Source organism: Pseudomonas sp. NFACC37-1 (assembly GCF_900101575.1).
Lineage (GTDB): Bacteria > Pseudomonadota > Gammaproteobacteria > Pseudomonadales > Pseudomonadaceae > Aquipseudomonas > Aquipseudomonas fluorescens_AA.
In genome coordinates, this window is the sequence record NZ_FMUZ01000011.1 from 57,520 (window position 1) to 115,190 (window position 57,671).

Below are 57,671 nucleotides of genomic sequence, written 5' to 3' on the forward strand. Positions count from 1 at the left end.
AACGCGTCCCGAACAGCTCTTCACCCATTTCGATGACACCGTCCACCATCGTGTGCTCGGGGCTACCGTCGTCGAGCCGCGAACTGGTGAGGAACAACACGGTGCAACCGGCGAAAGCGGCATGTCCCTGCAGCTCTGAGATGAATTTCTTGGTGTCGATGGGCGAGTCGGCCTTGGAGCGCGCATTGAGCAGACCATCGACAACCATCACGGTAGCCTTTTGCCGACTGATCTCCCGTCGAAGCAGTTTCACCACTTCATCCAGGCCTTCGTTTTCCAATGTGTCGAATGCGCTGACAAATTGGATTTCAGCGCCGACTTTGGCTGAGTCGAAAAAGCTCAGCGTAGAAAGAAACTGGAAAAGTCGATCATGTGATTCGGCCAGCAGCGTGGCGACTAAAACACGACCACCACTGCGGGCATGATGGAATCCAAGTTGGTTCGCGAGGATAGTCTTGCCTGAACCTGGGCGTCCTTGGATTATGTATGAAGCACCCGCGACCAGCCCTCCCTGGAGCAGCGCGTCGAGTCCTTCGATTCCGCTTTGAAGGCGTTTTAGCTTTTCCACAATGCGACCCTGATCTGAAAAAACAGGCTGTTCAAGCCCAATGGAGGGGATGCTAACGCCATTTCCACTTCGGAGCCATTCAGGTTGAATGGAAAATTGGTCTGGGAGTCGCCCGTCTTGGGCCGATACGACTCCACCGACAACGCCCAAGCGTTGCCCGCAGCTTCCTCAATAAGCGCTCAAAACAAGGCATCCAATACTCGGTAATAGCTGATTCCGGCCGCAAGATAAAGCCGCTGCAACGCATGAAACGGAATTCGCCGCAATGGCATCACCGGGAATGGGAAGTCCTGCGTCGCCCCTGAGAGCTTCGCGGCCAGATGCTTGCCTAACGCCGTGGACAGGGCGATACCGCGGCCGTTGTAGCCGAGCAAGACTGACAGCCCCGGTGCCGGATCGTGCACATGGGGAAGAAAGCTTTGCGTCAGCGCGACCCGACCACTCCAGCGGTATTCGACAGGTACATCCGCCACTTGCGCAAACAGCGCCCCCAGCGAACGCTCCAGGTGCGCCCAGTCACGCTGCCGGGAAGGCTCCGAGAACGGCCCTCGCCCTCCCAGAAGCAAACGCCCCTGGGCATCCAGCTTGAAGTAGAGCAGCAAACGGCGGGAGTCCGAACAGACCTCGCCACCGGGCAGGATGGTCTTGCGGATCGCCGGCGGGAGCGGACGGGTCGCGATGATGAAGCTGTTGGCGGCGACGACGGTCTGGCGCAACCCGGGCCACAGGTCGTCGGTGTAGCCATCTGTGGCCAACAACACCCGCTGCGCACTGACCTTGAAGCCTTGCGCTGTGGACAATAGCCAGCCTGATCGCTGTCGCTGCAGCCCCGTGACGCGGCTGTGGCCGTGGATCATTGCGCCCTGCCCCACGGCGGCCTTCGCCAGGCCACGGGCGTAACTCAATGGATGCAAGCTGCCGGCCCGAGGATCGACCCACCCCCCCAGGTAATGCTCGGTACCGATACGCTGGCTGACCGCGGCCCGGTCCAACAGCTCCACCTTGACGCCCCGGCGTTGCCATTGCGCGGCGCGCTGCTCGATGGTCTTCATCGCGGTCGTTGAACAGGCCGGTTGAATCCAGCCTTTCTGGGTGGCATCACACTCGATCCCGTACTGACGAATCAGCGCAAACACCTCGTCAGCGGCTGACCCGGCCGCCTCGATCATCGCTTCGGCCCGGGCCGGGCCGAACTTGGCGTGCAATTGATCCGGGTCGAACTTCAGCCCGGGAATCACCTGCCCGCCGTTGCGCCCCGAGGCCCCCCACCCTGGCTCCCCGGTGTCCAGCACACAGACGCTGACACCCGCTTCGGCCAAGCGTAAAGCCGTCACCAAACCGGTATAGCCGGCCCCCACGATAGCCACATCCACTTGCTTGTCTTCGGCCAAGGCCGGCGTTTGCACCGCCGGTGTGGCCGTCGCGGCCCAGAGCGAGGCCGGCAGTTGCGGGGCGAAAGGTGCATTCATGCCGGCACCTCCCCGCTGTGGTTGAGCAGTCGGCGGAGAAAGTCCTGTGTGCGAGGATGCGTCGGCGTACTCAGTACTTCCCCGGCGGGTCCTGACTCGACGATCTTGCCGCTGTGAAGAAAACAGACCTTGTCGGCGACGTCTCGAGCGAAGGCCATTTCGTGGGTCACCACGATCATGGTCATGCCCTCATTGGCCAGATTGCGCATCACCGCCAACACTTCACCGACCAACTCCGGATCGAGGGCCGAGGTCGGTTCGTCGAAGAGGATCGCCTGGGGGTTCATCGCCAACGCCCGGGCTATGGCGACACGTTGCTGCTGCCCCCCGGACAGTTCGTCCGGGTAGGCATTCATCCGATGGGCCAAGCCGACCTTTTCCATCAGCGCCTCGGCATTCCTGCGCGCCGCCTGAGGGTTCTCCTTCTTTACGTAGATCGGCCCTTCCATGACATTTTCCAAGGCTGTGCGGTGCGGGAACAGATTGAAGCGCTGAAAAACCATCGCCACCCGAGTGCGAATGTCGTGGATGTTCCTGGCATTGCGGTCGACACGTTCATCGCCGACCAGGACCTCGCCCTGGTCATAACTTTCCAGGCCATTGATACAGCGCAACAACGTGGACTTGCCCGACCCCGAAGGGCCAATCAGGCACACCACTTCACCGCTCTTGACCTGCAAATCGATGCCTTCGAGGACCGGCACGTTGCCGTAACGCTTGTGAATGCCCTTGATCTCGATCATGACGTTCTCCGGTTGCTGAAGCGTGCTTCCAGACGGCGCAGCGCAAAGGACAGCGGCAGGCTCATCGCCAGGTAGAGCAATGCCACCAGGGTGTAGACCGTCATATTCTCGAAGGTCGAAGAGGCGATCAGTTGCCCCGCGCGAGTCATCTCGGCCACGGTGATGGTGGAGACCAGCGACGAGTCCTTGAGCATCATGACCAGGGTGTTGCCGTAAGGCGGCAAGGCGATGCGAAATGCCTGGGGCAGCACCACTCGCCGCATCACCATCGCACCGCGCATACCCAAGGATTCCGCCGCCTCGATCTGCCCTTGCTGGATCGCCTGGATACCGGCCCGGAAGTTCTCCGCCTGATAGGCCGAATAAGCGATTCCCAGGCCAATGACACCGGCTTGCATGGCCGTCAGTTGAATGCCGAATTCCGGCAGGACGAAATAGATGTAAAACAGCTGCACAATGATCGGCAGCCCCCGGATGATGTTCACAACGCTGATGGCGAACAACGCGATCGTACGTATTTTCGAGACCATCATCAGGGCCAGGAGCAGGCCGATCAGCGAGCTGAGTACAAACGACCCGGCCGTCACTTGAAGAGTGACCACCGCCCCCTTGAGCAAGATAGGGAGGAAGTCCAACGCATTCTGGAGAATCATAAAAGCTACCCACGGAACAATGAGTGGACCCGCCCGCTACCGCAGGCGGTCGACAAAACCCTCAGTTGAGCTTCCACTTCTCGATGATCCGTTCGAGGGAACCATCAGCCTTGATCGCAGCGATGCCTTTGTTGACCTGCTCCAGTGTTGCGTTGTCGCCCTTGCGCACGATCAGGCAAACGTCCCCCATTACCACCGGCTGATAGCTCTGCACCAGGTGCACCTTGTTCTGCGTGCCCTGGGCCAATTGGTAGGCGACGATCGGGCGATCGGCGAAACCCGCCTTGATACGGCCGAGGGCCAGGTCGCGCATCAGATCGGGGATCGAGTCATAGCCACGGACCTCCTTGAAGACGCCACGCTTGTTCAGCTCATCGATGAACACGGTGCCGACCTGGGCGCCGACAACTTCGCCGGCAAAATCCTCCATGCGGGTGTATGCGGTCTGGTCGTCGGCCTTGACGATCAGCCCCTCGCCATAGGTGAAGACCGGATCGGAATACTGCACCACCTTTTCCCGCGCCGGCGTCCGGAGCATGGCGGCAGAAATCAGATCGATCTTGTTTGACGTCAGTGACGGGATCAGCGAAGCGAAGGTGGTCTGCTGGATCTCCACCTCGAAGCCGCCAGCCTTGGCCACTGCCTGCGCGGCGTCGATCATCATGCCCTGGATACTCTGGCTCTTGACGTCGAGAAAGGTGAAGGGAATCCCCGTTGCGGTTGCGCCGACCTTGTAGACGGGCTCGGCGACGGCGTTGGCTGAAGCGATGCCAGCAGCCAGGGCATTAACGAACGTGAGTGCACGAAAGCGAGTAAGCATGGCGTATCTCCCATTGGACGCTTTTATTGTCTTAAGTCCGGTAAGGGTTGCCCCATAGGAATGGCAGGAGGCTCAAAATGACTGTAAAGCGATTTACAAAAATCGTAAAGAGATTTATAAGTATCGAATATCGATATTCAAAGCGCAGAATTTAAGGATTTCCATGAGCGATAACCCTCACCCGCTGTTCAATCAGTCATTGGAAAAAGGCCTGGCGGTGCTGCGAGCGTTCAACGCAGCCCGGCGCACGATGAACCTGGCGGATATCGCCCAAGCTGCAGACATCAACAAAAGCTCCGCGCAACGCATGATTCATACCCTCGAAGAGCTGGGTTATGTGCGCAAGCATCCGCAGACCAAGCGTTTCCAGTTGACCCCGAAGGTCATGGAGATCGGCTACAACTACCTGGCCGCCGATACACTGGTAGACGTGGCCAACCCGTTCCTTGCCGAGTTGGCGCAGGCTACCGGGGAGACGACCAACCTGACCGAACCCGACGGGCTGGACATGGTGTACGTGGCCCGCTTCGTGGCGCCGAAATTCATCCCTATCCACATGCCCATCGGCAGCCGGATCCCGATGTACTGCACCGGTTCCGGACGGGCCTTCCTGAGTGCCCAGCCCGACGACGAACTCCTTGCCGCACTGCAAGCCAGCGAGCGCAAACGCCATACCCAGTACACCCTGACCGAGATCGACGACATCATCGAGCAGATCGAGACCACACGGCGCAGGGGCTACGCCACGAACAAAGAAGAGTTGTTTCTTGGCGACATGTCCATTGCCGCGCCGATCATTGGCAGCCAGGGCCTGCCGGTCGCAGCCGTGCATGTAGTGGTGCCCACGAGTCGCTGGAGCATGGAGGAAGCCGAGCGCAAGCTGGCGCCTGCAGTGATCGAATGTGCACGGGCGATTCGCTCTTCGATACGAACCCTTTAGCCGGACACCAACGCAGTAGCCAACAAGCGTGCGCTCTGTAGTGAACAATTCCTAAGGTGTGGCGTTACTGGGCCGGGGTGATTGAGCCCTAAAGATAATTCAACTGCATGTCCTTCCAACGGAACACGCCGGAACAGGTCGCGATGTTTGAACGAGAACAGCGCCAACGGTTTGATCACGCAACTTACCTATCACTCCGGTTGCCGCCACGGCCCGTCATTATCCAACACACAAACAATCAAACCGAAGCCGTCAGGTCCACTCCCAGCGTCTGGGCAAAGGCCCTGACCCAGGGGCTGCCCACAGTGTTGTGACGCAGTATCAGACTGGACGGCGTGGCGATGTTGACCAGGTCCGGGCGCCCCTCCGCGCAACTCTCCCCGCGCCAGTTCGGCGCTTGACAGCACTCTTCCCAGGTCTCTAACATCAGCCCACTGAAAGAAATGATGTTTCTTTCAGTGATACATTAAATCCAGCTCAATAACTGCCCGCCTTCTTAGGTGAGAGCGCACGACTGAGCCGGTCAATTTTCGAAGTCCCCCTGAAACCAGGAGCGTCCATGACCACCTAGCCCACATAAACCATTCCTTCTGGCAGAACGCTGCATGCCCCATAACAACAATTACAGCGCTGACCGTTTCCCGCCCAAAGGAAATGGCTGGACGCTTGCGCACGCCTGGAACATGACTCATATGAACAACAAACACGTTTTGACTGTTGCCCTCACCTGCACACTCCCCCTGAACGCGCTCGCCGACAACGGCGGCTTTGTCGAGGATTCGCACTTCTCGATCAAGGCGCGCAACTTCTACATGAACCGCAACTTCCTCGATGACCGCACTGCGCAGAATTACTCAGAAGAATGGGCGCAGGGTTTCATCGGCATCTTCGAGTCCGGTTTTACACCGGGAACGGTCGGGTTCGGTGTGGATGCCATCGGCCTGCTGGGGATCAAGCTCGACACAGGCAACGGGCGCAAGGGCGGCGGCACGCTGCTGCTCGAAGAAGACAGCGACGGGGCCAAGGATGAGTACTCCAAGGGCGGTATGGCACTCAAGGCGAGGCTATCGAAAACAGTGTTGAAATACGGCGAGCAGTTGGTGAACCTTCCAGTACTGGCGACCAGTGATAACCGGCTGCTGCCGGAAACCACCCAAGGCTGGCTGGTCACCAGCAAGGAACTGCCCGGCCTCACCCTCAATGCAGGGCATTTCACCGCCCTGCGCGGGCGCGATCAGAGCGAGCACGACAGCGGCCGCCTGACCGACCTTGACCTGATCGGCGGCAGCTACCAGTTCACCCCCAACCTCAGCGCACGGGTCTACCACTCCGACGTCGACGACTACTGGCGCAAGACCTACGTGGGCGCCACCTCAATCCTACCGCTGGGCGCAGGCTACAGCGCAACCTTCGACTTCAACGGCTACGACACCAAGAGTCAGGGTCAGCAACGAGGCGGTGTCCTGGACAACCGTATCTGGAGCCTGTCGGCGTCTCTGGCGGCCGGGTCTCACACCTTCCTGATCGCTCACCAGCGCGTCACCGGCACCGGCAATTACACCTACGGCGTGGACGGTAACAGCACGGTGTTCCTGGCCAACTCGGTCCAGTATTCGGACTTCAACTATGAGAACGAACGCTCGTGGCAGGCGCGCTACGACTTCAACTTCGCTGCACTCGGCGCACCGGGACTGACGTTCATGACCCGCTACCTCAAAGGCACCGATTTCCACACGGCGCTGACCAACAACGGTCACGCGTGGGAACGCGACATCGAGATGAAATACGTGCTGCAATCGGGCCCGGCCAAGGACCTGTCGTTCCGGGTGCGCCAGGCCAGTTTCAGAAGCCCGGATCGCGGGCTGAACTTCAACGAAGTCCGGCTGATTACCGAGTACCCGCTCAACATTTTCTGATCCCCATCGCCTTGAACAATAAAAAACCCCAGACCTGAAGCAGGCTGGGGTTTTGTTGTGAGGATCAGGTGCGAAACATCACAGACGCTGGTAAGTCCCCGCGTGAAGGCGCTCGCTGATTTCTGCCGCAGCCGATTGCAGTTCGCGCAACATGGCCGCTGGCGGAGGTGACGGAATTGCCGCGCTTGGCCCGACGATACCGATGGTGCCCACGATCACATCGTTCTCGCGAAAGATCGGGCAGCACAGGGCGTTGATGCCCATGGTCACTTCGCTGTCGGCGTCGTCGTACAGACGCTGACGAATCAACTCCAGACGCTGTGCCAGCAACTCAGGCTCATGCAGGGTGCGCTCCGTCAGTCGTGGCATCTTGCGACGCATCACCCGCTGCTGACTGGCGGCATCGGCGAACGCCAGCACTGTACGACCCTGCGCCGAGCAGTAAGGCAATACGCGGTTGCCCGGCTTGACCGAGATGCACACGTTGGCCTTGGACTCGACGCAGGACACGACCAGAGCGGTGTCATGGGTGGCGACAGCCAGCAAGGCCGACTGTCCCGTGGCATCGCGGATACGGGTCAGGTAAGGGTCTGCGATTGCGCGCAGGTCGAACTGCTCGCCCGCGGCCTCGCCGTACGCCACCAGACGAGCGCCCAGCAGATATTTCTCAGTGACGGGATCCTGCTCGAGGATCCCCAGCTGACGCATCGAAGCCAGATGCCGGTAGGTCCTGGGCTTGGCGGTTTGCAACTGATGCGCCAGTTCGGTCACACCCAGGGGACGGCGCGCAGCCGTCAATTCATCGAGCAGACGGAACACCATTTCGACCGACTCGAGCAATACCGGTCCGGTGGTGGGCTTTTCGTCATCCTGTTCCAAGAGGTCACCTCAGATCGATCACTGGAAAAGCCCGATTGTATCTCCTGCCGAAACGCTTGTGTTGTTCTGCGATATCAAATAGCAGAGGGTTGCGGCATGGCCACCACGGTTTGCGCGCTGGTCGGCTTGACCCTCGACATCACCCAGGCGCCGATCAAGGTCATGACTGCCAACACGTACAGGCCATACTCCAGATGCCCGCTGCTTTGCTTGATCCAGCCCATCATGAACGGACTGGCATAACCACCCAGGTTGCCCACGGTGGCAATCAGCGCAATGCCCGCAGCCGCGGCCGTACCGGTCAGCAGCACGCCAGGCAAGGCCCACAGCACACAGAAGCCTGCCAGGCCGCCGGACATCGCCAGGCTCAGACCGGCCAACGACAGTACCGGCTGATCGTGAAAGAACGCAGCAATCGCCAGACCCAGTGCCGAGGCGAGGTTGCACAGCGTGCCGTGCCAGCGGCGCTCACGGGTTCTATCCGAATGACGGCTGACCAGCACCATGACCACCGACGCCACGGCGAACGGAATCGCCGCGATCAAGCCAGTGTGAAACAGGCTCTTGACCCCCAGGCTCTGCACGATCTGCGGTAGCCAGAACGACACGCCGTAGGTACCGCACAACAAGGCGAAGTTCACATAGATCAGGCACCACAGCCCCTTGCTGACGAATGCCGCACGAAAGTTGTGCCCCGCCCCTGCCGCCTCATGCTCCTGTCGTTGCTCGGCCAGATGCTGCACGACACGCGCATTCTGCGCCGGGGTCAGCCAGTGAACGTTGCCAGGGCGGTCATCCAGGTAGAAGAACACCACAATCCCCAGCAGCACGGCAGGCATGCCTTCGAGCAGGAACAGCCATTGCCAGCCCGCGAGCCCATGGACCCCAGCGAAGGTCTGCATGATCCAGCCGGACAAAGGACTGCCCAACACGCCCGCCATGGCGATCCCCAGGTTGAACCAGGCCATGCCCTGTGAGCGAGCGTAGGACGGGAACCAGTACGTCATGTACAGGACGACGCCGGGGTAGAACCCCGCCTCCGCCATGCCCAGCAGGAAACGCAGGATGTAGAACGACGTCGGTGTCTGGACGAACATCATCGACATCGACAGGAGCCCCCAGGTGATCATGATCCGGGTGATCCAGTACCGCGCCCCGACCCGTTGCAGCATCAGGTTGCTGGGGATTTCACACAGGCAATAGCCGAGGAAAAACACCCCGGCGCCAAACCCGTAGGCCATGTCGCTGAGGCCGACGTCGGCCGCCATCTGCAGCTTGGCGAACCCCACGTTCACCCGATCGAGGAAGGCAATGATGTACAGCACGAAAAGGAACGGCAGCAGGCGCCAGGCGATGCGATTCCAGAGGAGGCTGTCCTGTTCATTGTTAAAGGTGTTACGAGAGATAAGGTTCATCGCTGTACTCTTGTAATTGTTGTGTATGCGAAGAGAAACCGGTTCCGAAAAACCGGTTTTTTTCAAGACATCCGACGTTCAGGCAATCAGGCAGCGCTCCCCAGGATGAAATCGGCACAACGTTCGCCGATCATGATACTGGGCGCGTTGGTATTGCCACTGACGATCGTCGGCATGATCGAAGCGTCAGCCACACGCAGCCCCTGCACACCGTGCACTTTCAGGTCCGGGCCGACCACGGCATCGGCGTCGGTACCCATTCGGCAGGTGCCTGCGGGATGGAAAACCGTCTTGGCCACGCTGCGCACATAGTCCTCCAGCACATGATCGGGAATGTCGTCGTGGTTGGGGAGCAGCAGCATGTTTTCCACCACACTGGCCAGCGCCGGCGCGCGCAGAATACGACGGGCAAACCTGACACCAGCGACCATGGTGCGCAGATCGTGTTCATCGCTCAGGTAATTGGCCTTCAGCGCCACTTCCTGCATCGGGTCTGCGCTCTTGAGGCGCAATTGGCCTCGGGAACGTGGTCGCAACGCACAGGGGTTGATGGAGATGCCGTGGCCGCCGGGCGGCAAACGATCGATGTCGCCGACCAACGCCGGCACCACGTGAAACTGCACGTCGGGGCGGCCACAGCCGGTGGCATCGACGAACGCACCGCTCTCGACCACGTTGGAACTCAGCAGTCCCGAGCGATTGGCCAGGTACTTCAACCCATGGCCCACGGCACGCAGGCCTCGATCATGGCCCAGCAAACTGACTGGCTCGCGGGTCTGGGCGTAGACCGAGGCACTGAGGTGATCCTGGAAGTTCTCGCCCACCCCCGGAGAATGCACCCGGGTGGCGATGCCCATCGCTTGAAGATGGCTTTTCGGACCGATACCCGACAGCATCAGCAACTTGGGCGAAGCGACCGCACCGGCGCTGACAATGACCTCGGCCCGTGCCGTAAATTGTGTCGCCGCGCCGCCACGACCCAGCGCCTGCACGCCCGTGACACGGCTGCCATCGAACAGCAGCCCTGTCACATGGGTATCGGTCATGACGGTGAGATGGGGATCGCGTCGCATCGGCTTGAGGTACGTGACGGCGGAACTGGCACGACGTCCTTGTGAGGTCGTGGTCTGGTAGAAACCTGCACCTTCCTGCTTCGAACCGTTGAAATCATCGGTCTCGGGCACGCCGGCCTGCACCGCTGCCTGGACGAACGCGCGACTCAAGGCATGCCGGTGATCCGGGTCGCTGACCTTCAACGGGCCGTCCTGGCCATGCAGCTCGCCACCCAGGCGAGCATTGGACTCACAGCGGCGGAACACCGGCAAGACGTCCTGCCAGCCCCAGCCAGGACAGCCGCTGGCTTGCCACTCGTCGTAGTCCTCGGCCTGGCCACGAATGTAGATCATGGCGTTGACCGAGCTCCCGCCTCCCAGGGTGCGTCCCTGGGGGATGTAGATACGACGCTGATTGACGAAAGGCTCAGGCTCGGTGCGGTACATCCAGGTCCGCTGCGAACCGTGAATGCGAATGAAGGTGCCGGGAATGTGGATGTAGGGATGATTGTCGGCAGGACCTGCTTCGAGCAGCAGCACCTGCTTGCCCGCCTGTGCCAGCCGTGCGCTCAACGCACAGCCGGCCGAGCCGGCCCCGACCACGATGTAATCGAAGGTTTTCATTGTTGTTGTTCTCGTTGTGTGGCGTCTTCTCAGCCGATCTGGCTGACGAATTTAGTGGTGAAGTAGGCGTCCAGCCCTTCGCTTCCGCCTTCGCTGCCGTAGCCGCTGTCCTTAACGCCACCAAACGGTGTTTCCGGTGCTGCCAGGCCAAAGTGGTTGATGGACACCATGCCCGATTCCAGCTCGTCGGCCAGCAAGGTGGCGCGCTGGATGGAGCGGGTGAAAGCAAAGGCGGCCAACCCGAACGACAGGCCGTTGGCTTTCTCGATCACCTCTTCGACGGTGTCGAAGCGAACGATCGAAGCGATGGGCCCGAACGGTTCCTCGTTCATCACCCGGGCGTTGTCCGGAACATCGGTCAACACCGTGGCCGGGTAGAAAAAGCCGGCGCCTTGTGCCGGTTTGCCGCCCAACATCAACTGCGCACCGACAGCCAGTGCGTCATCGACATATTCCTGTACCGCGCTTACCCGACGCGGATTGGCCAATGGTCCCAGTTGGGTCGAAGTGTCATGACCATCACCCATCTTGATCGCTGCACCGGCCTGGCAGAATGCGTCAACGAACGGCTCGTAGATCGACGACTGCACGTAGAAACGCGTCGGCGACGCGCAGATTTGCCCGCCGTTGCGAAACTTCAGGCCGGCTCCCAGCGCCGCCACGGCCTTGACGTCCACATCGTCACAGACGATGAACGGCGCATGCCCGCCCAGCTCCAGGGTGCAGCGTTTGAGGTACTGCCCGGCCAGCGCGCCCAGTGCACGGCCAACCGGCACAGAGCCGGTGAACGACACCTTGCGAATGACCTCGGAGCGGATCAGGTAATCGGAGACTTCGGCAGGCACGCCGAACACCAGGTTCAGAACGCCATTCGGCACACCAGCATCCTGAAACGCCCGACACAATTCGATGCACGATGACGGCGTTTCTTCCGGCCCTTTGGCAATGATCGAGCAGCCCGCAGCGAGTGCTCCGGCGATCTTGCGCACCAATTGGCTCACCGGGAAGTTCCAAGGACTGAACGCCGCGACCGGGCCCACTGGTTCGCGCAGGACGGTCTGCCGCACACCACGGGCACGGGGCGGAATCACACGTCCATAGGCGCGACGCCCTTCCTCGGCGTACCAGTCGATGTGATCGCCAGCGCCGAACGCTTCAAGCTTGGCCTCTGCCAGCGGCTTGCCCTGCTCCAGCGTGATCAACGCCGCGATCTCGTCCGAACGCTGACGCACCAGATCGGCAGCTCGACGCAGAATCTTCGAACGATCATAGGCAGACGTCTTGCGCCAGGCCTGGAACCCACGTTGCGCGGCGGCCAGTGCTCGGTCCAGATCGACCGTCGAAGCCAGGCTCAGCTTCGCGATGACCTCACCGGTGGCGGGGTTGAACACATCCGCCTGACGCTCATGAGCGCCGGTGGACCACTGGCCATCAATGAGCAGGGATTCAATAACTCGCATATCACGGGCCCCTCAGAATTAATCACGGTTTATTTCATTGAGAGAAACACTATTTCTCTGAATGACGTCATCCTAGATTTCCCGAAGAACAGGTGTCAAGCCAAAAAAAGTCACTTGACCGTCTATTTGACCGGGCGTTAGCTTTGTCTTACAGAGAAATACAATTCTTACAAAAGAAACAAAGGAGTCACCGATGAGCCTAGCCAACGCATTGCTTCACAACTGGAATGACCTGCCACGCGAGACGGTTCGCAAAGGCGTGGAGCGTGTCGCGTTCCGCGGGGACGACACGCTCTGTGTCATGAACTGGCTGACGCCGGGGATGGACGTGTTTCCCCACAGCCACACCTTCGAGCAGCTCGTCATCATCGTGCAGGGTCGGGTGCGCTTTCATCTCGGCGACGACGTCGTGGAAGGTGGCCCGGGCAGCATGATCCGCATCCCGCCCCACGTGGTGCATTACGCAGAACCTGTGGGCGATGAGGTGGTGATGAATCTGGATGTGTTCTCGCCGATTCGCGATGACTACCGCCACTTGATCGAATACCAGGCGGCCGAATTTGCGGGTGCCGGGCACCAGCGGTCATGAGCCGCACGGATTTCGCGACCAGGCTGCGCGGCGGTGAAGCGCTGGTCAGCACCTTCATCAAGACGCCGAGCCATGCCGTGGTCGAGATCGCCGGTGACTGCGGCCTGGACGCGGTGGTGCTGGATGCCGAACATGCGCCCTTCGACCAGGGCAGTCTCGATCGTGGGTTACTGGCCTGCCGCGCCAGCCATGTCGCAGGCTTGGTACGCGTGGCCGACGATCGCGCCACGACCCTCCTGCAAGCGCTGGATCTGGGGGCCGATGGCCTGGTGCTGCCGCATATCGTCCATGCCGCCCAAGCCAGGCAGGTCTTGCAGGCCACCCGCTACCGCAGCGGCACTCGCGGCTTCTCCAACTCGCCAAGAGCAGGCGGCTATGGCCGTGCGAATCTGGCAGAACACATGGTCGCCGAAGATGGTCGCCACGGGATCATCGCGCAAATCGAAGACCGTGAAGCGCTGGACAACCTCGCGGCCATAGCCAACGTCGATCAGATCGACTGTCTGCTGGTGGGCCGTGCGGATTTGAGCGTGTCGCTGGGCGTCAGCACGCTGGATGACCCGCGCGTGGAGTCCGCTGTCAGCCGGGTGATCGACGCGGCACAACAGGCCGGCAAGACGGCCGGCATTTTTGTCTCCAACAGCGACGACCTGGCGCGCTTCCATGCCATGGGCGTGCGCTTTTTCATTCTGGGTGCGGATCAGGCGGTGCTGCGTACCGGCTGGACGCAACAGGTCCGGCACTTTCACGGCCTGGTTCGCTGAACCCTATCCAAAACAACAAGAGGTAATGTCATGAACGCCATCGTCAAACCCAACATCGAGGACCGCCAGGCCCACATCGACAGCCTGATGCGCGGCGCCATCGATCTGCACTGCCACAGCGGCCCGTCCGTGATGCCCCGCTACTGCGATCACCTCGAGGCCATGCGTGAAGCCAGCGAAGCCGGGCTCAAGGCTGTGCTGCTCAAGGATCACTACTACAGTTGCACACCGGTCACGACCTTGCTGAACAAGCATTTCAGCGAGCTTGACGTGCACATGCTTTCCGGCGTGCCGTTGAACAACGCGGTTGGCGGCCTGAACGTACATGCGGTCGAACATGGTTTGAAGCTGGGAGCGAAACTGGTCTGGATGCCGACTTTTTCTTCGGCCAACCACATCGCACACCATCATCAGGACGCCAAGTTCACCGAGAAATTCCCGCAGACCACCCAGCGCATGCTGCAGCCGATTCCGCTGACCGTACTTGATGACGACGGCCATCTGAAAGAAGAAGTCAAAGCGATCCTGGACCTGATCGCCGCCGAAGACATCGTGCTTTCCGCCGGTCACCTGAACATCCGGGAAATCTGGCCGCTGTTCGAAGAAGCTCGCAACCGCGGGGTCAAGCGCTTGCTGGTCAACCATCCGACCTACGTGGTCGACGCGACCCTTGATGACATGCGTCAACTGGCCAGGGAAGGTGTGTTCATGGAGCACTCGATGTGCATGTGGGTGCCCGGTTCGAAGTTCAAATTCTACGATGATCAATTCCTGCGACAAGTCATCGAAGCCGGCACGGTCGACCTGACCATCCTCGGCTCCGACCTCGGCCAACAGGGCAACCCGAGCATTGCCGAAGGCTTTCGCAACGTGATCGGCCAACTGCTGGACCTGGGCTACAGCGACGAGGACATTCGCAAAATGACCTCCGGCAACGCCTCCCGCCTGATGAACCTGTGAGTGGAACGACCATGACGCGACTCACTACACCCATCGGGCAGCTGACGCTGAAAAACCCGGTCATCTGCGGCGCCGGTGAACAGACCATGACCCGCGAGGCCATTCGTGCCGCCCTGGCCACCGGAGTTGGCGCGGTAGTGGCCAAATCCACCAACGAATCCCAGGCCGCCAAACAGCAACTGGACAAGACCGACTACGTGCTGCTGGACTCGAACTGGAACCGTTTGCCGTGGGACTTCTCGCCACCAGCCGATGCCAGCCTGTTCGGTCGATCCGGCCTGGTTCAGCGCGAGTTCGGCGAATGGCTCGATGAACTGGCGGCGTTGGACATCGAAGCCCGACGGCAAGACGCCTATGTCATTCCAAGCCTGATCCTCAGTGACCTTGAGCAATGCGCCGAGTACGCCCGGCAGATCGAACAGGCCGGTCTTCGCGTACTGGAGCTGAACATCGGCGCACCTCACGGCGAAGAAGCGGCCAAGGGCGCCATCGTACTGGAACGGGGAGCGGCGCGAATCGAGGCGATTGTGTCGCGCATTCGCAAGGCCACCACCCTGCCCTTGTGGATCAAGCTGACCGGGCAGAGCGAGGACGTGGTCGGCCTGGCTCAAGCGGCACGTCGGGGGGGCGCGGACAGCGTGGTGATGATGGGCCGCTTCATGGGGTTTCTACCGGATCTGGACAGCGGCCTGCCAATGCTTGGGACCAGTGCAGCAATCGGTGGTGGTTGGGCGCTGCCACTGACCGCACGCTGGCTGATGATGACCCGCAAGGCCATGGGCGACAGCTACCCGCTGATCGCCACCAACGGTGCCCGTAACGGTCTGGATGTCGCGCGTTTTCTACTGGCGGGTGCCTGCGCCACTGAAATGACATCGGCGGTATTCGCCGGCGGTTACCCGGTCCTCTCACGCGCCGTGCAGGAACTGGACGACTATGTCAGCCGGCGCGGCCTGAGCGTGGAGCAACTGCTGGGCAGTGCGGCCGATCAGGTGCAGACCTATCAGCAACAGGCTGACCGTCCCGACTGGTGGAAACACTTCGCCCCGGAGTGCCCAGGGTCTCCAGACTGAAGCGGCTTGGCCGGGAGATCACTGAAAGCTGGCGATTCATGTTGCCGTAAAAAGGGCCCCTGTAGGGTAATGCTGCTCACTAAAGCGGAGCAGCATTACCGCCGGAAATCGCTTTTTTGGGATCTTCACCGTCCTCGGCCTCACAGGCCTAGGGCCGTGATCCAGGAACAAGCTGCCGACACCCATTCTATGGGATGTTTGGATAAAAGTGCTCAGGTCGCAAAAGTTGAAAAGTTCGCGTTTGTTGCCCTTACGGAACACGCCGGAACAGGCAGCGGTGTTTGAACGAGAACAGCGCCAACGGTTTGATGGTGCAACTTGCCCTATCACTGCGGTTGCCACCAAGGCTCGTGGATGACTACCCCATAAACATCAAACCGGCGCCTTCAGATCCACCCCTAATGCCTGGGCAAAGGCCTTGACCAAGGGACTGCGCACAGTGTTGTGACGCAGTATCAGACTGAACGGCGTGACGATGTTGATCAGGTCCGGACGCACTGCGCGCAACTCTCCCCGCGCCACCATCGATGCGGCGTAATGCTGGGGCAGGAACCCGAGGAAACGCCCCGTCTTGATCAGCAACGCCACGGCTTCCACCTGGGTGGCCGAGGCGGAGAAGCGGTCATAGTGTGCAAATTTCAGTTTGTCGCGATGAATCGCGTAGCGATGGTTGACGCACTCATACTCCTTGAGCACATGTTCCCCCATGTCCGCGTCCGCCATGGAGAACAGCGGGTGGCCGAGTGCGCAATAGACCTGCGAACGTTCTTCATAGAGTTCGTAGTAATCGAACTCTTCGCGCTTTTGATAAATCGGTACGATCCCCGCCACCAACCGTCCTTCGACGACACCTCTTTCGACTTCATCGAGTTGCGAAGCCTGAAGTTGAAACCGGACCTTGGGCGACTGTTCATTCATTTGCCTGAGCGCAGCAACTAACGGGGAATTATAATCCGAAATAGTATTATCAATAACCCCCACACCAAGATCACCAACAAGTTCGTTTTGCGCGGAACTAAGGCGATCACGAAAGTTGTCGACCGAGGCAAATAAGTCTATCGACGCCTGATACACCAGGCGCCCTTCTTCCGTCAGGTGAAAGCCCTCGCGCCCGCGCGTGCAAAGGCGCATCCCGATGCGGATTTCCAAGTCGGAAATCTGTTTGCTGATGGCCGCAAGCCCCACATTCAGCTCATTTTGTGCGGCACTAAAGCCTCCCGCCTCGACCACGGCCTTGAACACTTTGAGCAATTTGAAGTCCAGCCCGCTGAGGGCCAATGGTGCCCTTTGCGGGGTTCTTGGCGGCGGGTTTCCGGAATTGGAAAGTGGGGTTTCCATAATGCTTATTTACCTCTGGCGCTCTATTCAACAACCTGTGCCCAACAACAAAAACAAGCTGGCCCAATAATAATGAACACAGAAAACCAAGCTTGGCAACCGACAATAAATTCCGAACATCAGCGCCAAAACGCTGGTCGCGAAACATCAAAAGCTGACAGTTCGATCAGCTCTCGCACCGATGCAACTGCCCTCTTGAAAACTGCTCTGGCCTGACTTCGCTCGCTGACTTTCGTAGCGACGCCGTGGCCTGGAGTACCCGTTTCAGTTCGCGTAACCGACGAGGAAAACAACAATGTCTCAAACCACCGACCGACTCTGGGGTGCTCGCTTCAAATGCGGCCCTTCCGAAGCCTTGGCGGCCCTGTCCCGTTGCCCTGAGCGCTATTTCCGGCTCACCCCGTACGACCTCGCCGGCTCCAAGGCCCATGCCCGGGAACTGCAGCGCGCCGGACTGCTGACCGAGCAAGAAACCCAGACCATGCTCGACGCCCTGGAACGCATCGGCGCGGATTATCGCGCCGGCAGCATCGCCCCGACCCTGGATGATGAAGACGTCCACACGTTCATCGAGCGCCTGCTGACCGAACGGCTTGGCGCCCTGGGTGGCAAGCTGCGGGCCGGCCGTTCGCGCAACGACCAGACCGCCAATGACCTGCGGCTGTTCCTGCGTGACCACGTACGCACCGTGGCCGTTGAAGTGTTGGGCCTGCAGCAGGCGCTGGTGGAACAGGCCGAGCAACACATCGAAAGCATCTGCCCCGGCTTCACCCATCTGCAGCAGGCGCAACCGATCGTGTTCGCTCACCACCTGCTGGCCCACGCCCAGTCGATGCTACGCGACGTACAGCGGTTGGTGGACTGGGACGCGCGCACGTCGCTGTCGCCACTCGGTGCGGCGGCCATGGCGGGCTCGGCGATCGCGCGCCTGCCTCAGCAATCGGCAAAGGAAATGGGCTACAGCGGCGTTTGCGAAAACTCCATCGACGCCGTGGCCAGCCGCGATCACGTCGCCGAGTTTCTGTTCATCGCCAGCATGCTCGGCATCAATATCTCGCGCCTTGCCGAAGAGTTCTGCCTGTGGTCGTCACGGCAATTTCGCTGGGTCGCACTGGACGATGCCTACGCCACCGGCAGCTCGATCATGCCGCAGAAGAAGAACCCGGACATCGCCGAACTGGCGCGAGGCAAGGCCGGCCGCCTGATCGGCAACCTGACCGGCCTGCTCTCCACGCTTAAATCCCTGCCGCTGTCCTACAACCGTGACTTGAGCGAAGACAAGAACGGCGTGCTCGACAGCGTCGACACGCTGCTCCTGGTGCTGCCCGCCATGGCGGGCATGGTGGCGACCATGAAAGTCAACGTCGAGGAGTTACGCCGCCAGGCACCGCTGGGCTTCACCCTCGCCACCGAAGTTGCCGATTGGCTGGCGGTGCGCGGCGTGCCGTTCAAGGAAGCTCACGAAATCACCGGTGCGTTGGTCCAGGCGTGCGAGAAACACGACATCGAACTGTGGGAGGCCTCCCCCGCTCTGCTGGCGGAAATCGATCCGCGCCTCACCCCAGAGGTACGCGAAAGCCTGACCCTCGAAGCCGCCATCGCTGCGCGCAATGGCTGGGGCGGGACCGCGCCACAACAGGTACGCGAACAGATCGGACGCTTGAAAACCGCCCTCGCCACCCAGCAGCAATGGACCGAGGACTATCAGGGCTTCCGCCTCTGAGCAACACACCGAACCTGTGGGAGCGAGCTTGCTTCCACAGCGATAGCGCCGCAACCGAGTACGGAGAAACAACATGAGCCAGACACAGGCAGAACGACTCCAGGCGGAGCGCAAGCTGGCGGAAAACCAGTTCGACATTACCCAGTACGATCATGTGCCCCGGCGCTACTACGGGCGGATCTTCTTCGCCACGCTGATCGTTATCGCCCTTGTTGGCCTGGTGCGCGCCTTCGCCGAAGGCAAGATCGAATGGTCGTACATCGGCCAGTTCCTGACCTCCGAGGCGATCATGTGGGGCTTGCTCAACACCATCGTCATGGCCGTATTGGCCATGGCGCTGGGCATCGTGTTCGGCGTGATCACTGCGATCATGCGCATGTCGGCCAACCCGATCCTGCGCTATGTGGCCGTGACCTATACCTGGCTGTTTCGCGGCACGCCGCTGATCCTGCAACTGCTCCTGTGGTTCAACCTGGCGCTGATCTTCCCCACCATCGGCATTCCCGGCCTGTTCGAAATGGACACCGTGAGCCTGATGACCCCGTTCGCGGCGGCCCTGCTGGGCTTGAGCATCAACCAGGGTGCCTACACCGCCGAAGTGGTGCGCGCCGGCCTGCTCTCGGTGGACACCGGGCAATATGAGGCTGCCAAATCCATCGGCATGCCACGCCTGCAAGCGCTGCGCCGGATCATCCTGCCCCAGGCCATGCGGATCATTATTCCGCCGGTCGGCAACGAGTTCATCGGCATGGTGAAGATGACCTCGCTGGCGAGCGTCATCCAATACTCGGAACTGCTCTACAACGCCCAGAACATCTACTACGCCAACGCCCGCGTGATGGAGCTGCTGATCGTCGCCGGCATCTGGTACCTGGCCACCGTCACCGTCCTGTCCTTTGGTCAGAGCCGCCTGGAGCGTCGTTTCGCCCGCGGCGCCGGCAAGCGTTCCTGAGGAGTTCCCCATGAGAAGCATCGTCAAGGCCGTGAGCCTGAATAAATATTACGACCAGTTCCACGCGCTCAAGGACATCAACATCGAAGTCGAGCAAGGCGAAGTGCTATGCATCATCGGTCCGTCCGGCTCGGGAAAAAGCACCTTGCTGCGCTGCGTCAACCAGTTGGAAAAAATCGACAAGGGCGGCCTGTGGGTCGACGGCGAACTGGTGGGCTACCGGATCGTCGGCAACAAGCTGCACGAACTCAACGAAACCCAGATCGCCCGCCAGCGGCTGTCCACCGGCATGGTGTTTCAACGGTTCAACCTGTTCCCGCACATGACCGTGTTGCAGAACATCATCGAAGGGCCGTGCCAGGTGCTCAAGCGCTCCCCCAAAGAGGCGAATGAAGAGGCCCTGGAATTGCTCGCCCGTGTCGGCCTGGCGGACAAGCGCAACAGCTACCCGATCGAGCTTTCGGGCGGCCAGCAGCAACGCGTGGCCATCGCCCGTGCATTGGCCATGCGCCCCAAGCTGATGCTGTTCGATGAACCCACTTCGGCACTCGACCCGGAACTGGTCGGTGAGGTGCTGTCGGTGATGCGCGATCTTGCGCAGACCGGCATGACCATGATCGTCGTCACCCATGAACTGGGCTTCGCTCGCGAAGTTTCCAATCGCATGGTGTTCATGGACGGCGGGCAGATCGTGGAGGCTGGAAGCCCCGAAGAAATACTAATAAGTCCGCAAAACCCTCGCACCCAAAGCTTCATTTCTGCCGTTCGAACCTAAGCGTCCGTTGACGCTCACAACACTCATAAGAGAACGACCATGAAGAACTTCTTTATCCCCGCAGTACTCGCAGGCGTCATGGCATCGGGCTTCACCTTCGCGGCCGAATTGCCGGCCAGCATCAAGGCCAAGGGCGAAATCGTCGTGGCGATCATGCCGAACTACCCGCCGATGGATTTCAAGGACCCGGCCACCAATACCCTCACCGGCTTTGACTATGACCTGGGCAATGCCCTGGCCGAGCGCCTGGGTGTGAAGATCAAATGGCAGGAAACCGGCTTCGAACAAATGATCAACGCCCTGACCACAGACCGCGTGGACATGGTGCTGTCGGGCATGACCGACACCGTCGAACGCCAGGCCAGCGTAACCTTCATCGACTACTTCACCAGCGGTCCGCAGTTCTACACCTTGCAGAAAAACAAGGACACCAACGAGATCCTCGACCTGTGCGGCAAGAAAGTCGGTACCAGCCGCCGCACCACCTTCCCAAAGGAAATCGCCGAGTGGAGCAAGGCCAACTGTGAGGCCGCCGGCAAGCCGGCGATCAACGTGGTCGGCACCGAGGGCTCCGCCGATGCCCGGGCGCAACTGCGCCAGAGCCGTATCGATGCAGCCATGCAGGGCAGCGAAACCCTGCCTTACCTCAAGACCCAGGAAAAGGACATGTACAAGACCGTGGGCCTGCCGATCTCCGAGCAGTACACCGGCATGGGCGTGAGCAAGAAGAAACCTGAGCTCAGCGAAGCGGTGAAGATCGCGCTGCAAAGCATGATCGATGACGGCAGCTACCAGGCGATCCTGAAGAAATGGGACCTGGAACTGGGGGCGATCAAGACCGTGACCATCAACGCCGGGAAGTGATCCCACAGGCCGTTTGATTCCGATGTGGCAGCGGGCTTGCTTGCGAGTGATCCAACATCAATGTTGCCTCACTCGACGCCATCGCGAGCGAGCCCCGCGCCACAAAGGGTCTGGTGTCTACGACTAAAGATGGAGCGCTACCGATGCCCTCTTCACCTACCTGGCCCGCGCCGCACAAGGCTTGCCTGGCCCTGGCCTTCGATCTCGATGGCCCGACCGGTGATGCCATGCTCAACGGCTCGATCTGGCGCAAACCCGAGTACTTCGGGTTCGGCGGCTATGGCCCTTACCGGGCACTGCCGCGCCTGCTCGATGTGCTCGACGAGTTCCAGATCCCGACGACATTCTTCGTTCCCGCCTGGGTCGTGGAGAACTGGCCGAAACAATGCCAGGCGATTGTCGAGCGCGGGCATGAAGTGGCTTATCACGGCTACAAACACGAATCCTTTTATGCCCTGACACTGGATCGGCAAAAGGAGGTGATGCAGATCTCCCGCGAGGTGTTCTGGAAACACTTGAATATCCGCGCAGAAGGCTTTCGCACGCCGTCCGGCGACTGGCGTGCCGAAACCCCAGCCATGCTGGTGGAAGCCGGCGTGACTTATTCCAGCAGCATGCGCGGCGACGACCGACCGTACCTGGTGGACGTAACGGGTTTCGATACGCCGCTGGTGGAAATCCCAGGCCGATGGGAAATGGACGATTACGCGTCCCTCGCCTACACCCGCGCGCCGAACTTTCCTTCCGGGTTGGACCGTACGTCCAGTTATGCGCTGACCCTGGACAACTGGTGCCGCGAATATGACGGCGCGATGGACGAAGGGTTGTGCCTGACCACCCTCTTCCACCCGAAAATCATCGGTAAGCCGGGACGCATCCTGCTGCTGGAACAGCTTTTCGAACACATGCGTCGGCGCGATGACGTGTGGTTCGCCACCTGCCGCGACGTCGCCCACTTCTGGTTGAAGGAGCACCGCCATGGCTGATTCCCCCATCTGGCCGGAAGGCTATCGCTGCGCAGTGGTACTGACCGTCGATTACAACGACATCCACGGCATCCTCACGCAAGCCCCGGAAGTTGCCGGGCGTGACAAGACCTTGTCGGTGTGGCGCTACGGTACCCAACGCGGCGTGGCACGCTTGCTCGGCCTGTTCAAGGAACTCGGGGTCTGCAGCAGTTGGTTCGTCCCCGGCATCGTTGCCGAGGAAAACCCTGCGCTCATCCAGGCGATCCAGGGCGACGGTCATGAGATCGCCTGCGCCGGTTACCGTCATCAAGATTACGATGCGCTAGACCTGGTCGCCCAGGGCGACGATGTCGCCAAAGGCTGCGAAACCCTGGCCAGGCTGACCGGCAAGCGCCCGATCGGCTTTCGAATCCCGGCGGGCAATGGTGCGCCGGGATTCATCGGCGCATTGAAGGACCAAGGCATCCGCTGGTCCTCGTCATGGCGTGGCGATGACTTGCCATTCGCTCACCCGACGGCGCCCGGTGTCATTGAAGTGCCGCTGCATTATGAGCTGGAAGACGAGCCTTACTTCGCCTTCAACTTGAGCCCGGCGGTGCCACCGGCACAATCACGGATCGCCTCCTACAGCCACACCCTGGGCAACCTGCAAATGGATTTCGCCGGGTTTCATCGTTTTGGCCTGTGCTACGTGCTTCGCCTGCACCCGGAAATCATTGCCACGCCGGGACGGATAGGCGTGTTGCGCGAGCTGATCGAGGGCATTCAACAGCACAATGACGTGTGGATCGCCACCGGCGCCGAGGTCGCGCAATGGTGGGCAAGCAGCGCAGCGCCGGCGGCCGAGGATCATCCCGCATCGGTGTACGAGCGCCACTATCGGGATTACGTCTGATGAGCGAACGCTTGCAACGGTTGGCGCAATTCTGTGTCGATCTGCGGTTTGAAGATCTATCGCCTGGGTTGGTAGCCCAAGCCAAGCGGCACATTCTCGATACGTTCGGCGCAACGTTGGCCGGCGCCGCGAGCGATATCGCCAGACAGGCACACAAGGTGTTCGCGGGTGAAGCAGGAGAGGTACCGGTTTGGGGAACCGATCTGCAGGTCTGCGCGGGCCCGGCAGCGCTGTTGAACGGCATCGCCGCCCATGCGCTGGAACTGGACGACACCGGTGGTTGCGATCACTCCGGGGCCGTCGTGCTGCCAGCGGCGATGGCGGCGGTTTCGCTGCGCGCACGGCCCGTGAGTGGTCGTGAATTCATCAGCGCCGTCGTGATCGGCTATGAGGTTGGCCGTCGAGTGCTCGAAGCCTGCGGCGGCTATAGCGCCCACAATGGCGCCGGTTGGCACTCCACCGCGACCTGTGGGGTGTTCGGCGCAGCCGCCGCCAGTGCGCGCATCCTGGGTCTGGATACCCGGCAAACCCTGGCGGCGCTGGGCATTGCCGGCAGCTTCAGCGGTGGCCTGTGGGCCTTCATTCACGATGGCTCGCACAGCAAGAAACTGCACAGTGGGCGCGCCGCAGAAGGGGGTCTGTTGGCTGCGCGGTTCTCCCAACAGGGCATCAGCGGGCCGACGCAGCTGTTCGATGACGTCTGGGGCGGTTTTCTGAACACTCTTGCCCCAGCGACTTCAAGACCCGAAGCGCTGGATGCGGAGCTCGGCGTGAACTGGAAGCTCGCCCGCTGCTCAATCAAACCCCATGCCTCCTGTCGCGGCACCCATTCGGCCATCGATGCACTCGGCCAGCTATTGGAGCAGTTGAAGGTATCCGTAGACCAGGTCGAAAACCTGCACGTCGGGCTGAGCGGTTTTCTCCACGGCATGTGCGGCGGCCGGGATGTCACCCACCTCGCAGCCGCGCAAATGAGCCTGCCGTATGCCCTCGCTGCGCGGTTGGTGCATGGGCATTGCCGACTGCACGCTTATGACGATCGGCAACGCAACGATCCGCTGGTGATTCAGTGCATGTCGCGCATCCAGCTTGAAGTGGACCCGCGACTGGATGAGGATGGCGAGCCTGTGGTGACCCTGCGGACCGTGGACGGCCGGCAGGCAAGCCTGTGTGTGGAAGTGCCCTTGGGAGCGCCGGGCAATCCACTTGCCGATGAGGCCCTGGATGAGAAGTTCTTCAGTTTGACGACGCGGGTCATGCCGCAGGAACGGGCTGCGGAACTGCTGAAGCAACTGCGACGCATGGAAGACCTGGAATCGATACGTACGCTGGAACGGTGGCTGGGTTGATCAGGGTATTGACGGCTCGGGCGTCATCGCGGTGTACGCCAACAATCTGAATAAGGACATTTGCCCCCCGTGGCCACTTACTCCCTCGTTATTCGGCGCTTGATGATCGTTTCGCTGACCATCGTGGTCAGCCGCGCCATCACCAGCCCTTTGCTCACGCTGTTCCTGAGCAACAAGCTGGGCCTCAACCAACAAGATGTCGGCTTACTGCTGGGCATCGCGGTGTTCATCGCCACCCTGCTGGCCCTGTACGGCGGCTACATCATCGATCGCCTGGAAAAGCGCCGGCTGCTGATCCTGGCGATGCTCTCCAGCGCCGTGGGTTTCGTCCTGCTGACCTTTGCCGAAAACCTTTACCTGACCACCCTGACCGTGGTGATCACCGAGACCGCGTCGGCCCTGTTTCTGATCGGCTCCAAAGCGATCCTCAGCGAAAACCTGCCCATCGGGCAGCGTGCCAAAGCGTTTTCCCTGCGCTACACCCTGACCAACATCGGCTACGCCACCGGCCCCATGCTCGGCGTGGTGATTGCGGGGGTCTACCCGATCGCGCCATTCCTGATCGCCGCGGGCATCGCGTTCTCCAGCACCTTTCTGATGATGGGCATCCCGGGCGATGGAACGCCGACAGCGGCCATGGGCCCACCGCCCAGTTTTCTCAAGACCCTGAAGACCCTGAAAAACGACCGCACCCTGATCATGTTCACCTGCGGCTGCCTGCTCAGCACCGTGGTGCACGGACGCTTCACGCTGTATCTGTCGCAATACCTGCTGGTCACCCACGACGCCAAGCGTGCACTGGAGATCATGGCCGCCCTGCTCGCCTGCAACGCCATCACTGTGATCCTGCTGCAATACCAGATCGGCCGGTTCCTCGATCGCGAGAAGCTGCGCTACTGGATCGCTGCGGGCACCAGCCTGTTCATGCTTGGCCTGATCGGATTCAGCCTGGCGGACGACATGCTGAGTTGGTGCGTGGCGATGTTCATTTTCACGCTCGGTGAAATGATCATCTACCCGGCCGAATTTCTCTTCGTCGATACCCTGGCCCCGGAAGAACTGCGCGGCAGCTACTACGGCGCACAAAACCTGGCCGCTCTCGGCGGCGCCCTGAGCCCGGTGATCTGCGGGTACCTGCTGATACAAACCCCGGCACCGACGATGTTCTACGTCTTGAGCGCCTTGACTGCGGTGGGTGGGCTGCTGTGTTTCATGAGCGGGCGTCGGGTGGCGATCGTGCGGAAGTGATTCATGGAACGGCATCCTTGCTGCGAGACGGCTCGGCGGCGTGATCAACGCGCCAGCTTCCGGAGCCCCGGATCCATGACTGACGATCAGGGCCGCGGCCAGTGATCAATAGTTTAGAAATCTCTGAACTATCTTTTTGCGCTTCCCTATTCTTTCCGCCAACCGCCCCTCCCTACTATTGACGGCAACAAAGGAGCCTTTCCATAGAGATGCGGCCCGAAGATTGCTTTTTCTGATTGTCACTGCCGTTCGTTGTGCGTTTCGGTTAGCGCCGCAACGTCGCCGTGCCAATCATGCAAAGGAACCTTTGGAGCAGATCGATGAAGCTGGAGATATTCCGCACGTTGTGGGGCTACACCGCGAGCAAGGCACAAGCGCTCGATGAGTTGCTTGAAGCCGGGTTCGATGGCATGGAAGCCCGCCTGCCCATGACCGCCAGCGAACGTGCCGAGTTCGCAGCCTTTCTACGCATCAACAACGTCAGCTATATCAGCACCGTCTTCAGCGCCTACGACGTTCTGCCGGAACAGTCGGCAACCGTCGACGAACACCTTCTGGACCTCGACAAGAAACTCGGCTGGGCGGCTGAGTTGGCGCCGCGTTTCGTCAATCTGCTGGCTGGCAACGACCGCTGGCCCCTGGCACAGCAAGTCGACTTCTTTGGCCGCGCGATGGACCTCGCGGGCAAGCATGGCCAGGTGTGCGCCTTTGAAACACATCGCGCTCGCTCGTTATTCAACCCCTGGGTCACCCTCGAGTTGATTCGTCAACTGCCGGACCTGCGCTTCACCAGCGACATCAGTCATTGGGTCGTCACCTGCGAGCGCCTGCTCAACGATCCGGAAGACGACCTTAGCGCCTTCGTCGAACGCGTTCACCATATTCAAGCCCGAGTCGGTTATGACCAGGGACCGCAAGTTCCCCACCCCGCCGCTCCCGAGTACAGCCAAACGCTTGCCTTCCACCAGCAACATTGGGAGGCCATCTGGCGATCCCAGGAAAAACGCGGGTATCAGGTCACCACGCTGACACCTGAGTTCGGCGCCGACGGTTATCTGCATCACCTGCCCTTCACCAACGTGCCGGTGGCTGATCTATGGTCGCTGAACGTGTGGATGGCAAACACCGAGCGCGAGCATTTTCGGCGTTTCGCCCGCACCTCAACCCGATAAGGAGTGCTCCCTCATGCCTGACAAAGCGCCCACGACTGCCAACTTCAGCCGCATTCCGGTGGTGGATATCGCCGGGCTGTACAGCGACGACCTCACCCAGCGCCAGGCAGTGGCCGAAGAACTGGGTAACGCCGCCCGCGCAGTCGGTTTCCTGTACATCAAGAACCACGGCATCGAGTCGTCACTGATCGACGGCTTGCGTCAAGCGGCGAAGGACCTGTTCGCACAATCGCTTGAATACAAAATGCAGCATTACATCGGCACTTCACGCAGCCACAAGGGTTTTGTGCCTGAAGGTGAAGAGGTCTATGCCAAAGGCAAACCCGATCACAAGGAAGCTTTCGATATCGGTTTCGAAGTGAGCGAAGACGATCCGCTGGTCATTGCCGGCACGCCATTGATCGGGGCCAACGAATGGCCAGACCTGCCGGGTTTCCGCCCCGCCGTCGAAGCTTACTACGCCGCGGTGTTTGCGTTAGGTCGTCGCTTGTTCAAGGGCTTCGCCCTCGCGTTGGGCCTGGAGGAGAACTATTTCGAGGCACTGGTGACTCGCCCACCGTCGAAGCTGCGCCTGATCCACTACCCATTTGACCTGGCGGCTCAAGACGCGCCCGGCATTGGCGCCCATACCGACTACGAATGCTTCACCATTTTGCTTGCCGACAAGCCAGGCCTTGAGGTGATGAACGATCAGGGGCAATGGATCGATGCGCCGCCCATGGACGGTACGTTTGTGGTCAACATCGGCGACATGCTGGAGGTCATGACCGCAGGTGCATTCGTCGCGACAGCTCACCGAGTGCGAACCGTCAGCGAAGAGCGCTACTCGTTCCCCCTCTTCTATGCGTGCGATTTCCATACGCAAATCAAGCCACTGCCGCAGTTTCTTGAAGGCGGTAAGGATTACGAGGAAATCACCATCGGTGAGCACATGTTTGGCCAAGCGTTGCAAACCTATCAATACCTGCGCCGCAAGGTCGAACGCGGCGAACTCAAGCTGTACGAGCGCGCGCGCAAGCCATCGAGCTTCGGTCACTTGAAGAGCCAGGCACAGGAAGCGTCCTGATGCCCCCCTCGACCTGTTCCAAAACAGCCCTGTTTCAAAACCAGTCCAATCCTACTTTTTCGACGTGGAGTCACCGATGATGCGCAACCCAATGAACATTGCTGTCCGCTTGTCCCTGCTGGCCTTCGCGTTCCTCGGTGCGACAGGAGCCCACGCAGCCACGACGGTGACACCCGGCGTCCTCAAGGTCGGCATGGAAATCACCTATCCACCCTTCGAATCATACGACGAACAAAAAAATGTCGTCGGCTCCGACCCCGAACTGGCGCGGTTACTCGCCAAACATCTGGACCTCAAGGCTGACTTCGTTGACACCAAATTTTCCAACCTGCTGCTGAGCCTGAACGCCGGTCACTATGACGCGATCATCTCGGGCATGTACATCACCCCCCAACGGCAGACTCAGGCGCAAACCATCCCATACGCCAAGACTGGCGCAGCGATCATGGTGCTGAAGGACAGCCCGCTGAAACCGAAAGTACCGGAAGACCTCTGCGGCCTGAAAGTCGGCCTGGAAAAAGGCACCACTTGGGTGACGCAATTCAACAAACTCTCGACCGATTACTGCACCCCGAACAACAAGGGCGCGATCATGGTCAGCGAATTCCCGTCCGCTCCTGAAGTGACTCAGGCGCTGCTTTCCGGCAACGTGCAGGCTCAGGTGGAGATCGACGGCGCCGCCGGCATGATCGCAGAACGCACCAAAGGCCGGGTTGTGATCAGCACCGAGCACTCGATCTATCAACAGACACTGGGTATCTACGTCAAAAAGGACAACGACGCCCTCTATCAGGCGCTGCTCAAGGCCTTTGATGCGACGAAAGCGTCGGGTGAATACGCCGCCCTGTTGAAGAAATACAACCTGGAAGAACCGACTAACTGACTCAGTGCAGCCCTGTGGGAGCGAGGCCGCTCCCACAGTCGGCGGCGTTCGCTTGACTGCCCGGCATAGGTGAAGCCTCCGTCGACGCCAGCAGTTGGAGGTACACATGCAATTTGAATGGCCCTACTTTTTTTCTCTGTTTTCGGTCTCGGACTTCTGGAAAGCCTGCATTACAGTGGTGGAACTCAGCACGCTGGCCTGGTTCATCGGCATGCTGCTGGGCTTCCTGCTGGCGTCGGCCAAGCTTTCGGCCACGCGTTGGATCAGCGTGCCGGCGTCGGTTTATATCTGGTTCTTTCGCAGCGTACCGCTGCTCGTACTGGTGGTGTTCGTCTATAACCTGCCGCAGATGTTCCCGGTCACCCGTGGCGTACTGTCCAACCCGTTCTATTCAGGCCTGTTGGCACTGGTGGTCACCGAGGCGGCGTACATGGCGGAAATTCATCGTGGCGGCTTGATATCCGTTGCCAAAGGCCAGAAAGAAGCCGGCCGTGCACTGGGCATCGGCCTGATCGGTTTGCAGCGCCTGATCGTGATCCCACAGGCGTTCCGCATTTCCCTGCCGACACTGATCAACGAATACATCACCGTGGTGAAACTGACCTCGCTGGTCTCGGTGATTTCCTTGACCGAACTGCTGACCGTGGGCCAGCGCCTTTACGCGCAAAACTTCCTGGTCATGGAAACCCTGTCGGCCGTGGCGGTGTATTACGTGCTGATCGTGACCGTGCTCGGCTGGCTGTTTCATTGGCTGGAGCAACACCTGGAGCTCAACAACCGCAAACCACAAACGCTGGATGACATCAGTCTGCGGCGTCTACGCGCGTCACGGTCGGCGCCCGCTTCGGCAGACGCTCGTACAGCGCCGGGGCCTGGCTCGGCACCCGCCCTGCAACTGGTGAACATTCACAAGCGCTACGGCCAGCACGCCGTGCTCAAGGGCATCAACCTTGATGTCAACGTGGGCCAGGTGATTTCCATTATCGGTCCGTCGGGATCGGGAAAAACCTCGCTGATTCGGACCGTCAACGCCTTGGAAAGCATCGACCAGGGCGAGATCATTCTATTCGGCGAAAGTTATATCCACGCCGGTGACAACACCAACACGCAACAAGTACGCCATGGGGTGCAGCGTATCGGCATGGTGTTTCAGAGCTTCAACCTGTTTCCCCATCGCACCATTCTCGACAACGTCACCCTCGCGCCGCGCTATCATGGCCGCGACAAGTCCATCAGCGAGCAGCGCGCCTACGCTCTGCTGGACAAGGTCGGGCTGCTGGCGCATGCGCAAAAGTATCCGCATCAGTTGTCGGGCGGTCAGCAACAACGCGTGGCAATCGCCCGCGCATTGGCGATGGATCCCCACATCATGCTGTTCGATGAGCCTACTTCAGCCCTTGACCCGGAACTGGTCGGCGATGTGCTCAAGGTGATCAGCGACCTGGCAAAAGAAGGCATGACCATGTTGATCGTGACCCATGAAATGGACTTCGCCATGTCAATTTCCGACAGGGTGGTTTTCATGGAGGACGGCCTGGTCAAACTGGATGCGGCGCCTGGGATGATCCGAGCTGATCAGTGCGGCGAGAGAATCAGAAAATTCATGAGGGTTTGAACGCGGTGTGATTGGGTCCTGACACTCGCGGTGGGATATCCGTCAAGCACGCTGGTTCCCACCCACGTTATGCGTTGCGGAGCTGCTGGCGATTCATTCTGATGGGGATTCATCAAGATCGTCGTCAAGGCTCGCAATGCAGGCGTCGAGCAATTCGTGCAATACAGCCACGCGCTCCACGCCGAGTAGACCATTGAGTGCTCGCTGTGCCTCCTTCCACGCCCGCTGGCCTTCGGCTTGCTTTACGCGTCCAGCCTCGGTCGCTTCGACAAGGCGACTGCGGGCATCGCCTCCTGCACCAATTTCCAGCCACCCCTGAGCGGTCAGGGACTGCATGTTTCGAGTCAAGGTCGAATTATCCATCTGCATTTGCCTGGCCAGATCACTCGGCCGAATAGGCCCCAGCCTGACGACATGGGACAACAATGCGTACTGCGTGTTCTTCAGGCCGGACTCGGCGACGTAGCGGTCGTAGTGACGCGTCACCATGCGATTGAGCTGGCGGAGCTTCAGGTTGGTGCAGCCCTGTGGCTTGATAGTATTTTTCATGGAGCCTATTGTACCTGCAATATTTGCATATACAATTTTATTTGCACCGACACTATCTGAAAAGATCGTTCCGACTTGATCAATGGTGAAAACATGAAATATGCACCCTTCGGCAAAACAGGACTGAGTGTGTCCCAGGTCGTGCTTGGGACGGGCAACTTTGGCACAGGCTGGGGCTACGGTGCGGATCCCGATGTCAGCACGGCAATCTTCAACGCCTACGCGGAGGCCGGCGGCAACTTCATCGATGGGGCCGATATCTACCAGTTCGGAGAGTCCGAGGAGCTGCTCGGTACCCTGCTGAAGGGCCGACGCGAGCGTTTCGTCCTGGCGACCAAGTACACCCAAGGCGCGCAGCCAAATGCCGATCGCCTCGTCACTGGCAATAGTCGTAAAGCCATGGTGGCCTCGGTAGAGGCGAGCCTGAAGCGACTCAAAACCGATCGCATCGATCTCTACTGGGTGCATTGGCCGGATAATGTCACGCCCATCGAAGAAATTGTCCGTGGGTTCGAAGATCTCGCCCGCGCCGGTAAGATTCTTTATGCCGGCCTCTCCAACTTTCCTGCTTGGCGGCTATCGCGAGCAGTCACCCTCGCCGAACTCACCCACTCGGTGCCGATCGCCGCGGCGCAATTCGAGCATAGCCTGGTCCACCGCGAACCCGAGATTGATCTGTTCCCGGCTTCGCATGCGTTGGGATTGGGTATCGTCACTTGGTCGCCACTCGGCGGAGGCATGCTGACCGGTAAGTACCGCAAGGGCGAGAAAGGACGCGCCGAGGGCCTCGGTGGCAAGGTGTTCCAAGCAGAGAATAGCGAGCAGCGTACACAGGTCCTCGACGCGGTCATCGCCATCGCCAACGAACTGGGCGTCAGCCCCGGTCAGGTCGCCATCGCCTGGTCCGGCACGCACGGGTCGTTGCCCATCATCGGCCCGCGCTCGCTTGAGCAATTGACCGACAACCTCGCAGCCCTGTCGGTCGAACTGTCAGCCGAGCAGATTCATCGACTCGACACCGTTAGCAGCTTGTCTCCTTCGATGCCAGCAAGGACAGCGACCCCTTGGGCTTGCGGAGCAGCGCAGATCGTGGCTTGAACGTGGGTGGGTGATGCAAGCCGACGACAAGAAGGCCAGGCTCAACTGTATGCATCACCTACCCGCCCCCCTTTATCGCCTGACATGTTCCTGTCAGCCTCCCGTCACCCTGACGTCAGATCGTTGCGCCTAAAGTAACGCCAGGATTGCTCCCGCGGCGCCAGCGCGAACCTGCGGGAGCAAGCCTGCTCGCTCCCGCAGGAACTTGGCTTAACCAGAGATTTTGCACCCGAGGTTGCCTTTTGCTGGAGCTCTTGTCATCAGCCGGAAGGAGAAACGCAGATGAACCACCCTGACGGGCACGACAGCGCGCTTGATCAATTCATCTGGCCATCGCCAGACGGTATCCTGGACCGCAAAGACCTGTTGCTTCGCCTGCGCGCCGAACAGCAATTCATGGCCGCACAGGACCCTGCATGCAGGCTCGATCAACAAGACTACCTGCTTTCCCTGATCGATTCGGTATCAACACGGGCCGACGGCGCCGTGCAACGCTCAGGTTTCGATGCCCGGCGAATGCGTAGCGTCATCACCGAAGCGGCCACGCGAAGCCATTGGGGCAAGCCTTCAGACGGACGCCGAACCCAGGGCATCGCCGCACACTGCGATGCGCAGACTTGCATGGCCGCGGTACTCGATGTCGAGCTGAGCGACGAGGGCCGCTTGATTGTGCATGACACGGTGTTTGTCGCTGACCTGGGCGCTGTAGAAAACCCCGGTCGCCTACGCGCCCAGCTTGAAGGCGCGTGCCTGATGGGGGTCGCATTCGTGGCATCTGCTGAATTTGGTGTGACAGCGGCTGATCTGTGCCCGACGATCGCCCAACGACCCCGCTGGCCACTCGTCTCATGGCTGCCAGGGCACATCGCCGTACACTTGATCAACCCAACGGGTGCGCTCCAGGCCTGCCAGCCCAGCCAGCTGAGCTACGTACCCATCGTCCGGGCCTTGTGCAATGCGATTCGCAAAGCCTCGGACAAGCGTACCAGCGATTTGCCGTGCAAAAGCCAGTCGCTCGAAAGAATGGGCGGACGTTGAATCACTGACGGGCTTCAAATCAAACCCAGCGTCAGGGCTTTTAGCGTCGCCGCCGCACGGGGGGCGCATTGCCATTTGGCAATTCGATAGCCACAAAAGCGGGGTAAAGTATTTATTCCAAATGAGTGAGGTTTCGTGCCATGCCTTCAACTCCCTGCATCCCCAGCATCCGTGGGCAACGCGGCGCGGACCTGCTCGTAGAAGTACTGCGCAGCGAAGGCGTTCGCCATGTCTTCGGCAATCCGGGCACAACGGAGCTGCCTTTGCTCGATGCGCTCTCGGGTGTCTGCGACATTCACTACGTGCTCGGCCTCCAGGAGGCCTCCGTCGTGGCGATGGCCGACGGTTATGCCCAGGCATCCGGCCGCCCCGGTTTCGTGAACCTTCATACAGCAGGAGGCCTTGGCAATGCGATGGGCGCCATCCTGAACGCGAAGATGGCGAACACGCCGATGGTGATCACCGCGGGCCAACAGGATACCCGCCATGGCGTGACCGACCCGCTGCTTCATGGTGATCTGGTCAGCCTGGCCCGTCCGAGCGTCAAATGGGCGGAGGAAATCCAGCACCCCGAACATATCCCGATGCTGCTGCGTCGCGCTCTTCAGGACTGCCGCACAGGGCCGACCGGCCCGGTTTTCCTTTCGCTGCCGATCAACGTGATGGAGCAGCACACCGATGCCGATGCTGGCCAGCCGTCGCGAATCGAACGAAGTGCGGTGACCGCGGCGATTGACCCGCTGGCTGACGCCTTGGCGACGGTTACCCCCGGCCGCCTGGCGATTATCGTCGGGGAGGAGGTCTTCCAGTCGAATGCGCAAGTGGAAGCGGTGAGACTCGCCGAAGCACTCGGAGCGCCGGTCTTCGGGCCATCCTGGCCCGGGCATATCCCCTTCCCCACCGCTCATCCTCAATGGCGCGGAGCCTTGTCGCCCAAAGCTGCCGATATCCGCGAAACGTTCGCTGACTTCGATGCGGTCTTGCTTCTCGGCGGCCATTCGCTGATCAGTTACCAATACTCGCAAGGCCCGGCGATCCCCTCTCATTGCCGTCTCATTCAATTGACCGGCGATGGCCACCAACTGGGCAGAGTGCATGGAACGGCACTGGGATTGATAGGCGACATAAAACTGTCCTTGCAGTTGTTGCTGCCGTTATTGGATCAGGCACTGGCCCCACACCGCCAGGCAATCGCGACGCTGCGAAATGTCGCTGCGCACGAGCGCAGTACCCGCCGAATCGAAGTGGCCGAGCGCGCGAAGCGCGAATTCCATACGCCCGTGACAACGCCTTTCGTTGCGGCCCATGAAGCGGTCCGGGCAATCGGCCCTGACGTGTGGATCGTCGACGAAGCGCCGGTCACCATCGCTCATGTGCGTGCGTGCCTGGATTCGCATTCGGCCCGCCAGTACCTGTTTACGCGGAGCGCCATCCTCGGCTGGGGCATGCCGGCGGCTGTCGGTACATCCCTTGGCCTGGACCGCACCCCGGTGGTCTGCCTGGTCGGCGATGGCTCGGCGATGTATTCACCCCAAGCGCTTTGGACAGCGGCACACGAGCGTTTGCCCGTCACCTTTGTGGTCATGAACAATGGCGAATACAACATCCTGAAAAACTACGCGCGTAGCCAGGCGCACTACCGAAGTGCCGGTACGAACCAGTTCATCGGCATGGACATCCGGAACCCGGCCATCGACTTCCAGGCCCTCGCCTCCTCCCTGGGGGTTGCTTCGCGCAGGGTCGAGCGCGCCAGCGATATAGCTGAAGCGGTCGAGGATGGCATTCGCTCAGGCCGCCCCAACCTCATCGAATTGCCGATCATGGCTTGAAGCTAACGGGCCTTTCGAAAACTGAGTTGCACTGGCTAATGTGGCCCAAAGCATCGGTAAGCAAGCCAAAGTTCGCAAAGTGTTTGGCATCGGTTGATCTTGATTAGGTTGAAGAGATGCAATTACTCCCCAACCTGTGGACGTTCGATCTACCAAGCTTCGTGGTTGCCTTGGTCAGCACAAGAGCTGTAGCTTCAATCTTCAGTTAGCGAGGATATGTAATTGAACGACTCTGAACATCTGAAACAACTGTGCGCCCGTTTCAACTCTGGAGAATGTCTGAGCTTTACGTTTTTCTGGGGGCACCAGCGCAGTAAAACTGGCGTCACGGCTTCGTGCTTCAGCCAATGGTTCGAGGCCGGGTTCATTGTCGACGGGCAACATTACCCGACAGCCGAACACTACATGATGGCCGAGAAAGCGGCCTTGTTCGACGATCAGGATATTCGTGCGCAGGTGCTCCACGCTCCGACTCCAAATGCCGCCAAAGCGCTTGGCCGCAACGTGCGCGGATTCAATGATAAGGTTTGGCTGCAACACCGATACGACATCGTCGTTCGAGCGAACCAGGCCAAGTTCTCCCAGAATCCGCAGTTGAACGAATATCTTCTACAAACCGGTTCGCGGGTTATTGTCGAAGCCAGCCCGGTTGATAACATCTGGGGAATAGGGCTCGCACAGGACAGCGCGGATGCGAACAATCCGAATCTCTGGAAAGGCTTGAATCTGCTGGGATTTGCGCTGATGCAGGTGCGGGACGGGACTGGTATGCCGGCCCAAGGTAGGTCCTGACCTTACTCACGAAAAACGCAAAAGCTTTGGCGAACGCCAGGGCTTGCATGAGACCTTATCAAGACAACGCGTCAATCAACAAAAGCTGATTCGCCGGAATTGTCGTCGGCACCTTCGAGCGGCTGCTTCTTGCCCAGAGTGTGTAAAAACGCTAAATCGGGTTTTCTATAACGACGCGAGAAACCGCGCTCAGGTTTTGTCGTTGCTCAGCCGGGTCTGCTCGATGATGTTTGGTACAACACGTTTCAAGGCCTGGGCCAGCGCGCAGAACTTAAAATCCGATGGCGAAATGGCCGAAAACTGACAATCTCAAAACAGCCCTGAATCGGCCAGGCGAAGAATTTGCTTAGAATAGACGTCCTCCCTCTCGTAGGTCCCCATGGCATGCATTTGATCTGCGAAGTTGAAGAAATCTTTGAAGTAAATGGTGTCGGTTGTGTGATTTGCCCTGGCATCCCACATGACTTTCCGCACCCGATACATTCGAGCGAAGCGCTCGTTATTGAAACACCAACGGGGGGCAGAATCGAAACCACCTTACAGAATCTGATGTTTATTCGTGGAGGCAGGCAACGTCTACACGATCCGTTCACCATAGCGAGTAACGTTCGGAAAGTAGATATACCGTTGGGTAGCCTCGTGTTTCTTCTTCGTGGCTCCTGCGAAACAGAGTGAATATCCCTTTCACCAAATTTGCGTAGCCCCTGGCGGGCTCAGGTATGAGGCCACTGTATTTGTTCGGTGAGCCACTGCAGGGCTAGACTGGCGCTAGCCCAGTCTCTACGCCGGTCAACCAATGCCTCTCCTTCCGCCAGATACCGCCGAACAGACAACGTTGACCCTCGAAGTGGTGCTGCGTTACCACATGGCGTGGAAACGCCGTGACTTGGAGGCGATTCTCGCGATGTATCACCCGCACGTGCAGTACAACGATTTTTTCCAGAACCGCAGCATGGGCCTGACCGAGTTGCGCGCTTACATCACCAGCACGCTGCCGCGTCATCCCGACGAGTATCTTGAACACAACGACCGCATCCGTGCAGATGGCTGTACCGCATTCATCCAGTACCAGACCGCGCTGAAAGGCAGTGGCGAGCGGGTGGTTTTTCGCACCAGTGAAGCCATCACGGTATGTGATGGCCTGATCCTTCGTATAAACGAATATGCCTCACTGGTGCGCGACAGCGAGCCTCAGACTGGGCGCCACGCGCCCGCCATCAGTAAACTGGGGCTCTCGGCGCGTCAGCTGACTTTCATGGCGCGAGACTTGGCCGACTATTTTACGCGCCAGCAGCCATTCCTCGACCCGGATCTGGACCTTGCACGGATTGCCAGCGCCACCGGGTACAGTCGCAATCAGCTGTCTTACCTGCTGAATCAAGTGCTGGGACAAAGCTTCTATCGCTACGTGACCCAAGCCCGGTTGACCTACCTGCTTGAGCGCCTGCCCAATCACGGTGAAAACGCGCCCATCGATGCCCTTGCGGCGAGTGCCGGATTCAATTCCACTTCGGCGTTCTACAAGGCCTTCCGCAGTCATACCGGTTGCACACCCAAGGCGTGGTTGAAAGCCAATTGCGCGCGTGCCCGCAGATAACACAGCCCCCGTCGCAGCGCATTAATCTCTGTCGGCAATCAACCGATGGAGCATGGGATGTCTGGCTGGGGTGGTGTGAGTTTGTGGATGGAGCAACTCGGCGAGGCGCTGACGCCGCGCCCGGCGTTGTATCAGGATCTGCAAGCAGACGTCGTGATTATCGGCGCCGGTTACAGTGGCCTCTGGGCGGCCTATTACCTTAAACAGCAAGCACCGCACCTGAACATCGTCATCGTTGAAGCACAGATTGCCGGCTTCGGCGCCTCCGGTCGCAATGGCGGCTGGTTGATGGGCAACCTGCTGGGCGAAGACCGGCTCCTGGGCCCACTACCTGCCGCGCAACGTCACGCAGGCTACCAACTGCTGCATGCAATCCCCGACGAGGTGGCGCGAGTGTGCCACCTCGAAGGCATCGATTGCGAACTGCGCAAAGGCGGCGTGCTGTACTGCGCGGCGCGTTATCCCGAGCAAGAACGGCGCCTGCGCGAACAACTCGATGCTGTCCGTGCGCAAGGCCTGGGTGAAGACGACTACCGCTGGTTGAGCCCCCAGGCCTTGCATGAACAGTTGAATGTGGCCCAGGCGTACGGCGCCCTGTACTCACCTCACTGCGCGACCATCCAGCCTGCACGGTTGGTACGAGGGCTGGCCGAAGCCGTCGAACGGATGGGTGTGCGCATTTACGAGCAAAGCCCGGTGCTCGACTGGAAGCCAGGCCAGGTCCGAACCGAGCACGGTCGGGTGAGCGCCGATTGGGTGGTGCCGGCGGTCGAAGGTTATGCCAGCACCCTGCCCCCGTTGAACAAGCATCAACTGGCCGCGCAAAGCCTGATCGTCGCGACTGAGCCACTCCCGGCCGATGTATGGGCCGAAATCGGCCTGACCCGCGGCCAGGCTTTCAGTGAAAACAGCCGACAAGTCACCTACGGCCAGCGCAGCCGAGACGATCGCCTGGTGTTTGGCGCCCGCGGTGGATATCGCTTTGGCGGTCGCCTGCGCAGTGACTTCAACCTCACTCAGGCCGAACGAGCATTGCGGCAACACCTGTTCAGTGAACTCTTTCCGATCTTGCGCAATGTGCGCCTGACCCATGCCTGGGGCGGCAATCTGGGGATTGCCCGGTCCTTTCACCCGCACATGCTCACCGACCGTCGCCAGCGGCTCGCGCTGGCGGGTGGCTACGGAGGTGAAGGTGTAGGCGCCAGCAATCTGGGCGGCCGAACCGTGGCGGCGTTGATTCTTGGCCAAGACAACGAACTGACTCGCCAACCCTGGGTGCTGGATGACCGCCCCCTGGCCTCGTTGCCACGATGGGAGCCCGAGCCTCTGCGCTGGCTGGGTTACAACGCCATTATCCAGAGCTTCGTTCACGAGGATCAGGTATTGGCCAACCTCCATGCGCCACACTGGCGTCGCCGGATGGCTGAAGGCCTGGCCGGTTGCATGGAACGTCTGATGAAGTCCAAGGAGCCGTTTGCATGAAGATCGATCATTTTCGCGACACCGCCCGTTTGCCTCTCGGCGAGCCTGGCGCCGTTGGTGTACCGCTGGGCGAGCCGCTTTCACAGGTTGCCACGGCATGCGTCGAACGCGACGACGGCGTCGAGGCCGGCGTGTGGGAATGCACTCCCGGCCGCTGGCGGCGCCAGATCGTGCAACAGGAGTTCTGCCATTTCATTCAGGGGCGTTGCACCTTCACCCCGGACGGTGGTGAGGCCCTACATATCCAGGCCGGCGACGCGTTGATGTTCCCTGCGAACACGACGGGAATCTGGGATGTACAAGAAACCGTTCGCAAGAGCTACGTACTGATTTTCTGAACTGCCTTCATCCATAACGCCTAGAACAAAGGTTGAGGTCTCGCATGTTGAAGTCGATCTTTCCGTTACTGTTGATCGCGTCTACCGCTCAGGCAGCAGACACCGTCAGGATCTACAACTGGAGCAGCTACATCGCTCCAGATACCCTGCAAAACTTTACCACCCAGACCGGGCACCAGACTCAATATGACCTGTACGACAGCAACGAGGTGCTCGACGCCAAGCTGATGGCCGGCCACTCAGGGTATGACGTGGTGTTTCCGTCCAACCACTTCATGGCCCGGCAGATCACGGCCGGCGCACTCAAACCGCTGGACCGCGGCAAACTCCCGAACTGGCACAACCTCAACCCGACGCTGATGAAGGTTCTGGAGGCCAATGACCCTGGTAACCGCTACGGCTTTCCCTACCTGTGGGGCAGGACCGGCATCGGCTACAACGTAGCCAAGGTCAAGGCGGTCCTGGGCGATGTACCGATAGACTCGTGGGACATTGTGTTCAAGACGGAAAACATGAAGAAACTCGCCCGATGCGGCGTGGCTATGCTCGACAATGGTCCCGAGATCCTCCCCATCGCCTTGAACTACCTTGGCCTGCCGCATCACAGCAAGGACAAGGCCGACTATGAGAAGGCCCAGGCCTTGCTACTCAAGGTGCGCCCCTATGTGAGTTACTTCCACAACTCCAAGTACACCAGCGACCTTGCGACGGGGGACGTGTGTCTGGTCGTGGGGTTTTCCGGCGATGTGATGCAGGCCGCAGCGCGAGCCAATGAGGCCGGGAACGGCCAGCAGATTGCTTACGCCATCCCCAAGGAAGGCTCACCGATGTGGTTCGACATGGTCGCCATGCCCGCCGATGCGCCAAATGAAGGCGCCGGCTACGAATTTCTCAACTACCTGCTGGACCCCAAGGTGATGGCTGGCATCAGCAATCATGTGCACTATGCCAACGGCAACACCGCCGCCGAGGGGCTGGTCGACAAGGCCATCCGCAACGACCCGATGGTGTACCCGCCTGACAGCGTGATGAAAAAACTCTTTGTACTGGAGGCCATGCCATTGGAGAACGACCGGCTGCGCACGCGGGTCTGGAGCCGGATTAAAAGCGGGCAATGAAACCTGTCGCCGATGAAGCAGACACCCGGATCATCGGCGACATCTCCAGGGTCTCATCAGCCCTCTCGCGCATCGGGCAAGCGCAAGCGATCTATTTCGTCAAAGAGATTACAAAAGACGTCCACCAGGGAGGGATCGAACTGGGTACCGGCTTGATCGGTGATGAAACGCCTCGAACGCTCGACATCCCAAGCCTGTTTGTAGGCTCGCGGCATTCTTATGGCGTCATACACATCGCATATCGACACAATCCTTGCCGATAACGGAATCTCCTTACCTCGCAATCCCTTGGGATAACCGGTGCCGTCCCAACGTTCGTGATGCGCCAGGGCAATTTCCGCTGCCAAATCCGTCAAAGGGGAACCGTCCGGGTCATGCAGGATTTCATAACCGATACGGGCATGTTCCTGCATGATCTCTCTTTCCTGCGGTGTCAACGCGCCAGGTTTTTGCAGAATCGCGTCCTCAATGCCGATTTTTCCAATATCGTGCATCGGAGCCGCCATCTTCATGAGGTCGCACCATTGAGAGGGCATGCCGATCGCCTTGGCCAACATCGCAGCGGACTCGCCAATACGAACAATATGATGCCCCGTGTCATCGTCGCGATAGCTGGCCGCTCGACTCAAGCTGCTGCCGATCGCCTTGTAGCTGGAAGCCAGTTGGGCCGTGCGTAGCTCGACTTTGCGCTCAAGCTCAACGTTAACGTCGCGCAGCTGCTTCGCCGCCTGCGCCAGCTCCAGGCAATTGCGTACTCTGAGCAGCACCTCAGGCAGGTCAATGGGTTTGGAGATGAAGTCGTTAGCGCCCTTCTCCAGCCCTTTTCGTCTGCTCTGCTGGTCATTCAACGCCGTTACGATGATGACCGGTGACTCAGTGCGGTCTCGTTTATTGAGCCGATCAAGGATCTCGAAGCCATCGGGCGCGGGCATATCCAGGTCCAGCAACACCAGGTCCCAGGCGTTCGAAAGCAACCAATCCAGTCCTTGGACCGAGTCGCTGAAGGTCGTGATGTTGCGCAGGCCTACGGCTCGCAAGCATGAATCCAGAAGCCGGAGATTGGTGGGCACATCGTCGATAATGACAATCCTGCTTTCAGCATTTACTTTGGCGAACATGCATCTGCCCTCTTCGTGGCGAGCGTCAATACCAGATGGCGAATACTCTGCCTCTCCAAGGGAGAAGCCACGATGGCCTGGCACTCCAGTTGGCTGATCGAAGCGTGATCAGCGGCCGCACGAACCACGATGATCGACAGGGCAGTTTCTGCGATCCTCGTGCGCAAACCGCGGAAAAAAGTCTCCAGCACAGGCACACGGTCCGTGGTGGCGACGATCAATACGCTGATTGCCGTGGCATCAAGCACAACGCTGGCCTCGGGCAACGTGTTGACCCATTGCAACTCGAAATCACCGGCCAGTGCCTCCCGGACCACCTCATCATCCTTGGGGTTGCTGCTTACCAACAGGACGCGCGGCAACGCTATCGTCGACAGGTTGGACTCCCTCCCGGGTGCGGGAAAAGCCGACGAGTACATGTCGATCCAGAAAGTCGACCCCACATTGACGTGGCTTTCAAAGCCCATGCTGCCGTGCATCAGAAGTGCCAGGTCCCGACACAGCGCCAAGCCAATACCCGTGCCCTGGATGGAAGAGTTCTCTTTACCCAAGCGCTGGAAGGGCCTGAACAGCTCGTCCTGCAAAGCCGGGGGAATGCCCACACCGGTATCCGTCACATAAAGACGCAGCCGGGCTCCCCCCTCGACAACCATGGCCCCCAGGGTAATGTCACCACCGGGTCGGTTGTATTTGATTGCATTGGATAACAGATTGATCAGGACTTGCTTGAGGCGACGCTTGTCCGCCCAGACATGCCATGTATCCAGAGGAGCGGTGGTGTGCAAGATCTGGCCCTGCGCTGCGATCTGCTGGCGAACCATGTCAGCGCAGTTGGATAACAGGCTCGCCACGTGCACCGGCTTGAGATCCAGCAGGGGTCTCTCAGCCTGCAAACTGGAGAGTTCGAGCAGATCGTCCATCAACTGCATGAGGTGCTCGCTGGCCTCGATGATTTCCTGCAGGTTGGCCGTTTGCTGCGATGCGTCGTCAGGCGGCTGCATGAGTCCCAATTGAGCAAACCCGTAAATGGCATTCAATGGCGTTCGCAACTCATGACTCATGCTGGAGATGAACTTGGATTTGGCTGTACTGGCGGCCTCTGCCTCCAGGGTTTTCTCCCGCAGATCCAACTGGGTCTGCTTGAGCGTCGTGATGTCGACACACGCCACGACCACGACACTGGCATCCTCAAGCCGCGAGGGTTCCAGCATGCGCCCCCGGCAAAGGATCCAGATCAACTTGCCATGCACGTCCCGGATCCGGAACTCCGCTTCCGGCGCCACGCTGGCAGTGCCCCTGGCCTCCTCCAGAAACCGCATGAAGGTCTGCCTGTCTTCAATGGGTATGTTCTCCAGCAGTGTCGCCATCGGCACTTCATTGGCGGCAAAGCCGAAACGCTGGCACAGGGCGCCCTTGAGAATAAAACGCTGTCGCTGGGGGTAATACTCCCAGAGCCCTTCGGCAAAACTCTCCATGACCAACTCGAGACGCTGCTGTGTGGAACTGCGGACAAACTCGGCCTGGGCCAACTGCCTGCCCATTCCCAGTGCCTGGTTGGACATTGACCAGAGTTCGGAGATATCGGAGGGGCTCTCCGCCGGTTGCCAGTTACCCCGGCCAATCTCTCGCATCATTCGTGAAACCCCCTGCACCGGCGCGCTCAATTGGCGACTGAGGTCACGTGTCCGCCACCACATGAAGGCAAAGAACAAGGCGTAGAACAGGACCAGCCCCGCGACCAACAAATAACCCACATCGCGGTAATGACTGGCGAGCAGATTGGTTTCCTGCATGACCGCCGCTTCGTCCACCACCGCCAGCAAGAACCACCCGGTGGAGGGAATCACATTCCAGGCGACCAGATGAGGCCGTCCATTCAACGTCAGGGCAACAATGCCCCCCGGATGGCCCGGTAAGTTCTGATTGAGGCTGGCGAGGTCCGGATGACGGGTAAGATTTAAATCCGGGGACTGCAGACGCTCGTGATCAACAGGCTCTGCGGCGGGCTGGTTCTCGACTCGCAGGGAGAAGTCACGTTGGCCCGCCTTGGGTACGGCCATGACATCGAGCTTGTCATTGACCAGCATCAGGTAGCCATCCCACGGCATCTGCAACTGCTCTATTCGCTTCAAGATGCCGTCGACCGTGACATCAACTCCGGCGACACCCTCGAGAAAGTCGCCCTTATAGACCGGCGCAATGGCAGACATCATCCACCCCTGGCCGGCGGGGTCCAGGTAGACATCCGTCCAGACTACTTTTTTATCAGGATTGTGCTGTGCATCGGCCAGGTAGTAGAAGTTGTATTGGGTGATGTCCATATCATGGGGGTATTGCTCGAGCGTATTGAACCAGGGGTAAATCCGGTTGTAGCTGTCCCAACTGTTGAAATAGATACTGGCAATCAGAGGATCCCCGTCCTTCAACTGCTTCATCATGAAATCCTGATTGGCCAGCAGGGATACCTTGTAGAGATCCTGATCTTGCGGCGCAGTGATATTCGAATAAAACGAGGCGGATGCTCCATCGTTTGCTGCGCTGTAACGAACACCGTCGGCACTTAATGATAGCGATGCTGCCACGAGGTGCTGTTTCTCGGTGAGTTCATGCTCCGTGGATTTGGCATAAAGATCGATCGCCTTGTGGATCTGCTCAAGTTGTCCCTGCACCAGCAATGCATTCTGCTGAACCGAAGCCTGAATGTCTCGTGTTGCACTTTGATGCAGGTACTCGATCTGAGAACTTCGAATGGACTGGTTGGTGATGAAATAAGTGGTGATCAGCACACCCTCCACCAAAACAAGCGGCAAGAGGCTGGTACTGGCGAATGCTCGCCAGATCCATCTGCGCAAACTCACCCTCTTCTTCTTTGAAGTTGTTTGCATAAGCACGCTCGTTGCGTTGGCGGCACAAACGATATCACAATGATATCATTGTGAGCCCATCCTCGGTTTCTGTCCAACGGGACTCTTTTCTATCGTCCCCCGTCTACACGACCTTGCAGGTCCCCCCAGCATCGATCAAAAGCGTGTGGGCAGCCTTATGACCATAGTCGAACACTCGATTTCGGCCTCAAGACTTAAGCTATGCTCAAAAACAGTGATCAGAGGATGGGGCGAATGGATTCAGCCATAGCGGTAGCAACACCGTTCACGCAGGATGCGGATGACGTGGGTGTCGTGTTGCTGGATGCCCAGGGAACGTTGCTCATCATGGATGACTGCGCCAGTCGGCTACTGGGGCTGAGCGAAAGCGTCGCCGCCCTTGTTCCCTCGCCTGCATTGTTTTCTCTCAAGCCTCTGACTTTTGAAAAACACCTGACCCATGCGCGACTCAAAGGGAACTGGCATTTTCAAAGTGCGTCGGCGAACGGCGACACGCTGAAAGTGACACTCGACTACAGGGCACAACAATCCACATTCCTGGTGAAGATCCGCCGCGCCGAACGCATCCACCTTGCCGAACAGGATTATCGCCTGGCGTTCGATTCTGCCGGCACAGGCCTGGCCTTATTGCGAATGAGCGGTGAATGGATCGCGGCCAATCAAATGCTGTGTCAGATGCTTGGCTACACCGAAGAAGAACTTCGCGCCACGTCTTTCCAGCGTTTGACGCATCCGGACGACACCGATATCAGTAAGGATGAATTGCACAGACTCATCCTGGGACACCGTACGAGCCTGACGCTGGAAAAACGCTACATCCGCAAGGACGGCAGCACGCTGTGGGCACGCCTGACCCTGGGCATCGCCCGTAACGCTGATGCAGAAGCGCTTTACTTCGTATCGCAGCTGGAAGACATCAGTGAACATCTCGCCTTGCGCCAGGCATTGTTCAATAACGAACAGAAGTACCTCTCACTGGCCAAAAGCTCACAAAACATCATCCTTCGCTACAACCGGCTAGGACAGCAAATCTATGCCAATCCCGAGCTTGAGCGCGCCCGGGGTTTTCCCAACACTCACATCACCGAACGCGCCTCGACGCACAATCCGCTGGACGAATATTTTCGCACGCAAGTAGAACTCACGCTTTCAACCGGCGTAGCCCATACGTTCCTGCTGGAAAACAAGGACTCGCACTCACGTCGCTCCGTGGATTTCCTCTGCAACCTGACGCCGGAGCATGACGAAACAGGCGAGCTGTGCGGGGTACTGGTCACAGCCCAGGATATCAGTGCGTTGCGCCGACAGGAGCGGGCCGAGAACGCGCGCTCCGCCATTTTTCAAAAGATGGTCACTCACGACACACTCCGGGAGGTGCTGCCACTGCTCGGTGCCTACCTGGATATTCTGACGCCCGGGCTTCACAACGCCATGGCGTTCAAGGCTGTGCCTGGCGACGAATCCCTTCGCGCCCCTCCTACGGACACGTCCTCGATTACAACCTGCCTGGCCGAAGATCTTGATCGACAGCCCGAGCGGTTCGAGCACCATCACTTCATCGCGGATTTGAAAAGCGACGCCGCGGGCCTCGCGTTCAGCCAGCCCGCCTTGCAGGCAGGCTATCGAGGTTGTTGGGTAGAACCGGTGGTCAATAAGACCGGTGTCGCGATGGGGGCCATCCTGTTGTTCGTCGGTGGGGACGCCCAACTGAGCGAGCAGGATCGCAAGCATGCACAAATGGCCAGTCATATCGGTGCCATCGCCTGGGAGCGCTGCTCGGCCCATAGCCACCTGGCGCAAAGCGAACGCCGTTACCGCGAAGTCTTCGACCATTCGCAAGACATGCTTTGCCTGCTCGCCGTGGAAGCCGACCAGCAACTCAGTTGCCTGGAGGCCAATCCAAAGCTGTGCGACATGCTCGCCAAAAGTCACTCGGACATGATCGGCCAATCGTTGGGCCAGTGCCTGGAAAAAGAAGCCGCCAGTATTGTCGAGGCGATCTGCCTGCACTGCATCGCCGTGGGAGCCCCCATCGAACTGGATGCACATCTGCCCTGCGGTCAACGCTCACTCGTTGTCCATTTCAACCTGATACCCGTAGCCGACTCAAACGGGCGCTTGCATCGCCTGGTGTGCATTGCTCGCAACATTACCGACATCCTGGAGGCCCAGCGCAACGAACTGGCCCGGCAGCAGGAAATCGGCACACTGGTTGAAAACTCTCCAGACGGTATTGCACGACTGAGTCGAACGGCAGAGCTGCTGTTCGTCAATCCGGCATTGGAAGCCTGGCTGGATCGCCCGCAAATCGATTTACTGCACAAGGACCTGCTCGAGATTCTGCCGAAAAACCTGCAGAGCCAATTATTCCATGCAGCCGTCATAGAAGCGGTGGAAAAAGGCCAGCCTCTGGAGCATGAATATGTGCTCACCGAGCAACATCGATTGCAACGCGTCTATCACATCAGTCTCGTTCCCGAGCAGAACATCCAGGGGAAAATCGCCACCGTTCTGGCTGTCGTTCGCGACATATCGCAGTTGCGCCTGGCTGAACTGCGCCTGGCTTCGCTCAACAAGCAACTGCGCCAATTGATGTCCAGTCGAGAAAGTGCGCGGGAAGAGGAACGCAAGCTCATTGCGCAGGAGATCCACGATGAGCTCGGACAACATCTGACCGCCATACGCATGGGCACTTCGCTGCTGCGCTTTCAGTACGGCGAACAACTGCCCCAGCTCAGCGAACAGGTGGCACGCCTGCTGCAACTGATCGACCAAACGGTGCAGGTGGTCAGGAACATTTCCACCAGCCTGCGCCCCTCCATCCTCAACATGGGTATCGCCGCGTCACTGGAATGGCTGACCGACACGTTCAAGCAGCAACAAGGCATCGACTGCAACCTGCAGATCCACCCGCAGAAAATCCATTTGGACGATGCCAGCGCAACCGCTGCATTCAGGATCGCCCAGGAGTCGCTGACCAACATCGCCCGGCACGCCGAAGCCACTCGGGTCGATATCACGTTTGAGCAAGGCGAGAACGGCTGGACACTGGAAATCATCGACAATGGCAAAGGCTTCGAGCAACGCGAGCAATCGTCCAGGACCCTCGGCTTGCTGGGAATGCGCGAACGAGGCCTGACCTTGGGGGGAACCACCACCATAACCAGCACCCCGGGCAGCGGCACGACTGTCCAATTACGTGTACCCGCTTCAAGGAGTCAAGACTCATGATCCGTTTAATGGTGGCCGACGATCACACGATCATGCGCGAAGGCCTCAAGCAGTTGTTCGCGCTGGTCAAGGATATTTCCGTGGTGGCAGAAGCGGAGAACGGGGCCCAGGTCCTGGAGTTGTTGCGCCATACCGATATCGACGTGCTGCTGCTCGACATGACCATGCCTGGTTCGAGTGGCGAAGACCTGATCGGCCGTATCCACGCCCATTACCCCAAGCTGCCGATGCTCATTCTGAGCATGCACAATGAAGCCCACATCGCCCAGCGAGCCCTACGCGCCGGCGCTTCAGGCTACATGACCAAGGACCGCGACCCGGAGGCGCTGCTGGCGGCGATCCGCAAGGTGAGCACCGGTGCACGCTACCTCGACCCACAACTGGCCGAACAAATCGCACTGCAAAGCAGCGGTGTGACGCCCGAGAACGCCTCGCAGAGCCTGACCTCCCGTGAATTCCAGATCCTGCGCATGCTGGCCCAAGGGCTGAGCGTCAACCAGATCGCCGAACAACTGGTGATCAGCAACAAGACCGTCAGCACGCACAAGACTCGGCTGATGGAAAAGATGTGCTTTGCCACCAGTACCGACCTGGTGCGCTACGCCTTGAATGAAGGGCTGGTCTGAAGACGCCGCGACTCAGGGCTGATGGCCGCGAACGCCAAGGATGGCGGAAGCGATCTGCTCCAGTGGCAGCTCGCGCTCGACCGCGCCCAGCTTGAACGCCTCGCGCGGCATTCCATACACCACGCACGACTCTTCATCCTGCCCCAAGGTCCTGGCGCCGGCATCACGCATCTCCTTGAGGCCCCGAGCGCCATCATCCCCCATGCCCGTCATGATGATGCCCAAGGCATTGCTGCCGGCGCTGCGTGCGACCGAACGGAACAGTACATCCACCGAGGGTCGATGTCGGCTGACAGGAGGTCCCTGCACAATATCCACCTGGTATTGGGCGCCACTGCGCTTGACCAGCATGTGAGTGCCTCCCGGTGCAATCAGCGCACGCCCGGGAATGATGCGATCACCCTGTACCGCCTCGCGAACCTCGATCTCGCAAACGTGATTGAGGCGCTCGGCGAAGGCGGCGGTAAACTTCTCCGGCATGTGCTGCACGACGACAATGCCTGGACATACCCGCGACAACCCTTGTAGGACCTGTTCAAGGGCCTGGGTGCCCCCGGTGGAAGTGCCTATGGCAACGATGCTTTCAGTCGTGCGAGCCATGGCCATGGACGCAGGGGCCAGGATCGCGTCGGCATTGAGCCGGGGCGGTACATCGACAGGCGCCCGGGCGCCCGCTACGCACCGCATGTTGGCCTTCGCCGCCGCCCTGACGGCCTGGACCAGTTCATCCGCACTTTCAGTCAGGAACTGCCGCAGGTTGGACTGTGGCTTAGTGACGATACTCACTGCACCGGCTGCCAACGCCTGCAAGGTGGTCTTGGCGCCCTTCTCTGTCAGCGTCGAACAAATCACCACCGGCGTAGGCTTTTGCGCCATCAGCTTTTTCAGGAAGGTGATGCCGTCCATTCGGGGCATTTCGACGTCCAACACGATGACGTCAGGCCATTGCCTGCTCATCTTCTCCATGGCGTATACCGGATCGATGGCAACATCGATCACCTGGATCCCGCTGGCCTGGTTCAGAACTGCACTCAGCACCTGGCGCACCACGGCGGAATCATCCACGATCAAGACCTTGATATCCGTCATCAGACATTACTCTTGGGCGATTCGAATACTTTGCGTACCGAGTCGGCATGATTGAGCTGAAGGCGTCCGGTGCTCACATCGAACACCAAGTGGCGATACCCCCGGCCACCTACGTGATACACCCGGCATTGCAACCCATGGTCCTGGATCAGGCGCCTGGCGGCGTTGACGTTCTGTTGGCCAATCCCGATAGCGTCACCGCGCTCCACCCCGGGAAACATGTCAGCCCCGCCAAAAAGGCTCACCTCGAACTGCTCGGGCCGGGCACCCGCTTGACGAATGCACTCGAACAGCAGCATCAACGCATCCGTCGCATAACGACCGTTCAGGTGTCCCGCGCCGTGCCCTCCCCGACGAGGCAACATGAAATGACACATGCCGCCCAACAAGCGTTGCGGATGCCAGAACACCAGGGCAACGCAGGAACCCAGTACCGTACATAAGCGCATCTGGCGCCCTCCGAACGCCACCTCGCCGGGCTGCAGGAAATACTCGACCACCCGAGCCATCTCAAGCATCCGGTTTACGATAGATCGAGGGCTTGACCACCTGCAATTCATCGCTGATGCCATTCAGGCTTTCCGAATGGCTCACGATGAAATAGCCACCCGGCCTCAGGTGTTTGCTCAAGCGCTTCACCACCTCGGACTTGGTCTGGTTATCGAAATAGATCATCACGTTGCGCAGGAAAATCACATCGAACTGCCCCACCGAAGGCAGCGCATTGTTCAAGTTGATCGAAGTGAATGTGATCCGTGACGCCAACGCGCGGTCGACCATGAAAATACCGTTGTTGCAACCCACGCCCTTCAGGCAGTACTTGTTCAACAGCGCCTCGGGAATACCGCGGATACCATCCAGTGGGTAGCGTCCGCCCTGGGCTTTTTCCAGCACCCGGCTACTGATATCGGAAGCGAGGATCTCCCATGGCCGGGTGCCCAGGCTGTCGGCCAGCACCATGGCCAGGGTGTAGGGTTCCTCTCCCGTGGAGCAGGCACCACTCCAGATACGCACTGGGCCATTGCCACGAAGCCCGGGAAGAATCACGTCGCGCAGAAACTCGAAATGCTTGGGTTCGCGGAAAAAGTAGGTTTCGTTGGTGGTCAGCAAGTCCACCGCCATTTGCAACTCGGCCCGATCCTTCATCAGCAAACGGTAATAGCTGCCATAGGTGGTCAAGTTGAAAAACTGCAGACGCTTGGCCAAGCGGCCACTGACCAGCTGTTTCTTGGCGACGGATAAGCTGATCCCGGCAATTTCATGAATCATTGACCGGAACTGCTGGAACTCGTTGTCGGAGAGAACGGCATTCATGCTTGCAACCCGTCCTCGTTGATGTTCGAAGGAAACAGCACCGGCCAGTCATCGCTTCCGAGCATGTGCTCGATGTCCAGCAACAAGACGAAACGGTCACTGAGCTTGCCAATCCCCACCACGAATTCAGGGCTAAGGCGCCCCTGGAGTGCCGGTGCCGGCTCGATCTGCTCGGCCGGTATCTCCAGCACCTCGCTGACGGCGTCCACGATGATGCCCACCAGGCCTGTGCCACCGCTGCCGTGGACTTCCAGCATGACGATGCAGGTGCGTGGGTTTTCCAAAGTCTGGGCACCGCCAAAACACAATCCGAGATCCAGCACTGGAATGGCCGCACCGCGCAGGTTGGTGATGCCGCGAACCTTTGGCGGCGCCATCGGCAACGGGGTAATCGGGCCGTATTCGACAATCTCCCGGACGCACAGGGTACCTACCGCAAACATCTCCTGACCCACGCTGAAGGTCAGGTACTGTGGGGCTGCCGTCCCTGGGGCCGGCGAACGCGACGCGGATATGGACATGTTTCACTCCTCGGGACCCACCACAGGCGGCGGCCCCCTCTCAAGACAACGTACGCACGCGTGGGCGCGACGACTCAATGCAACTGGCTGGCGATCTCACGGACACACAGCACCTGGTCGAGCTGAAGCACCGTCAGGAACGCCCCTCGTATCTTGACCATCCCTCGAATGAAGTCTTCACGGATCCGGTTCCCGATCGCTGGCGCGGCCTTGATGTCGGCCAGCTCGATTTCGATCACCTCGCTCACCGAGTCGACGACAATGCCCAGCACGTGGGGTTCGCCTTCCTGGATCAACTCCAGGATAACGATGCAGGTCCTGTTGCCTTGCTGCGTGGTGCCCTTGCCAAAGCGCGCCTGCAGATCGATCACCGGGACCACCGAACCGCGGAGGTTGATTACCCCGCGGATAAAATCCGGCATCATCGGTACGCTTGTCACCTGGCCGTATTCGATGATCTCGCGCACACACAAGGTATCGATTGCATAGACCTCCCTGGCGGACACGAATGTCAGGAATTGCAGGAACTCGCTGTCGCAAGGGCTCTGCGGCGCATACTCGAAATGACTCACGACTGCAGCGTCCATGGCTCAACTCCCGAAGCGAATGAAACCGCCTTCCTGGGCATGCTCACTGCTTTGCATGCCGCCCAGGCTGGAAGAAGCAGCCCGAGGAACGGCAGACACCGCCACCCGACCCTGCAGGGTGAAAAAGCCCATCAACTCCTGCAACTGTTCGGCCTGGCTGCTCATTTCCTCGGCGGTGGCGGCCAGTTCCTCGGAAGCCGAGGCGTTTTGCTGAGTGATCTGACTCATCTGCGACATGGCGGTATTGATCTGCTCGGAACCGATGGACTGCTCTTCAGATGCAGCGGCGATCTCCTGGACCAAATCGGAAGTCTTGGTGATCGAGGGCACGATTTCATCCAGCAGGTTGCCGGCCCGTTCAGCCAGGGCAACACTGCTTTTGGCCACCTGGCCGATTTCCTGCGCCGCGACCTGGCTACGTTCAGCAAGTTTGCGCACCTCAGCGGCGACGACCGCAAAGCCCTTGCCATGTTCACCGGCACGGGCCGCTTCGATGGCCGCGTTGAGCGCCAACAGATTCGTCTGATAGGCAATCGAGTCGACGATCCCAATCTTCTCCGCGATGGTTTTCATGGCCGAGACGGTGTCCTTGACGGCCTGCCCACCCTCGCTCGCTTCCTTGCTCGCCTTGCCGGCCATGCCATCGGTCACCTTGGCGTTCTCGGTATTCTGAGAGATCGACGCCGACATTTGCTCCATCGACGCCGACGTCTCTTCAACCGACGCCGCCTGTACCGAAGCCGATTGGCTGATGCTCTGGGCCGTGGCGGAGATCTCTTCCGAGGCACTGGAGAGCGAATCGGCGGAACTGCGAACCTCGCCGATGATCTGCGAGAGTTTGCTCACCGTTTCGTTGACCGCGTTCTTCAGGTCTTGCAGGCTGCCCTGGTAATCACCTTTGACGCTGCGGGTCAGGTCACCACCGGACAGGGCCACCATGACCTCCATCGCCTCGCTGAGCGGCGCGACGATCGAGTCCAGCGTGCTATTGATCCCCGCCACGATGCGGCGGAAATCCCCTTGATGGCGAGTACTGTCCGCACGGGTATCGAGCCGGCCGACCACCGCATTCTCGCTGAGCATCTGGGTGTCTTCGATCAGCGCCTGGATGTTGCGGCGCAGTTGTTCGATGTTGTCGTTGATAAAGGCTTTTTTGCCGGGGAACTGGGCCAGGGGCGCCGACAGGTCGCCTTCACCGAAAGAACGTATGCAAGCCATGGCCTGTTTTTTCACGCTGATGTGGCCATCGACCATGTCGTTGATGCCTTGGGCGATCTGACGGTACGAGCCTTGGAATCGCTGTACGTCGATATGCACATCGATGTCACCTTTCTCATGCTCCTCCGACATGTGACGCATCTCTTCGATCAACGCCATGATGGTGCTGCGCAGATGCTCGATGGTGACGTTAATGAACGCCTTCTTGCCGGGGAACGCTTGCAGAGGCGCCTGCAGATCGCCCTCGCTGATCGACTTGATGCAGGCCATCGCTTGCTTCTTGACGTTGATATGCCCGGCAACCATGTCGTTGATACCTTGAGCCATCAGCCCATAACTGCCAGCGAAGCGTGCCGCATCGATCTGCACGTCGATGTCGCCTTTGTCGTGCTCCGCGGACATCTGGGTCATATCGCTGATCAACTGATTCAAGGTCCCGCTCAGGCGGTCCATGGAACCCATCAGTCCGGTACGTTCAAGGCCATTGCTACTGCCTTGCACGTCCAACTGCCCGGCCACGAACCGCTCCGCCAGCAGGCGTACATCGTCGGGCTCGCCGCCCAAGGTGTGCAGCAGCCGGCGTACCAGGAAGAAACCGATCAAGCCGATCACCAGCAAGGTGGCGCCACCGACCAAGGCAATGCTGTAGATCGCCGTCTGTTCGGTCGATGCCGCGATCGCTGCGTTTTTTCGTCCCAGGTCCAGGTTGTGCTGGCGGATATCACTCAAGGCCGAAGTAACCTTTTCACGTGTCACGTCCAGGTCGAGCAGCACAGTGCGGGCTTCAGGGGCTGCATTGCGCAGGGCGTTGTCGAAACGCTCCACACCCCGGTTGTATTCGTTGACTGTGCTGCGCAAGGCGCTGAGCAGCGTCGCATCACGATCGTCGGAGACGAACTCTTTCTGGTAGCGATCGAGTGCCTGGAGTACCGACTCCTTGTCACTTTGCTGGGAACTGTCGGCAGGTCCGGACAAGCTCTGCCATTGGCGGCTGTGGCTATCTGCAAGGGCCAGGGCCACATGATCCAGCAACTGCAGGCTGGGCACGGTATTGACTTGCGCATAGCTGGCGGTGCTCCTGACCCCACCCATCAGATAAAGACTGAGACTGACCAGGACCAGGATGCCCAACAGAGCAGAGGCGACCAGCAGCGAGATATTTTTTTTGACGGTCATGATGCTGTACTCCAGGGAAAACTATTGAGTCAATTCAGGGCTGAGGGTCGTACCGTGCTTCTGTCGGCTGACGACTTGCCCGAGTAGTTTGGGAATATCCAGGATCAACGCGACTGCTCCGTTCCCCAGGATGGTGAAGCCGCCCAGTCCATGAGCTGTACCGAAAATCTTGCCCAGCGGCTTGATCACCGTCTGGAACTCACCCAGCAATTGATCGACGACCAGGCCCACCCGCATCCCCGCGTAATGCACCACCACGATGTTTTCACGGCCATGGTTAGGCTCATCGATGGCGAACATCTCGCGCAGGCGCAGAACTGGAAGCACCGAGCCCCGCAGGTCTAGGAATTCTTGATTGCCGTAGTCGTCGGTCGACAGTTCGATGCACTCCTCGACCAGGTCCAGAGGCACGACATAGGAGGCATTGCCGACCCCGATCAGAAAACCATCGATGATGGCCAGGGTCAGCGGCAGGCGGATACGCACCGTGGTGCCCACGCCCTCCTCGCTTTCCAGATTGACCGAGCCGCGCAGGGCAACGATGTTCCGTTTCACGACATCCATTCCCACGCCGCGCCCGGACAAGTTGCTGACCTGATCGGCCGTGGAAAAGCCGGGTTCGAAAATCAGGTTGAGAATGTCGCCGTCGGCCAACTGTTGCCCTTCGGCAACCAGGCCGCGCTCCATCGCCTTGGCCAGGATGCGTTGCTTGTTCAGGCCACCACCGTCGTCACTGACTTCAATGACGATGCTGTTGGCCTCGTGATAAGCATTGAGGCGAACCGTGCCCTGCTCCGGCTTGCCACGTTCACGACGCAGTTGGGAAGGCTCGATGCCGTGGTCCATGGCGTTGCGCACCAGGTGGGTCAGGGGATCGCCGATGCGCTCGACCACCGTCTTGTCCAGCTCGGTCTCGGCGCCAAGTACTTGCAAGACGATGTCCTTGCCCAACTCCTTGGATACATCGCGCACCACCCGCTGGAAGCGGTTGAATGTGCCGCCAATCTGCACCATTCGCAGGGTCAGGGCACAGTCGCGCACTTCCTCGACAAGACGCGAGAGCGAACTTGTCGCTTCAATCAGCTCGCCGATGCCGCTTTGGATGGCCCCCAGGTTGGCGCCAGCACCGGCGATGATCAGCTCGCCCACCAGATTGATCAGTTGATCCAGTTTGCCGGCGTCGACCCGAATCAGATTACCTTCGGCCGGACGGGCCTCTTTTGCCCCCCGGCTCTTGGTCACGTCATCGCGCATCGCCTGGTCTGGCACCACCGGGGCAATCGCAACAGTCGTCGACTCGTCAGAAGACGAACCGGCCAGCCATGCCTCACGGGTCACGGAACCACAGGCGACAAAGGCCTCTACCATGGCATCGGGCTCAGCTTCGAGACGGCCGATCAACGCCCGGAAACCCGCCAAGTCGCCGTTGCACGGCAACACGCAGATCTGGCTGCCCTCGCGAACAAAGTCGAAGGCCCCTTCAATGGTGGCCTGGCCGGCATCGCTGACAAACCCCAGTTCAAACCCCAGGTAACACGCTTCCGGATCCATCGTCGCGATATCCGGCATGCCATCGGTCATGCATACGACTGCACTGATTTGGCCGAAACTGTTGAGGTAGCGCAGCAACGAAAGCGGATCCATACCGTTACGCAGGACGTCCGGACACAGGCGAAGGGACAGATGCCAACGCGCGGCACAAGCCGATTGCGGCGGCTCGATCGGTACCTGGGACAGCTCCGGTTCGTGACGGTTTTCCAGGTAACGGTTGAGACGCTCGACCAACGCCGCGCCCTGCCGCTCATGCTCTGCGGTCATGCCTTGCAAGTCACCGTGGCTGGCCAGCAATTCAATCAGCGTGCACAGGTGGTCCCGCACTTCCAGGAACAAGGCACTCAGCGACTCGTCCACCCGCAGTTCATGTCCACGGACGCGATCCAGTACGCTTTCAGCCACGTGGGTAAAGGCTACGATCGGCGTGAAGCCAAACAGGCCGGCGGAACCTTTGATGGTGTGGGCGACGCGAAACAGCGCGTTGATGGTGTCCACATCGTCCGGCGCCTGTTCGATCTGCAACAGCGCGTCTTCCATCAGAAGCAAGAGCTCTTGGCTTTCGGCGATGAACGTCTGTAGCACGTCGTCCAGATTCATGGGCGAACTCATGGTTTCAACCTCTCTGCCGACGGGTCGTCGACTCGTCGAAAAAGCTGTGCAGCCCACTCATATCCAGTGCATCGAGCACCGCTGTGCTGGGATTGCTCAGCAACAGACTGGAGCCGTGGCGCAGTGATTCCTGCTTGATCAGCACCAGCAACTGGAGCCCGGCGGTATCCATTTCGTCCACGCCCCCCAGATCCATTTCGACTTCCTGAGCCAAGGGAAACAGCTCCAGCAACAGGTCTTTGCGTTCAGCGGCGGTGTAAATGGTCAGCGGCCCTTCGAGAACCAGAATCCGACGCAGACAAGCCGTGGTGTTTGTCATGACAACCTCCTTTTCCAGGAACTCTGGGCAGTGCTACGGCATGATCAGTTTGGAGACGGCGCCCAGCATCTGAGCCGGCTGGAAGGGCTTGACCATCCAGGCCTTGGCACCGACGGCCTGGCCCTGTTGTTTCATGGCCTCACCGGTTTCGGTGGTCAGCATGATCACGGGCGTGAACTTGTAGGCCGGCAGCTGTTTGGCTGCCTTGATGAAGCTCAGGCCATCCATGTTCGGCATGTTCACGTCACTGACAATCAGGTGGATCTTGCGTCCGTCCAGTTTGGTGAGGGCATCGCGGCCGTCGACACCTTCAATGACCTCGTATCCGGCGCCCTTCAAGGTGATGCTCACCACTTGGCGAATGGAAGCAGAGTCATCGACAATCAGGATGGTTTTGCTCATGGGGAAACTCCCTAGAAAAAAGTGATCTCGGATGAAGGACTGCTCACCACAGGCTTACCGTGATGGATCGCGTGCTGTTCAGGCATCGTGTAGGTGCTTGCCAATTGCTCAAGCCAGGTATCAGCGATAATCGGGCCAGGTGTACCGCCGGCGAGGGCCAATTGCTGGCGTTCGGCGATATGCGCATGCAGCTTGCAAAGATCGTTGTTGACCAGGGAAAGCATCTGGCCCACCCGATCCTGGAACTGCAGGGCGACCAGTACCCCCGATATCTCAATGGCAACGTTTTCGCTTTGCTGCTGGAGACTGCTGCTGGTATCGACGATGGCCTGGGCGTTGTGCCGGAAGTGCTCGATCACCTGGGACACCAGTTGCTCTGACTGAGCCAGGGTTTGCGAGTCCTGCTGC

At 59.6% G+C, this 57,671-nt stretch carries 49 protein-coding genes and 4 pseudogenes (2 of these 53 only partly in view); 28 read left to right on the top strand and 25 right to left on the bottom strand.

What is annotated here, in order from left to right; all coding sequences use genetic code 11:
• The 5 genes from BLP82_RS14285 to BLP82_RS14305 form a co-directional block, all read right to left on the bottom strand.
• On the bottom strand, window positions 1-568 hold the 5' portion of the coding sequence (locus tag BLP82_RS14285; RefSeq protein WP_092168879.1) for an ATPase domain-containing protein. It extends 872 nt beyond the left edge of the window; 568 of the gene's 1,440 nt are visible here — the first part of the coding sequence; the start codon lies at window positions 566-568; the stop codon falls past the left edge of the window.
• A 179-nt stretch (window positions 569-747) separates the two neighbouring features.
• Window positions 748-2,037 carry an NAD(P)/FAD-dependent oxidoreductase gene (locus BLP82_RS14290; RefSeq protein WP_092168882.1) on the bottom strand — a complete coding sequence of 430 codons (1,290 nt, stop codon included), beginning with the start codon at window positions 2,035-2,037 and terminating at the stop codon, window positions 748-750.
• Window positions 2,034-2,780, bottom strand: coding sequence for an amino acid ABC transporter ATP-binding protein (locus BLP82_RS14295; protein WP_092168884.1), 747 nt, complete (start codon window positions 2,778-2,780; stop codon window positions 2,034-2,036). The genes BLP82_RS14290 and BLP82_RS14295 overlap by 4 nt, the downstream gene beginning before the upstream one ends.
• Entirely contained in the window at window positions 2,777-3,433 is a 657-nt protein-coding gene (locus BLP82_RS14300) for an amino acid ABC transporter permease (protein WP_092168887.1), read from the bottom strand. Before BLP82_RS14300 ends, BLP82_RS14295 begins: the two co-directional genes overlap by 4 nt.
• 61 nt (window positions 3,434-3,494) lie before the next feature.
• Window positions 3,495-4,253: an ABC transporter substrate-binding protein gene (locus tag BLP82_RS14305; protein WP_092168890.1), complete on the bottom strand. Its 759-nt coding sequence runs from the start codon at window positions 4,251-4,253 to the stop codon at window positions 3,495-3,497.
• A gap of 163 nt (window positions 4,254-4,416) precedes the next feature.
• Here BLP82_RS14305 and BLP82_RS14310 point away from each other — a divergent pair, with 163 nt between their 5' ends.
• The gene (locus BLP82_RS14310; RefSeq protein ID WP_092168893.1) at window positions 4,417-5,193 is read left to right on the top strand and encodes an IclR family transcriptional regulator; all 777 of its coding nucleotides are present in this window, start codon (window positions 4,417-4,419) and stop codon (window positions 5,191-5,193) included.
• 238 nt (window positions 5,194-5,431) lie between these two features.
• On the opposite strand, the pseudogene BLP82_RS31620 reads toward BLP82_RS14310, so the two are convergent.
• A pseudogene (locus tag BLP82_RS31620) lies at window positions 5,432-5,554 on the bottom strand (LysR family transcriptional regulator); the annotation flags it as partial.
• A gap of 331 nt (window positions 5,555-5,885) precedes the next feature.
• Between BLP82_RS31620 and BLP82_RS14320 the strand changes: the two are divergent.
• Window positions 5,886-7,109 (top strand): OprD family porin, encoded by a 1,224-nt coding sequence (locus BLP82_RS14320; RefSeq protein WP_092168899.1) that lies wholly within the window; start codon window positions 5,886-5,888, stop codon window positions 7,107-7,109.
• Window positions 7,110-7,187: 78 nt separating this feature from the next.
• Here the strand turns inward: BLP82_RS14320 and BLP82_RS14325 are convergent, their stop codons facing one another.
• The 4 genes from BLP82_RS14325 to BLP82_RS14340 form a co-directional block, all read right to left on the bottom strand.
• Entirely contained in the window at window positions 7,188-7,988 is an 801-nt protein-coding gene (locus BLP82_RS14325) for an IclR family transcriptional regulator (RefSeq protein ID WP_092168902.1), read from the bottom strand.
• 74 nt (window positions 7,989-8,062) lie between these two features.
• Window positions 8,063-9,403 carry an MFS transporter gene (locus BLP82_RS14330; protein WP_092168905.1) on the bottom strand — a complete coding sequence of 447 codons (1,341 nt, stop codon included), beginning with the start codon at window positions 9,401-9,403 and terminating at the stop codon, window positions 8,063-8,065.
• An 86-nt stretch (window positions 9,404-9,489) separates the two neighbouring features.
• Window positions 9,490-11,079 (bottom strand): GMC family oxidoreductase, encoded by a 1,590-nt coding sequence (locus tag BLP82_RS14335; protein ID WP_092168908.1) that lies wholly within the window; start codon window positions 11,077-11,079, stop codon window positions 9,490-9,492.
• A gap of 29 nt (window positions 11,080-11,108) precedes the next feature.
• The gene (locus BLP82_RS14340) at window positions 11,109-12,539 is read right to left on the bottom strand and encodes an NAD-dependent succinate-semialdehyde dehydrogenase (RefSeq protein WP_092168911.1); all 1,431 of its coding nucleotides are present in this window, start codon (window positions 12,537-12,539) and stop codon (window positions 11,109-11,111) included.
• A 193-nt stretch (window positions 12,540-12,732) separates the two neighbouring features.
• Between BLP82_RS14340 and BLP82_RS14345 the strand changes: the two genes are divergently transcribed.
• The 4 genes from BLP82_RS14345 to BLP82_RS14360 are packed head-to-tail and all read left to right on the top strand — an operon-like array spanning window position 12,733 to window position 15,925.
• Window positions 12,733-13,128 (top strand): cupin domain-containing protein, encoded by a 396-nt coding sequence (locus tag BLP82_RS14345; protein WP_092168914.1) that lies wholly within the window; start codon window positions 12,733-12,735, stop codon window positions 13,126-13,128.
• Window positions 13,125-13,892 carry an HpcH/HpaI aldolase family protein gene (locus tag BLP82_RS14350; RefSeq protein ID WP_092168917.1) on the top strand — a complete coding sequence of 256 codons (768 nt, stop codon included), beginning with the start codon at window positions 13,125-13,127 and terminating at the stop codon, window positions 13,890-13,892. Before BLP82_RS14345 ends, BLP82_RS14350 begins: the two co-directional genes overlap by 4 nt.
• A gap of 30 nt (window positions 13,893-13,922) precedes the next feature.
• Window positions 13,923-14,852, top strand: coding sequence for a DUF6282 family protein (locus tag BLP82_RS14355; protein ID WP_092168920.1), 930 nt, complete (start codon window positions 13,923-13,925; stop codon window positions 14,850-14,852).
• An 11-nt stretch (window positions 14,853-14,863) separates the two neighbouring features.
• The gene (locus BLP82_RS14360; protein ID WP_092168923.1) at window positions 14,864-15,925 is read left to right on the top strand and encodes a beta/alpha barrel domain-containing protein; all 1,062 of its coding nucleotides are present in this window, start codon (window positions 14,864-14,866) and stop codon (window positions 15,923-15,925) included.
• A gap of 372 nt (window positions 15,926-16,297) precedes the next feature.
• Here the strand turns inward: BLP82_RS14360 and BLP82_RS14365 are convergent, their stop codons facing one another.
• The gene (locus BLP82_RS14365; RefSeq protein ID WP_092168926.1) at window positions 16,298-17,263 is read right to left on the bottom strand and encodes a LysR family transcriptional regulator; all 966 of its coding nucleotides are present in this window, start codon (window positions 17,261-17,263) and stop codon (window positions 16,298-16,300) included.
• A gap of 295 nt (window positions 17,264-17,558) precedes the next feature.
• On the opposite strand from BLP82_RS14365, the gene argH reads away from it, so the two are divergent.
• From argH to BLP82_RS14425, 12 genes are all read left to right on the top strand, one after another.
• Entirely contained in the window at window positions 17,559-18,986 is a 1,428-nt protein-coding gene (gene argH / locus BLP82_RS14370; RefSeq protein WP_060742900.1) for an argininosuccinate lyase, read from the top strand.
• A 73-nt stretch (window positions 18,987-19,059) separates the two neighbouring features.
• Window positions 19,060-19,938, top strand: a complete 879-nt coding sequence (locus BLP82_RS14375) for an amino acid ABC transporter permease (protein WP_060742901.1) — start codon at window positions 19,060-19,062, stop codon at window positions 19,936-19,938.
• 10 nt (window positions 19,939-19,948) lie between these two features.
• Window positions 19,949-20,713, top strand: coding sequence for an amino acid ABC transporter ATP-binding protein (locus tag BLP82_RS14380; RefSeq protein WP_008001408.1), 765 nt, complete (start codon window positions 19,949-19,951; stop codon window positions 20,711-20,713).
• 39 nt (window positions 20,714-20,752) lie between these two features.
• Window positions 20,753-21,577, top strand: coding sequence for an ABC transporter substrate-binding protein (locus tag BLP82_RS14385; RefSeq protein ID WP_092168929.1), 825 nt, complete (start codon window positions 20,753-20,755; stop codon window positions 21,575-21,577).
• A 143-nt stretch (window positions 21,578-21,720) separates the two neighbouring features.
• A complete protein-coding gene (locus tag BLP82_RS14390; RefSeq protein ID WP_092168932.1) occupies window positions 21,721-22,563 on the top strand; it encodes a polysaccharide deacetylase family protein in 843 nt (280 codons plus the stop codon).
• The gene (locus tag BLP82_RS14395; protein WP_092168935.1) at window positions 22,556-23,440 is read left to right on the top strand and encodes a polysaccharide deacetylase family protein; all 885 of its coding nucleotides are present in this window, start codon (window positions 22,556-22,558) and stop codon (window positions 23,438-23,440) included. Before BLP82_RS14390 ends, BLP82_RS14395 begins: the two co-directional genes overlap by 8 nt.
• Entirely contained in the window at window positions 23,440-24,789 is a 1,350-nt protein-coding gene (locus BLP82_RS14400) for an MmgE/PrpD family protein (RefSeq protein WP_092168938.1), read from the top strand. The genes BLP82_RS14395 and BLP82_RS14400 overlap by 1 nt, the downstream gene beginning before the upstream one ends.
• Window positions 24,790-24,858: 69 nt before the next feature.
• Window positions 24,859-26,037, top strand: a complete 1,179-nt coding sequence (locus BLP82_RS14405) for an MFS transporter (RefSeq protein WP_092168941.1) — start codon at window positions 24,859-24,861, stop codon at window positions 26,035-26,037.
• 320 nt (window positions 26,038-26,357) lie between these two features.
• Window positions 26,358-27,209 (top strand): sugar phosphate isomerase/epimerase family protein, encoded by an 852-nt coding sequence (locus tag BLP82_RS14410; RefSeq protein WP_092168944.1) that lies wholly within the window; start codon window positions 26,358-26,360, stop codon window positions 27,207-27,209.
• A gap of 13 nt (window positions 27,210-27,222) precedes the next feature.
• Complete coding sequence (locus tag BLP82_RS14415; RefSeq protein WP_092168947.1) at window positions 27,223-28,275, top strand: isopenicillin N synthase family dioxygenase; 1,053 nt, start codon at window positions 27,223-27,225, stop codon at window positions 28,273-28,275.
• A 79-nt stretch (window positions 28,276-28,354) separates the two neighbouring features.
• Window positions 28,355-29,158 (top strand): ABC transporter substrate-binding protein, encoded by an 804-nt coding sequence (locus BLP82_RS14420; RefSeq protein WP_092169092.1) that lies wholly within the window; start codon window positions 28,355-28,357, stop codon window positions 29,156-29,158.
• A gap of 106 nt (window positions 29,159-29,264) precedes the next feature.
• Entirely contained in the window at window positions 29,265-30,773 is a 1,509-nt protein-coding gene (locus BLP82_RS14425; RefSeq protein ID WP_092168950.1) for an amino acid ABC transporter permease/ATP-binding protein, read from the top strand.
• Between the two features lie 93 nt (window positions 30,774-30,866).
• Here BLP82_RS14425 and BLP82_RS14430 read toward each other — a convergent pair whose 3' ends face one another.
• On the bottom strand, window positions 30,867-31,322 hold the full coding sequence (locus BLP82_RS14430; RefSeq protein WP_092168953.1) for a MarR family winged helix-turn-helix transcriptional regulator: 456 nt from the start codon (window positions 31,320-31,322) through the stop codon (window positions 30,867-30,869).
• Window positions 31,323-31,415: 93 nt separating this feature from the next.
• On the opposite strand from BLP82_RS14430, the gene BLP82_RS14435 reads away from it, so the two are divergent.
• From BLP82_RS14435 to BLP82_RS14470, 8 genes are all read left to right on the top strand, one after another.
• Window positions 31,416-32,420, top strand: a complete 1,005-nt coding sequence (locus BLP82_RS14435; RefSeq protein ID WP_092169095.1) for an aldo/keto reductase — start codon at window positions 31,416-31,418, stop codon at window positions 32,418-32,420.
• Between the two features lie 282 nt (window positions 32,421-32,702).
• The gene (locus BLP82_RS14440) at window positions 32,703-33,458 is read left to right on the top strand and encodes an aldehyde dehydrogenase (protein WP_092168956.1); all 756 of its coding nucleotides are present in this window, start codon (window positions 32,703-32,705) and stop codon (window positions 33,456-33,458) included.
• Between the two features lie 140 nt (window positions 33,459-33,598).
• Window positions 33,599-35,287 carry a thiamine pyrophosphate-binding protein gene (locus tag BLP82_RS14445; protein WP_092168959.1) on the top strand — a complete coding sequence of 563 codons (1,689 nt, stop codon included), beginning with the start codon at window positions 33,599-33,601 and terminating at the stop codon, window positions 35,285-35,287.
• A gap of 222 nt (window positions 35,288-35,509) precedes the next feature.
• Window positions 35,510-36,079, top strand: coding sequence for an NADAR family protein (locus BLP82_RS14450; protein WP_092168962.1), 570 nt, complete (start codon window positions 35,510-35,512; stop codon window positions 36,077-36,079).
• A gap of 796 nt (window positions 36,080-36,875) precedes the next feature.
• Entirely contained in the window at window positions 36,876-37,676 is an 801-nt protein-coding gene (locus BLP82_RS14455) for a helix-turn-helix domain-containing protein (protein ID WP_092168965.1), read from the top strand.
• A 57-nt stretch (window positions 37,677-37,733) separates the two neighbouring features.
• Window positions 37,734-39,158 carry an NAD(P)/FAD-dependent oxidoreductase gene (locus tag BLP82_RS14460; protein WP_092168968.1) on the top strand — a complete coding sequence of 475 codons (1,425 nt, stop codon included), beginning with the start codon at window positions 37,734-37,736 and terminating at the stop codon, window positions 39,156-39,158.
• Window positions 39,155-39,496: a cupin domain-containing protein gene (locus BLP82_RS14465; protein WP_092168971.1), complete on the top strand. Its 342-nt coding sequence runs from the start codon at window positions 39,155-39,157 to the stop codon at window positions 39,494-39,496. The genes BLP82_RS14460 and BLP82_RS14465 overlap by 4 nt, the downstream gene beginning before the upstream one ends.
• 44 nt (window positions 39,497-39,540) lie before the next feature.
• Window positions 39,541-40,614, top strand: a complete 1,074-nt coding sequence (locus tag BLP82_RS14470) for a polyamine ABC transporter substrate-binding protein (RefSeq protein WP_092168974.1) — start codon at window positions 39,541-39,543, stop codon at window positions 40,612-40,614.
• A 56-nt stretch (window positions 40,615-40,670) separates the two neighbouring features.
• Here BLP82_RS14470 and BLP82_RS14475 read toward each other — a convergent pair whose 3' ends face one another.
• Complete coding sequence (locus tag BLP82_RS14475) at window positions 40,671-41,732, bottom strand: HD-GYP domain-containing protein (RefSeq protein ID WP_092168977.1); 1,062 nt, start codon at window positions 41,730-41,732, stop codon at window positions 40,671-40,673.
• Window positions 41,717-44,617 (bottom strand): sensor histidine kinase, encoded by a 2,901-nt coding sequence (locus tag BLP82_RS14480; RefSeq protein WP_092168980.1) that lies wholly within the window; start codon window positions 44,615-44,617, stop codon window positions 41,717-41,719. The genes BLP82_RS14475 and BLP82_RS14480 overlap by 16 nt, the downstream gene beginning before the upstream one ends.
• Before the next feature lie 234 nt (window positions 44,618-44,851).
• Between BLP82_RS14480 and BLP82_RS14485 the strand changes: the two genes are divergently transcribed.
• Both BLP82_RS14485 and BLP82_RS14490 read left to right on the top strand, forming a co-directional pair.
• A complete protein-coding gene (locus BLP82_RS14485; protein ID WP_092168983.1) occupies window positions 44,852-47,848 on the top strand; it encodes a sensor histidine kinase in 2,997 nt (998 codons plus the stop codon).
• Window positions 47,845-48,474 (top strand): response regulator, encoded by a 630-nt coding sequence (locus BLP82_RS14490; RefSeq protein ID WP_092168985.1) that lies wholly within the window; start codon window positions 47,845-47,847, stop codon window positions 48,472-48,474. Before BLP82_RS14485 ends, BLP82_RS14490 begins: the two co-directional genes overlap by 4 nt.
• A gap of 12 nt (window positions 48,475-48,486) precedes the next feature.
• On the opposite strand, the gene BLP82_RS14495 is transcribed toward BLP82_RS14490, so the two are convergent.
• The 11 genes and pseudogenes from BLP82_RS14495 to BLP82_RS31625 all read right to left on the bottom strand — a co-directional run.
• Window positions 48,487-49,563, bottom strand: a complete 1,077-nt coding sequence (locus BLP82_RS14495; RefSeq protein WP_092168988.1) for a protein-glutamate methylesterase/protein-glutamine glutaminase — start codon at window positions 49,561-49,563, stop codon at window positions 48,487-48,489.
• Window positions 49,563-50,081, bottom strand: a complete 519-nt coding sequence (locus BLP82_RS14500; protein ID WP_368665045.1) for a chemotaxis protein CheD — start codon at window positions 50,079-50,081, stop codon at window positions 49,563-49,565. Before BLP82_RS14500 ends, BLP82_RS14495 begins: the two co-directional genes overlap by 1 nt.
• A complete protein-coding gene (locus BLP82_RS14505; protein WP_060742933.1) occupies window positions 50,074-50,877 on the bottom strand; it encodes a CheR family methyltransferase in 804 nt (267 codons plus the stop codon). The genes BLP82_RS14500 and BLP82_RS14505 overlap by 8 nt, the downstream gene beginning before the upstream one ends.
• Entirely contained in the window at window positions 50,874-51,398 is a 525-nt protein-coding gene (locus BLP82_RS14510; RefSeq protein ID WP_092168991.1) for a chemotaxis protein CheW, read from the bottom strand. The genes BLP82_RS14505 and BLP82_RS14510 overlap by 4 nt, the downstream gene beginning before the upstream one ends.
• A gap of 74 nt (window positions 51,399-51,472) precedes the next feature.
• On the bottom strand, window positions 51,473-51,985 hold the full coding sequence (locus BLP82_RS14515) for a chemotaxis protein CheW (protein WP_060742935.1): 513 nt from the start codon (window positions 51,983-51,985) through the stop codon (window positions 51,473-51,475).
• A gap of 3 nt (window positions 51,986-51,988) precedes the next feature.
• Window positions 51,989-52,825: pseudogene (locus BLP82_RS32010) on the bottom strand (methyl-accepting chemotaxis protein); the annotation flags it as partial.
• 51 nt (window positions 52,826-52,876) lie between these two features.
• Window positions 52,877-54,379: pseudogene (locus BLP82_RS32015) on the bottom strand (methyl-accepting chemotaxis protein); the annotation flags it as partial.
• A 21-nt stretch (window positions 54,380-54,400) separates the two neighbouring features.
• Window positions 54,401-56,530 carry a chemotaxis protein CheA gene (locus tag BLP82_RS14525; protein WP_092168997.1) on the bottom strand — a complete coding sequence of 710 codons (2,130 nt, stop codon included), beginning with the start codon at window positions 56,528-56,530 and terminating at the stop codon, window positions 54,401-54,403.
• Window positions 56,531-56,546: 16 nt separating this feature from the next.
• A complete protein-coding gene (locus BLP82_RS14530) occupies window positions 56,547-56,861 on the bottom strand; it encodes an STAS domain-containing protein (RefSeq protein WP_092169000.1) in 315 nt (104 codons plus the stop codon).
• A 33-nt stretch (window positions 56,862-56,894) separates the two neighbouring features.
• Window positions 56,895-57,263, bottom strand: a complete 369-nt coding sequence (locus tag BLP82_RS14535; RefSeq protein ID WP_013692986.1) for a response regulator — start codon at window positions 57,261-57,263, stop codon at window positions 56,895-56,897.
• An 11-nt stretch (window positions 57,264-57,274) separates the two neighbouring features.
• Window positions 57,275-57,671 (bottom strand): annotated as a pseudogene (locus tag BLP82_RS31625) (methyl-accepting chemotaxis protein); its annotated part runs 206 nt beyond the window's last position; the annotation flags it as partial.

Bases quoted from the DNA above. Each gene is read 5' to 3' on its own strand.
- BLP82_RS14290 (WP_092168882.1), bottom strand. From the start codon at position 2,037: ATGAATGCACCTTTCGCCCCGCAACTGCCGGCCTCGCTCTGGGCCGCG.
- BLP82_RS14295 (WP_092168884.1), bottom strand. From the start codon at position 2,780: ATGATCGAGATCAAGGGCATTCACAAGCGTTACGGCAACGTGCCGGTC.
- BLP82_RS14300 (WP_092168887.1), bottom strand. From the start codon at position 3,433: ATGATTCTCCAGAATGCGTTGGACTTCCTCCCTATCTTGCTCAAGGGG.
- BLP82_RS14305 (WP_092168890.1), bottom strand. From the start codon at position 4,253: ATGCTTACTCGCTTTCGTGCACTCACGTTCGTTAATGCCCTGGCTGCT.
- BLP82_RS14310 (WP_092168893.1), top strand. From the start codon at position 4,417: ATGAGCGATAACCCTCACCCGCTGTTCAATCAGTCATTGGAAAAAGGC.
- BLP82_RS14320 (WP_092168899.1), top strand. From the start codon at position 5,886: ATGAACAACAAACACGTTTTGACTGTTGCCCTCACCTGCACACTCCCC.
- BLP82_RS14330 (WP_092168905.1), bottom strand. From the start codon at position 9,403: ATGAACCTTATCTCTCGTAACACCTTTAACAATGAACAGGACAGCCTC.
- BLP82_RS14335 (WP_092168908.1), bottom strand. From the start codon at position 11,079: ATGAAAACCTTCGATTACATCGTGGTCGGGGCCGGCTCGGCCGGCTGT.
- BLP82_RS14340 (WP_092168911.1), bottom strand. From the start codon at position 12,539: ATGCGAGTTATTGAATCCCTGCTCATTGATGGCCAGTGGTCCACCGGC.
- BLP82_RS14345 (WP_092168914.1), top strand. From the start codon at position 12,733: ATGAGCCTAGCCAACGCATTGCTTCACAACTGGAATGACCTGCCACGC.
- BLP82_RS14350 (WP_092168917.1), top strand. From the start codon at position 13,125: ATGAGCCGCACGGATTTCGCGACCAGGCTGCGCGGCGGTGAAGCGCTG.
- BLP82_RS14355 (WP_092168920.1), top strand. From the start codon at position 13,923: ATGAACGCCATCGTCAAACCCAACATCGAGGACCGCCAGGCCCACATC.
- BLP82_RS14360 (WP_092168923.1), top strand. From the start codon at position 14,864: ATGACGCGACTCACTACACCCATCGGGCAGCTGACGCTGAAAAACCCG.
- BLP82_RS14365 (WP_092168926.1), bottom strand. From the start codon at position 17,263: ATGGAAACCCCACTTTCCAATTCCGGAAACCCGCCGCCAAGAACCCCG.
- argH (WP_060742900.1), top strand. From the start codon at position 17,559: ATGTCTCAAACCACCGACCGACTCTGGGGTGCTCGCTTCAAATGCGGC.
- BLP82_RS14375 (WP_060742901.1), top strand. From the start codon at position 19,060: ATGAGCCAGACACAGGCAGAACGACTCCAGGCGGAGCGCAAGCTGGCG.
- BLP82_RS14380 (WP_008001408.1), top strand. From the start codon at position 19,949: ATGAGAAGCATCGTCAAGGCCGTGAGCCTGAATAAATATTACGACCAG.
- BLP82_RS14385 (WP_092168929.1), top strand. From the start codon at position 20,753: ATGAAGAACTTCTTTATCCCCGCAGTACTCGCAGGCGTCATGGCATCG.
- BLP82_RS14390 (WP_092168932.1), top strand. From the start codon at position 21,721: ATGCCCTCTTCACCTACCTGGCCCGCGCCGCACAAGGCTTGCCTGGCC.
- BLP82_RS14395 (WP_092168935.1), top strand. From the start codon at position 22,556: ATGGCTGATTCCCCCATCTGGCCGGAAGGCTATCGCTGCGCAGTGGTA.
- BLP82_RS14400 (WP_092168938.1), top strand. From the start codon at position 23,440: ATGAGCGAACGCTTGCAACGGTTGGCGCAATTCTGTGTCGATCTGCGG.
- BLP82_RS14410 (WP_092168944.1), top strand. From the start codon at position 26,358: ATGAAGCTGGAGATATTCCGCACGTTGTGGGGCTACACCGCGAGCAAG.
- BLP82_RS14415 (WP_092168947.1), top strand. From the start codon at position 27,223: ATGCCTGACAAAGCGCCCACGACTGCCAACTTCAGCCGCATTCCGGTG.
- BLP82_RS14420 (WP_092169092.1), top strand. From the start codon at position 28,355: ATGCGCAACCCAATGAACATTGCTGTCCGCTTGTCCCTGCTGGCCTTC.
- BLP82_RS14425 (WP_092168950.1), top strand. From the start codon at position 29,265: ATGCAATTTGAATGGCCCTACTTTTTTTCTCTGTTTTCGGTCTCGGAC.
- BLP82_RS14430 (WP_092168953.1), bottom strand. From the start codon at position 31,322: ATGAAAAATACTATCAAGCCACAGGGCTGCACCAACCTGAAGCTCCGC.
- BLP82_RS14435 (WP_092169095.1), top strand. From the start codon at position 31,416: ATGAAATATGCACCCTTCGGCAAAACAGGACTGAGTGTGTCCCAGGTC.
- BLP82_RS14440 (WP_092168956.1), top strand. From the start codon at position 32,703: ATGAACCACCCTGACGGGCACGACAGCGCGCTTGATCAATTCATCTGG.
- BLP82_RS14445 (WP_092168959.1), top strand. From the start codon at position 33,599: ATGCCTTCAACTCCCTGCATCCCCAGCATCCGTGGGCAACGCGGCGCG.
- BLP82_RS14455 (WP_092168965.1), top strand. From the start codon at position 36,876: ATGCCTCTCCTTCCGCCAGATACCGCCGAACAGACAACGTTGACCCTC.
- BLP82_RS14460 (WP_092168968.1), top strand. From the start codon at position 37,734: ATGTCTGGCTGGGGTGGTGTGAGTTTGTGGATGGAGCAACTCGGCGAG.
- BLP82_RS14465 (WP_092168971.1), top strand. From the start codon at position 39,155: ATGAAGATCGATCATTTTCGCGACACCGCCCGTTTGCCTCTCGGCGAG.
- BLP82_RS14470 (WP_092168974.1), top strand. From the start codon at position 39,541: ATGTTGAAGTCGATCTTTCCGTTACTGTTGATCGCGTCTACCGCTCAG.
- BLP82_RS14475 (WP_092168977.1), bottom strand. From the start codon at position 41,732: ATGTTCGCCAAAGTAAATGCTGAAAGCAGGATTGTCATTATCGACGAT.
- BLP82_RS14480 (WP_092168980.1), bottom strand. From the start codon at position 44,617: ATGCAAACAACTTCAAAGAAGAAGAGGGTGAGTTTGCGCAGATGGATC.
- BLP82_RS14485 (WP_092168983.1), top strand. From the start codon at position 44,852: ATGGATTCAGCCATAGCGGTAGCAACACCGTTCACGCAGGATGCGGAT.
- BLP82_RS14490 (WP_092168985.1), top strand. From the start codon at position 47,845: ATGATCCGTTTAATGGTGGCCGACGATCACACGATCATGCGCGAAGGC.
- BLP82_RS14495 (WP_092168988.1), bottom strand. From the start codon at position 49,563: ATGACGGATATCAAGGTCTTGATCGTGGATGATTCCGCCGTGGTGCGC.
- BLP82_RS14500 (WP_368665045.1), bottom strand. From the start codon at position 50,081: ATGCTTGAGATGGCTCGGGTGGTCGAGTATTTCCTGCAGCCCGGCGAG.
- BLP82_RS14505 (WP_060742933.1), bottom strand. From the start codon at position 50,877: ATGAATGCCGTTCTCTCCGACAACGAGTTCCAGCAGTTCCGGTCAATG.
- BLP82_RS14510 (WP_092168991.1), bottom strand. From the start codon at position 51,398: ATGTCCATATCCGCGTCGCGTTCGCCGGCCCCAGGGACGGCAGCCCCA.
- BLP82_RS14515 (WP_060742935.1), bottom strand. From the start codon at position 51,985: ATGGACGCTGCAGTCGTGAGTCATTTCGAGTATGCGCCGCAGAGCCCT.
- BLP82_RS14525 (WP_092168997.1), bottom strand. From the start codon at position 56,530: ATGAATCTGGACGACGTGCTACAGACGTTCATCGCCGAAAGCCAAGAG.
- BLP82_RS14530 (WP_092169000.1), bottom strand. From the start codon at position 56,861: ATGACAAACACCACGGCTTGTCTGCGTCGGATTCTGGTTCTCGAAGGG.
- BLP82_RS14535 (WP_013692986.1), bottom strand. From the start codon at position 57,263: ATGAGCAAAACCATCCTGATTGTCGATGACTCTGCTTCCATTCGCCAA.